Origin of the sequence: Pantoea sp. AS-PWVM4 (assembly GCF_000468095.1) — a bacterium.
Classification (GTDB): domain Bacteria; phylum Pseudomonadota; class Gammaproteobacteria; order Enterobacterales; family Enterobacteriaceae; genus Pantoea; species Pantoea phytobeneficialis.
This window is the reverse complement of the sequence record NZ_ASZC01000002.1, coordinates 288,357-345,432: the sequence shown is the minus strand read 5'-3', so window position 1 is coordinate 345,432 and position 57,076 is coordinate 288,357. Positions and strand designations below refer to the sequence as shown.

The 57,076-nt window shown below is 55.0% G+C and carries 55 protein-coding genes (1 of these 55 running past the window's edge); 21 read left to right on the top strand and 34 right to left on the bottom strand.

Going from position 1 to position 57,076, the window contains the following annotated elements; all coding sequences use genetic code 11:
* Positions 1-153 precede the first annotated feature (153 nt).
* The 8 genes from potI to L579_RS01740 all read right to left on the bottom strand — a co-directional run bounded on the left by potI (position 154) and on the right by L579_RS01740 (position 7,171).
* Positions 154-999, bottom strand: coding sequence for a putrescine ABC transporter permease PotI (potI, locus tag L579_RS01775; RefSeq protein ID WP_021182572.1), 846 nt, complete (start codon positions 997-999; stop codon positions 154-156).
* On the bottom strand, positions 996-1,958 hold the full coding sequence (potH, locus tag L579_RS01770; RefSeq protein ID WP_021182571.1) for a putrescine ABC transporter permease PotH: 963 nt from the start codon (positions 1,956-1,958) through the stop codon (positions 996-998). Before potH ends, potI begins: the two co-directional genes overlap by 4 nt.
* Positions 1,959-1,967: 9 nt before the next feature.
* Complete coding sequence (gene potG / locus L579_RS01765; RefSeq protein ID WP_021182570.1) at positions 1,968-3,101, bottom strand: putrescine ABC transporter ATP-binding subunit PotG; 1,134 nt, start codon at positions 3,099-3,101, stop codon at positions 1,968-1,970.
* 115 nt (positions 3,102-3,216) lie between these two features.
* Positions 3,217-4,326: a spermidine/putrescine ABC transporter substrate-binding protein PotF gene (potF, locus tag L579_RS01760; protein WP_021182569.1), complete on the bottom strand. Its 1,110-nt coding sequence runs from the start codon at positions 4,324-4,326 to the stop codon at positions 3,217-3,219.
* A 371-nt stretch (positions 4,327-4,697) separates the two neighbouring features.
* Positions 4,698-5,177, bottom strand: a complete 480-nt coding sequence (locus L579_RS01755) for a YbjN domain-containing protein (protein ID WP_013508474.1) — start codon at positions 5,175-5,177, stop codon at positions 4,698-4,700.
* Between the two features lie 87 nt (positions 5,178-5,264).
* Positions 5,265-6,167, bottom strand: a complete 903-nt coding sequence (gene rimK / locus L579_RS01750; protein ID WP_021182568.1) for a 30S ribosomal protein S6--L-glutamate ligase — start codon at positions 6,165-6,167, stop codon at positions 5,265-5,267.
* Positions 6,168-6,184: 17 nt separating this feature from the next.
* The gene (nfsA, locus tag L579_RS01745) at positions 6,185-6,907 is read right to left on the bottom strand and encodes an oxygen-insensitive NADPH nitroreductase (protein WP_021182567.1); all 723 of its coding nucleotides are present in this window, start codon (positions 6,905-6,907) and stop codon (positions 6,185-6,187) included.
* 12 nt (positions 6,908-6,919) lie between these two features.
* Positions 6,920-7,171: a DUF1418 family protein gene (locus L579_RS01740; protein WP_021182566.1), complete on the bottom strand. Its 252-nt coding sequence runs from the start codon at positions 7,169-7,171 to the stop codon at positions 6,920-6,922.
* A gap of 174 nt (positions 7,172-7,345) precedes the next feature.
* Between L579_RS01740 and L579_RS01735 the strand changes: the two genes are divergently transcribed.
* The 3 genes from L579_RS01735 (at position 7,346) to L579_RS01725 (ending at position 9,492) form a co-directional block, all read left to right on the top strand.
* On the top strand, positions 7,346-8,122 hold the full coding sequence (locus L579_RS01735; protein ID WP_021182565.1) for an MBL fold metallo-hydrolase: 777 nt from the start codon (positions 7,346-7,348) through the stop codon (positions 8,120-8,122).
* A 15-nt stretch (positions 8,123-8,137) separates the two neighbouring features.
* Positions 8,138-9,100, top strand: coding sequence for a GlxA family transcriptional regulator (locus L579_RS01730; RefSeq protein WP_021182564.1), 963 nt, complete (start codon positions 8,138-8,140; stop codon positions 9,098-9,100).
* A 128-nt stretch (positions 9,101-9,228) separates the two neighbouring features.
* A complete protein-coding gene (locus L579_RS01725; RefSeq protein WP_013508468.1) occupies positions 9,229-9,492 on the top strand; it encodes a GrxA family glutaredoxin in 264 nt (87 codons plus the stop codon).
* Between the two features lie 78 nt (positions 9,493-9,570).
* Here L579_RS01725 and ybjM read toward each other — a convergent pair whose 3' ends face one another.
* Positions 9,571-9,936 (bottom strand): inner membrane protein YbjM, encoded by a 366-nt coding sequence (gene ybjM / locus L579_RS01720; protein ID WP_021182563.1) that lies wholly within the window; start codon positions 9,934-9,936, stop codon positions 9,571-9,573.
* 254 nt (positions 9,937-10,190) lie between these two features.
* Here ybjM and L579_RS01715 point away from each other — a divergent pair, with 254 nt between their 5' ends.
* From L579_RS01715 to ybjG, 3 genes are all read left to right on the top strand, one after another.
* Positions 10,191-11,879 (top strand): aspartate:alanine antiporter, encoded by a 1,689-nt coding sequence (locus L579_RS01715; protein ID WP_036624566.1) that lies wholly within the window; start codon positions 10,191-10,193, stop codon positions 11,877-11,879.
* Positions 11,880-12,079: 200 nt separating this feature from the next.
* On the top strand, positions 12,080-12,823 hold the full coding sequence (locus L579_RS01710) for a phosphatase PAP2 family protein (protein ID WP_021182561.1): 744 nt from the start codon (positions 12,080-12,082) through the stop codon (positions 12,821-12,823).
* Positions 12,823-13,428 (top strand): undecaprenyl-diphosphate phosphatase, encoded by a 606-nt coding sequence (gene ybjG, locus L579_RS01705; RefSeq protein ID WP_021182560.1) that lies wholly within the window; start codon positions 12,823-12,825, stop codon positions 13,426-13,428. The genes L579_RS01710 and ybjG overlap by 1 nt, the downstream gene beginning before the upstream one ends.
* A 46-nt stretch (positions 13,429-13,474) precedes the next feature.
* Here ybjG and L579_RS01700 read toward each other — a convergent pair whose 3' ends face one another.
* Positions 13,475-14,680 carry a serine hydrolase gene (locus tag L579_RS01700; protein WP_021182559.1) on the bottom strand — a complete coding sequence of 402 codons (1,206 nt, stop codon included), beginning with the start codon at positions 14,678-14,680 and terminating at the stop codon, positions 13,475-13,477.
* Positions 14,681-14,958: 278 nt separating this feature from the next.
* On the opposite strand from L579_RS01700, the gene L579_RS01695 reads away from it, so the two are divergent.
* Positions 14,959-15,615 (top strand): HAD family hydrolase, encoded by a 657-nt coding sequence (locus L579_RS01695; RefSeq protein ID WP_036624561.1) that lies wholly within the window; start codon positions 14,959-14,961, stop codon positions 15,613-15,615.
* On the opposite strand, the gene L579_RS01690 is transcribed toward L579_RS01695, so the two are convergent.
* The 3 genes from L579_RS01690 to L579_RS01680 all read right to left on the bottom strand — a co-directional run bounded on the left by L579_RS01690 (position 15,616) and on the right by L579_RS01680 (position 18,276).
* A complete protein-coding gene (locus L579_RS01690) occupies positions 15,616-16,752 on the bottom strand; it encodes a PQQ-dependent sugar dehydrogenase (protein WP_021182556.1) in 1,137 nt (378 codons plus the stop codon).
* 104 nt (positions 16,753-16,856) lie between these two features.
* Positions 16,857-17,513, bottom strand: a complete 657-nt coding sequence (locus tag L579_RS01685) for a DUF3313 domain-containing protein (protein ID WP_021182555.1) — start codon at positions 17,511-17,513, stop codon at positions 16,857-16,859.
* A 127-nt stretch (positions 17,514-17,640) separates the two neighbouring features.
* A complete protein-coding gene (locus tag L579_RS01680) occupies positions 17,641-18,276 on the bottom strand; it encodes a carbonic anhydrase (RefSeq protein WP_021182554.1) in 636 nt (211 codons plus the stop codon).
* A 239-nt stretch (positions 18,277-18,515) separates the two neighbouring features.
* On the opposite strand from L579_RS01680, the gene rimO reads away from it, so the two are divergent.
* Both rimO and L579_RS01670 read left to right on the top strand, forming a co-directional pair.
* Complete coding sequence (rimO, locus tag L579_RS01675; protein ID WP_021182553.1) at positions 18,516-19,841, top strand: 30S ribosomal protein S12 methylthiotransferase RimO; 1,326 nt, start codon at positions 18,516-18,518, stop codon at positions 19,839-19,841.
* 128 nt (positions 19,842-19,969) lie between these two features.
* A complete protein-coding gene (locus L579_RS01670; protein ID WP_036624556.1) occupies positions 19,970-21,631 on the top strand; it encodes a methyl-accepting chemotaxis protein in 1,662 nt (553 codons plus the stop codon).
* A gap of 40 nt (positions 21,632-21,671) precedes the next feature.
* Here L579_RS01670 and gsiD read toward each other — a convergent pair whose 3' ends face one another.
* The 5 genes from gsiD to L579_RS01645 form a co-directional block, all read right to left on the bottom strand.
* Complete coding sequence (gsiD, locus tag L579_RS01665; RefSeq protein WP_021182551.1) at positions 21,672-22,577, bottom strand: glutathione ABC transporter permease GsiD; 906 nt, start codon at positions 22,575-22,577, stop codon at positions 21,672-21,674.
* A gap of 9 nt (positions 22,578-22,586) precedes the next feature.
* Complete coding sequence (gsiC, locus tag L579_RS01660) at positions 22,587-23,507, bottom strand: glutathione ABC transporter permease GsiC (protein WP_021182550.1); 921 nt, start codon at positions 23,505-23,507, stop codon at positions 22,587-22,589.
* 48 nt (positions 23,508-23,555) lie between these two features.
* Complete coding sequence (gene gsiB / locus L579_RS01655) at positions 23,556-25,091, bottom strand: glutathione ABC transporter substrate-binding protein GsiB (RefSeq protein WP_021182549.1); 1,536 nt, start codon at positions 25,089-25,091, stop codon at positions 23,556-23,558.
* Between the two features lie 68 nt (positions 25,092-25,159).
* Positions 25,160-27,016, bottom strand: a complete 1,857-nt coding sequence (gene gsiA, locus L579_RS01650; RefSeq protein ID WP_021182548.1) for a glutathione ABC transporter ATP-binding protein GsiA — start codon at positions 27,014-27,016, stop codon at positions 25,160-25,162.
* A gap of 10 nt (positions 27,017-27,026) precedes the next feature.
* Entirely contained in the window at positions 27,027-27,992 is a 966-nt protein-coding gene (locus tag L579_RS01645) for an isoaspartyl peptidase/L-asparaginase family protein (protein ID WP_021182547.1), read from the bottom strand.
* Positions 27,993-28,230: 238 nt separating this feature from the next.
* On the opposite strand from L579_RS01645, the gene L579_RS01640 reads away from it, so the two are divergent.
* The 3 genes from L579_RS01640 (at position 28,231) to moeB (ending at position 30,711) form a co-directional block, all read left to right on the top strand.
* Positions 28,231-28,653 (top strand): universal stress protein, encoded by a 423-nt coding sequence (locus L579_RS01640; RefSeq protein WP_021182546.1) that lies wholly within the window; start codon positions 28,231-28,233, stop codon positions 28,651-28,653.
* Between the two features lie 66 nt (positions 28,654-28,719).
* Positions 28,720-29,955 carry a molybdopterin molybdotransferase MoeA gene (gene moeA / locus L579_RS01635; RefSeq protein WP_021182545.1) on the top strand — a complete coding sequence of 412 codons (1,236 nt, stop codon included), beginning with the start codon at positions 28,720-28,722 and terminating at the stop codon, positions 29,953-29,955.
* Positions 29,956-30,711 carry a molybdopterin-synthase adenylyltransferase MoeB gene (moeB, locus tag L579_RS01630; RefSeq protein ID WP_021182544.1) on the top strand — a complete coding sequence of 252 codons (756 nt, stop codon included), beginning with the start codon at positions 29,956-29,958 and terminating at the stop codon, positions 30,709-30,711.
* Positions 30,712-30,762: 51 nt separating this feature from the next.
* Here the strand turns inward: moeB and L579_RS01625 are convergent, their stop codons facing one another.
* From L579_RS01625 to mntR, 7 genes are all read right to left on the bottom strand, one after another.
* The gene (locus L579_RS01625; protein ID WP_021182543.1) at positions 30,763-32,355 is read right to left on the bottom strand and encodes an ABC-F family ATPase; all 1,593 of its coding nucleotides are present in this window, start codon (positions 32,353-32,355) and stop codon (positions 30,763-30,765) included.
* Positions 32,356-32,527: 172 nt separating this feature from the next.
* Positions 32,528-32,932 carry an H-NS family histone-like protein gene (locus L579_RS01620; RefSeq protein WP_021182542.1) on the bottom strand — a complete coding sequence of 135 codons (405 nt, stop codon included), beginning with the start codon at positions 32,930-32,932 and terminating at the stop codon, positions 32,528-32,530.
* Between the two features lie 586 nt (positions 32,933-33,518).
* Complete coding sequence (locus L579_RS01615; protein ID WP_021182541.1) at positions 33,519-35,048, bottom strand: efflux transporter outer membrane subunit; 1,530 nt, start codon at positions 35,046-35,048, stop codon at positions 33,519-33,521.
* A 1-nt stretch (position 35,049) separates the two neighbouring features.
* On the bottom strand, positions 35,050-36,618 hold the full coding sequence (locus L579_RS01610) for a DHA2 family efflux MFS transporter permease subunit (protein WP_021182540.1): 1,569 nt from the start codon (positions 36,616-36,618) through the stop codon (positions 35,050-35,052).
* Positions 36,615-37,754, bottom strand: coding sequence for an HlyD family secretion protein (locus L579_RS01605; protein ID WP_021182539.1), 1,140 nt, complete (start codon positions 37,752-37,754; stop codon positions 36,615-36,617). Before L579_RS01605 ends, L579_RS01610 begins: the two co-directional genes overlap by 4 nt.
* Before the next feature lie 185 nt (positions 37,755-37,939).
* Entirely contained in the window at positions 37,940-39,049 is a 1,110-nt protein-coding gene (locus L579_RS01600) for an SLC13 family permease (protein WP_021182538.1), read from the bottom strand.
* 21 nt (positions 39,050-39,070) lie between these two features.
* Positions 39,071-39,529, bottom strand: coding sequence for a manganese-binding transcriptional regulator MntR (gene mntR / locus L579_RS01595; protein WP_013508441.1), 459 nt, complete (start codon positions 39,527-39,529; stop codon positions 39,071-39,073).
* Between the two features lie 265 nt (positions 39,530-39,794).
* Here mntR and L579_RS01590 point away from each other — a divergent pair, with 265 nt between their 5' ends.
* Positions 39,795-39,989, top strand: a complete 195-nt coding sequence (locus tag L579_RS01590; RefSeq protein WP_021182537.1) for a hypothetical protein — start codon at positions 39,795-39,797, stop codon at positions 39,987-39,989.
* Positions 39,990-40,116: 127 nt separating this feature from the next.
* On the opposite strand, the gene ompX is transcribed toward L579_RS01590, so the two are convergent.
* Positions 40,117-40,626 carry an outer membrane protein OmpX gene (ompX, locus tag L579_RS01585; RefSeq protein ID WP_021182536.1) on the bottom strand — a complete coding sequence of 170 codons (510 nt, stop codon included), beginning with the start codon at positions 40,624-40,626 and terminating at the stop codon, positions 40,117-40,119.
* A gap of 379 nt (positions 40,627-41,005) precedes the next feature.
* On the opposite strand from ompX, the gene rhtA reads away from it, so the two are divergent.
* From rhtA to ybiO, 6 genes are all read left to right on the top strand, one after another.
* The gene (gene rhtA, locus L579_RS01580; protein WP_021182535.1) at positions 41,006-41,914 is read left to right on the top strand and encodes a threonine/homoserine exporter RhtA; all 909 of its coding nucleotides are present in this window, start codon (positions 41,006-41,008) and stop codon (positions 41,912-41,914) included.
* 317 nt (positions 41,915-42,231) lie between these two features.
* The gene (gene dps / locus L579_RS01575; protein WP_036624544.1) at positions 42,232-42,735 is read left to right on the top strand and encodes a DNA starvation/stationary phase protection protein Dps; all 504 of its coding nucleotides are present in this window, start codon (positions 42,232-42,234) and stop codon (positions 42,733-42,735) included.
* A gap of 323 nt (positions 42,736-43,058) precedes the next feature.
* Entirely contained in the window at positions 43,059-43,805 is a 747-nt protein-coding gene (gene glnH / locus L579_RS01570; RefSeq protein ID WP_013508436.1) for a glutamine ABC transporter substrate-binding protein GlnH, read from the top strand.
* A gap of 84 nt (positions 43,806-43,889) precedes the next feature.
* Entirely contained in the window at positions 43,890-44,549 is a 660-nt protein-coding gene (glnP, locus tag L579_RS01565; RefSeq protein ID WP_013508435.1) for a glutamine ABC transporter permease GlnP, read from the top strand.
* Positions 44,546-45,268, top strand: a complete 723-nt coding sequence (gene glnQ / locus L579_RS01560; RefSeq protein ID WP_013508434.1) for a glutamine ABC transporter ATP-binding protein GlnQ — start codon at positions 44,546-44,548, stop codon at positions 45,266-45,268. Before glnP ends, glnQ begins: the two co-directional genes overlap by 4 nt.
* Positions 45,269-45,388: 120 nt before the next feature.
* A complete protein-coding gene (gene ybiO / locus L579_RS01555) occupies positions 45,389-47,656 on the top strand; it encodes a mechanosensitive channel protein (protein WP_021182533.1) in 2,268 nt (755 codons plus the stop codon).
* A 2-nt stretch (positions 47,657-47,658) separates the two neighbouring features.
* Here the strand turns inward: ybiO and rlmF are convergent, their stop codons facing one another.
* Positions 47,659-48,585 (bottom strand): 23S rRNA (adenine(1618)-N(6))-methyltransferase RlmF, encoded by a 927-nt coding sequence (gene rlmF / locus L579_RS01550; RefSeq protein ID WP_021182532.1) that lies wholly within the window; start codon positions 48,583-48,585, stop codon positions 47,659-47,661.
* A gap of 145 nt (positions 48,586-48,730) precedes the next feature.
* Here rlmF and L579_RS01545 point away from each other — a divergent pair, with 145 nt between their 5' ends.
* Positions 48,731-49,363 (top strand): flavin reductase family protein, encoded by a 633-nt coding sequence (locus tag L579_RS01545; protein ID WP_021182531.1) that lies wholly within the window; start codon positions 48,731-48,733, stop codon positions 49,361-49,363.
* Here the strand turns inward: L579_RS01545 and hutH are convergent.
* From hutH to hutI, 7 genes are all read right to left on the bottom strand, one after another.
* The gene (gene hutH, locus L579_RS01540) at positions 49,360-50,850 is read right to left on the bottom strand and encodes an HAL/PAL/TAL family ammonia-lyase (protein WP_021182530.1); all 1,491 of its coding nucleotides are present in this window, start codon (positions 50,848-50,850) and stop codon (positions 49,360-49,362) included. The two genes, L579_RS01545 and hutH, sit on opposite strands and share 4 nt — an antisense overlap.
* A complete protein-coding gene (locus tag L579_RS01535) occupies positions 50,847-51,641 on the bottom strand; it encodes an ABC transporter ATP-binding protein (protein ID WP_021182529.1) in 795 nt (264 codons plus the stop codon). Before L579_RS01535 ends, hutH begins: the two co-directional genes overlap by 4 nt.
* A 1-nt stretch (position 51,642) precedes the next feature.
* The gene (locus L579_RS01530) at positions 51,643-52,371 is read right to left on the bottom strand and encodes an ABC transporter permease (RefSeq protein WP_021182528.1); all 729 of its coding nucleotides are present in this window, start codon (positions 52,369-52,371) and stop codon (positions 51,643-51,645) included.
* Positions 52,372-52,382: 11 nt separating this feature from the next.
* Positions 52,383-53,102: an ABC transporter permease gene (locus L579_RS01525; RefSeq protein ID WP_021182527.1), complete on the bottom strand. Its 720-nt coding sequence runs from the start codon at positions 53,100-53,102 to the stop codon at positions 52,383-52,385.
* A gap of 12 nt (positions 53,103-53,114) precedes the next feature.
* On the bottom strand, positions 53,115-53,963 hold the full coding sequence (locus tag L579_RS01520) for a transporter substrate-binding domain-containing protein (protein WP_021182526.1): 849 nt from the start codon (positions 53,961-53,963) through the stop codon (positions 53,115-53,117).
* Between the two features lie 377 nt (positions 53,964-54,340).
* Positions 54,341-55,129 carry an N-formylglutamate deformylase gene (gene hutG / locus L579_RS01515; RefSeq protein WP_021182525.1) on the bottom strand — a complete coding sequence of 263 codons (789 nt, stop codon included), beginning with the start codon at positions 55,127-55,129 and terminating at the stop codon, positions 54,341-54,343.
* Positions 55,126-56,343: an imidazolonepropionase gene (gene hutI / locus L579_RS01510; protein ID WP_021182524.1), complete on the bottom strand. Its 1,218-nt coding sequence runs from the start codon at positions 56,341-56,343 to the stop codon at positions 55,126-55,128. Before hutI ends, hutG begins: the two co-directional genes overlap by 4 nt.
* Before the next feature lie 88 nt (positions 56,344-56,431).
* Between hutI and L579_RS01505 the strand changes: the two genes are divergently transcribed.
* On the top strand, positions 56,432-57,076 hold the 5' end (the start) of the coding sequence (locus L579_RS01505) for a formimidoylglutamate deiminase (protein WP_021182523.1). 711 nt of this gene lie beyond the right edge of the window; only the first 645 of its 1,356 coding nucleotides appear in the window; its start codon is at positions 56,432-56,434; the stop codon falls past the right edge of the window.

The following is a 57,076-nucleotide window of genomic DNA, read 5'->3' as shown; positions in this document are numbered from 1 at the left end:
GATCAGGTTTGCACGAATCAGTAGCGGCGCGATTTATCGCGCTGTCGCAGGTGTAAAACCCCGCGCGATAAATCGCGCCGCTACGAAATGTATCCTACCTGAGCAGCATTACGTCAGCTCCAGCCTCTCCTATAGTGGCAAATGTTACGGATTTCAGCCACGTCTTGCTTTCTGAATATCGCGCAAACGTTGCTTTTCTTCGTGCGCCATAAAGCGCCAGGCGATAAAACCGACCAGACCGACGACGAACAGAATCAGCGATGCCAGGGCGTTGATCTCCGGGTTCACGCCACGGCGCACGGTAGCAAAGATCGCCATCGGCAAGGTGGTCGCACCCGGACCGGTCACAAAGCTGGCAATCACCAGGTCATCGAGCGACAGGGTAAACGCCAGCAGCCAGCCCGTAATGATGGCCGGGGCGATCATGGGTACGGTAATCACGAAGAACACCTTAAGGGGGGTTGCGCCGAGATCCATTGCCGCTTCTTCAATCGAACGGTCCAACTCACGCAAGCGCGAGTTGATTACCACCGCCACATAAGCGGTACAGAAGGTGACGTGTGCCAGCCAGATAGTCAGCATGCCACGATCGCTCGGCCAGCCAAGGGTATTGCCCATCGCCACAAACAGCAGCAACAGCGACAACCCGGTGATCACGTCCGGCATCACCAGCGGCGCGGTAAGCATAAACGCAAAGCCGTTGTGCCCTTTGAAACGGCCAAAACGCACGATAATCACCGCTGCGATAGTGCCCAACACCACCGCCATACTGGCCGACATCGCGGCGATGCTCAGGCTGAGCAGCACCGCATCGATCATCGCATCGTCCTGGAACAACACATGGTACCAGTGGAACGAGAAGCTCTCCCACACCGTTACCAGTTGTGAACTGTTAAACGAATAGGCCACCAGCAGCAGCATCGGTGCATACAGGAACAGGAAGCCGAGCACCAGAATCGCGGTACGCCAGGGGGAGCGGATAGCCGGTAACTGATTCATCCCTTCTCTCCCATTTCACGGTTTTGATGTTTGTGGAACCAGACAATCGGCAGGATCAGAATCAACAGAATGATCACCGCCAGCGCTGACGCCACCGGCCAGTCACGGTTGTTGAAGAACTCCTGCCACAGGATACGTCCAATCATGATGCTGTCCGGGCCGCCCAACAATTCCGGGATGACGTACTCACCCACCGCCGGGATAAACACCAGCATCGAACCGGCGATAATCCCGCCTTTGGTCAGCGGTACAATGACACTGAAAAAGGTCTTCAACGGACGCGCACCCAGATCCAGTGAGGCTTCCACCAGCGAATAATCAATACGCGTCAGCGCGGTATAAATGGGCAGCACCATAAACGGCAGATAGCAGTAAACAATACCGATATACACTGCGGTGTTGGTGTAGAGGATCACCAGCGGATGATCGATAACGCCCAGCCACATCAGGAAACGGTTGAGGATACCGTTGTTATTCAGCAGCCCCATCCAGGCATACACACGTACCAGGAACGACGTCCATGACGGCAGGATCACCAACAACAGCAGGATGGTACGCATGGAAGGCTTACTGTGCGCCACCGCCCACGCCAGTGGATAACCAATCACCAGGCAGATAATGGTGGAGATAGCCGCCACTTTCAGCGATTGCAGATAGGCGTCAGCGTATAAAGGATCATCCGTCAGTTGCAGATAGTTACCGAGATTAAGCACCAGATTGAGCTGATCATCAGCCCAGGTGACCAAATCGGTATAAGGCGGGATCGCGCGCGCGATATCGGCAAAGCTGATTTTCAGCACGATCAGGAACGGCAGCAGGAAAAACAGCACCAGCCACAGGTACGGCAGTGCGATCACCAGCTTACGGCCATGTTGCATTTTGATGCGCGTGGCCCAGCGCTGTAGCGGGGTGCCCGGCTGTTCAGCCTGCGTGGCACCGGGTTGAGAAATCTGGCTCATTCCGCCTCCTTAAACCGTCAAAACCACACAGCTGTCTGCATCCCAGCACAGGCGCACTTCATCGCCCCAGGTGGGCGCGCCTTTGCGGTAACGATGGGCGTTCTGCAACTGGGCGCTAATCATCTGACCGCTCTGCAAACGCACATGGTAGATCGACAAATCGCCAAGATAGGCGATGTGTACCACTTCCCCCACCGCGAAGTTACAACCATCGGCAGGCACTTCGTCGCACAGCATCACTTTTTCCGGGCGCAGCGCCACATGCACCGGAACGTTATCGACGATGGAGACATCCGTCTCCACTTTCAGCGGATGCACCAGACCCGGGCTTTCCAGCACCAGACCATCTTCACGGCGCTCACGCAGCAATCCTTCAAACACATTTACCGAGCCGATAAATTCGGCGCTGAAGCGGTTGGTTGGGTGTTCGTAAATCTCTTCTGGCTCACCGATCTGGGCGAATTTACCGCGGTTCATAATGGCGATACGTCCCGCCATGGTCATCGCTTCTTCCTGGTCGTGGGTCACCATGACGCAGGTCACGCCGACGCGCTCCAGAATATCCACCACTTCCAGTTGCATACGGTCGCGCAGCTTTTTATCCAGCGCCCCCATCGGTTCATCCAGCAGCAGCAGCTTCGGACGCTTAGCCAGACTACGTGCCAGCGCCACACGCTGACGTTGACCGCCAGAAAGTTGATGCGGTTTACGTTTGGCGTACTCCTGCATGTGCACCAGCGCCAACATTTCTTCAACGCGGCTGGCGATTTCGCCTTTCGGCAGTTTGTCCTGCTTGAGGCCAAACGCGATATTTTGCTCCACCGTCATGTGCGGGAACAACGCATAGGACTGGAACATCATGTTGATCGGCCGCTGATACGGCGGCACATGGGAGAGATCCTGCCCATCCAGCACAATCTGACCGCTACTCGGCACCTCGAATCCTGCCAGCATACGCAGCAGGGTCGATTTGCCGCAGCCCGAAGGACCGAGCAGAGCAAAAATCTCACCTTTGTAAATGGTCAGGCTGACATCATCCACGGCGTGCTGGCCGTCAAAGGATTTGGTCAGGTTGCGGATTTCCAGCAGCGGCGTTAATGCCTTTGCGGTTTTGTTATGGGGGCGGGGAATCGCGTCGCTCACTAACTTATCTCCAACGCTTAGCGACTGTTAACATCAGCCGCTAAAAATGGCACAACAGAGGCCATCACCGCGCCTCTGTTGTCGTCCTAATACAAGTGAATCCGTTCAGAACGAATTACTTACCACTTTTAACTTTAGTCCATGCACGGGTACGTACACGATCCAGTTTCGGATCCTGGACTTTCAACACGAACAGCTTGGACATAATCTCGGCTGGCGGGAAGATGCCTGGGTTGTTACGTACATCGGCATTGATCAGCGGCAGTGACGCCTTGTTGCCGTTGGCATAGTTCATCTTGTTAGAGATGTCGGCGATCACTTTCGGATCCATGATGTAGTTCAGCCACTGGTAGGCTTCGTCGAGATTCTTGGCATCTTTCGGAATCGCCATCATGTCGAAGAACGCCAGTGCGCCCTGCTTCGGAACGCTGTAGGCCAGGTTCACGCCATTTTTCGCCTGAGCAGCACGGTCCTTCGCTTGCAGGATGTCACCCGACCAACCGATCGCCACACAAATGTTGCCGTTCGCCAGGTCGTTGATGTACTGCGACGAGTGGAAATAACGAATGCTCGGACGCAGTTTCAGCAGCAGATCGGTCGCTGCACCGGAGTAATCTTTCGGGTCAGAGCTGTTCGGATCTTTACCGAGGTAGTTCAGCACGGTGGCAAAAATCTCTTCCGGCGCATCGAGGAAGGAAACACCACAGCTTTTCAGTTTTTCCAGGTTTTCCGGCTTCAACACCAGATCCCAGCTATCAACCGGCGCGTCTTTACCCAGAATAGCTTTCACTTTATCGACGTTATAGCCGATACCGGTGGTGCCCCACAGGTAAGGAATCGCGTATTTGTTGCCTGGATCGTGCTGAGCCACTTTCGCCATCAGATCCGGGTCGAGATTTTTGTAGTTCGGCAGTTTGCTCTTATCCAGCTCCTGGAACACACCAGATTGCAACTGGCGCGCGAGGAAGCTCGACGACGGCACGACCACGTCGTAACCGGTGCTACCGGCCATCAGTTTGCCTTCCAGTACTTCGTTGGAGTCAAACACGTCGTAGACGACTTTAATGCCCGTCTCTTTTTCGAAATTCGGAACCGTGTCCGCCGAAATATAATCAGACCAGTTATAAACGTGCAGCGTTTTATCTGCGGCCAGTGAACCAGCTGACGCTGTCATCAGTACACCAGCAACCACACCTGACAACCATTTTTTACGTTGGTTGAACATGTTTTCCTTCCTCCTGAGCGGGTCATCACAACGCTGCATACACGCGATCCGGACGTTGCGTTTTCTGTTTATTTACAGGCACACAATGAATCAATATTCAGCGGGAGTTTAATAGTAAAAACCTATACCTGCGCTGAGGTTGCACGTCTCAAGCAGCCCCGCAAGAATAGCCGCCCCGCTTCACCTGTACCAGATCCCAGCGTAAAAAACGCCTTTTTGCGATAAGTTATGCATGTTTCTGCTATGGGGTTCGGCATGCGCGGCATAAAGCACGACAAATATCTGGCGATTTAGGGCAAAATGCAGAATAAAAAGTGGTGGGGATAAAATGAAAACTGCCGCAAAAAGCGGCAGTTAATCAGACAGGAAAATCAGTGCAGCATCGCACGGCCGAGTGAGCTGGGTTGTCGCTCCTCTTCCTCGCCCATCATCAGCAAATTATTGGCGAAGGCTTCCATAATCACCATAGAAACCTGCTCCTCGCTTTGCTTCATAAAGTGCGAGAACTGACCAAAGGTTAATCCAGCGGTGGTACTGAGCGACTGGCAGACAATCAGCTTCGGCAGATTATCATCCTGAATGTCGATAAAGGCTTTCACCGTCAGGGAGCTGGCATTGATTTGCGACAGATCGCCCACCAGCGGAATCAACGCCGTAGGTTTCACTTCAGCCAGCGCTGAGAACAGGATTACACCATCCACAAGGTCGATTTTTGCATCAAACACCCCGTCAAAATTCTGCATATGCGGCAGATGCAAAGCCTGGCAGGCATCGCATTCGAACCAGGTGATATTTTGTTGATCCAGCCAGCGACGCAGCACGTCGATGTCAGGAACGACCAGTGAATCCATCGTCATGTCCCGTGGGGTGAAGAAATAAGCGCCTTAGCTTACGGAAAAAATGAAATCGATGCCACGAAAAACGCTGAAAAGCGCGTCTCAGCCACCAGTTTTAAGACGGAAACCGGGCAGCGCGTGCTGTTCAATCCAGTCTATCATCATGGCAGCGATGTTCATCCCGGTGGTGCATTCAATGCCCTCAAGACCAGGAGACGCATTCACCTCCATCACCAGTGGCCCTCGGTTGGCACGTAAAATGTCAACACCAGCCACTTCCAGCCCCAGGGTGCTGGCCGCTTTGACTGCAATCTCACGCTCCTGATCGGTGATGCGCACCGGGTAAGCCTTGCCGCCGCGATGCAGATTGGAACGAAAGTCGCCCTCTTTGGCGGCACGTTCAATCGCCGCGACCACCTCATCGCCAATTACCAGGCAGCGAATATCCCGCCCCTGCGCTTCTTTGATGAACTCCTGCACCAGAATATGCGCGTTAAGACCACGAAACGCATCGATCACGCTCTCCGCCGCCTGACGGGTTTCCGCCAGCACTACGCCAATGCCCTGCGTCCCTTCCACCAGCTTCACCACCAAAGGCGCGCCGCCCACCATGGTGATCAGATCATCGGTATCATCCGGTGACGAAGCAAAGCCGGTGACCGGCATATCAATCCCTTCGCGCGCCAGCAGTTGCAGCGAGCGCAGTTTGTCACGCGCCCGGGTAATCGCCACCGACTCATTCAATGGATAGCTGCCGCACAACTCAAACTGACGCAGCACCGCCGTGCCGTAAAAGGTAATGGCGGATCCGATGCGCGGGATCACCGCATCAAAATGCCCGAGCGGTTCACCGCGATAATGCACCGCAGGCGACGCCGGGTTGATATTCATATAACAGGAAAGCGGATCGATAATTTGCACCTGATGACCACGCGCTTCCGCTGCTTCACGCAGACGCTTACACGAATAGAGCTGTCCATCACGGGAGAGAATGGCCATTTTCATCGCAGAATTCCTTGTGCTTAACGGGTTGCCCAGCCCTGCTGGTGCAGGTAATCCAGCATAAACGGACGCGTTTCTTTTATGATCAGGCGTTGAATCAGCTCGCTCCAGGTTTCCGCGCGTTGATTGCTGTCACGCTGTTGATAATAGATGCTGGTTCGGCTGTCGTATTCCGCCAGCACCGCCGCATCGAAAGGTTGATAGGTGTTTTCATGCACCAGCATCGCCTGCGGGATACGGGGTTTGATATCCGGCACCGCGGCAGGATGGCCGATGCAGAAACCAAATAATGGCAGCACAAACTTGGGCAGGCCGAGCAGCGTGGTGACATCCGCGATGTTGTTGCGGATACCGCCGATAAACACACCACCCAGACCGAGCGATTCCGCTGCTATCATCGCATTCTGCGCCATCAGCGCGGTATCCACGCAACCCAACAATAACTGCTCGGCTCGCCCCAGTTGCGCTTCGGGGCAAATTTGCAGATGACGATTAAAATCGGCGCAGAACACCCAAAACTCCGCAGCGGCACTCACCCACGGCTGCCCGCCAGTCAGTGTCACCAGTTGCTCACGCTTCTGCCGATCGGTGATACGGATAATGGAGGAACACTGCAAAAAACTGGAGGTTGAAGCCGCTTGTGCCGCTGCAATAATGGCGTCGCGCTGCGCCTGATCAATATCCTGATCGGTAAAAGCACGAATGGAACGGTGGCTGCACAGTAAATCAATGGTCGGCGTCATAATCCTCTCCGGTTACTTCTTTTTGTCATGTTGATTGAACAACTGAGGGGCCATCGCTTTGGCGGTACGCCACATCATCAACCAGGCGGCGGGCAGCATCAGCACGATGCCGACAATGAACAACACCGTCGCCAGCGTCTTTTCACTGATAGCGGCAGGCGCCGCGATCCAGTCATTAATTAACGCCAGTGCGCCAATCACGGCGATCACGCCGATGGCTTCCAGTAACAGCACCGGCTTTGGTAATCGGGCCAGGTTGCTCATGAGATGACTCTCCCACAGTTCAATCCGTTAAGCCGTCTGTTATAGCACAATTGCCTGGTGGTAATCCGGTGGCTTAATGTGACCCTTTTCAATCGAAGGATGGCATTGTGCCGACTCACTGCCAGCACGGGGGATTTTTATACTGACAGCTCAATATTGTCGGAGAAATAAAACATGAAACTGACCCAGATTCGTAACGCAACCTTAAAACTCGAGTATGCCGGTGTGCGCTTCCTGATCGATCCCATGTTCGCTGATAAAGACGCATGGCCCGGCTTCCCGGGTTCGGCCCGCGCCCATCTGCGTAACCCGCTGGTTCCGTTGCCGTTGAGCATCGATGAGCTACTTGATGTCGATATCATTATTGTCACCCATACCCATCAGGATCACTGGGATGAGGCCGCGCAGCAGCGGATTCCCAAAGACCACCTCATCTACACCCAAAATGAACGGGATGCCACCCTACTGCGTTCACAGGGCTTTAGTCAGGTGCAGGCCCTGGCCGCGGAAAACAATATTGCGGGTATGATTATCAGTAAAACCGAAGGGCAGCACGGTAGCGATGAGGCTTATGCGATCCCCGCCGTGGCGGAACGTCTTGGCGATGCCTGCGGCCTGGTTTTCCGTCATGAAAACGAACAAACGCTGTATATTGCGGGAGATACCGTCTGGGTAAAACCCTATGTCGATAGCCTGAACACCTTTACACCGGAAGTCATTGTATTGAATATCGGTTGCGCTACGTTGGACGGCCTCGGCGCGATCATCATGGGCAAAGAGGATGCGTTGCGCACCCATCAGCGACTGCCCGCTGCCATGATTGTGGCCTCCCATATGGAAGCGGTGAATCATTGTCTGCTGAGTCGTAAGGAACTGCGTGAATTTGCTGCCGGGCAGGGACTTGAACATCAGATCCTGGTGCCAGAAGATGGTGAAACCCTGAGCTTTTAACCTGGAGTGCGAACGATGTCTGCATTGCGTGTGGTGGTGGTGGCCAGTCGGGGATTTAGCCCGTTCCACTTTTCAGTACCGTTGATGGTATTTGGTAAAGCCATGCCGCAGGAAGGTTTGTTTCAAGTGGATATTGCCGCAGAGCGGCCTGGGGTGATCGCCTCTGATAACGGCCTCTCCATCCATGTCGGGCACGGCCTGGAGTCCCTTGCCAATGCTGATATCGTGATTGTCCCGTTTTGGCAGCATCCGGATGAACAACCTTCAGCCGCATTATCACACGCGTTGATTCAGGCATGGCAGCGCGGCGCGGAAGTGGTGGGACTCTGCCTCGGAGCCTATGTGCTGGCCTATACCGGGCTGCTGGATCACCGTCGGGCTGCCACGCACTGGGAGTTTGAACAGGACTTTGCCGCGCGTTTCCCGCAAATTCGTCTGGATAACAACGCGCTTTACACCCGCGACGAACGTCTGATCACTTCAGCGGGCACCGCTGCCGGTATCGACTGCTGTCTTCATATCGTGCGCGATCATTATGGCGCCGCCATCGCCAATCGGGTTGCCAGAAGAATGGTGGTCCCTCCCTATCGCGAAGGTGGTCAGGCACAATTTATTGAACGCGTGGTGCCCGATTCCACACGAGATAGTCAGATCAACGATTTGATCGATTTTTTGCGCCACAACCTTGATAAGCCGCATGATATCGCTTCACTGGCACACTTTGTCAGCATGAGCAGACGCACGCTGACTCGCCATTTCTCAAGAGCCACCGGCATGACGCCCGGCGAGTGGCTGAATGTGGAGCGATTGCGACGCAGCCAGGAATTGCTGGAAACCACCGATCACAGCATTGAGACTGTCGCCTCACTGGCGGGTTATCAGTCGCCCATTTCATTTCGCCAGCGCTTTAAAGCGCGTTTTAACGTCAGCCCCAGCGAATGGCGGCGTACTTTTCGTGGGCCAGATGCGCAGTTTTAAAGACCCTGCGCATCACAACAACAGGCAATTCCTTCTTTCTTTCACCCTTTTTAGCGGGCATCATGTCTGCCATTATTCACGCTGTGATGTGACTTTCATCACAAAACAGCAGCGGAAGGAGAGAAGCAATGTTTGCAGTGATTTTTGGTCGTCCCGGCTGTCCTTACTGCGTACGCGCCCAGGAACTGGCCGCCAAACTGACCACCGAACGTGACGATTTTAATTATCAGTACGTCGACATTCAGGTGGAAGGCATCACTAAAGCCGATCTGGAAGCCCGTGCGGGTAAACCGGTCACTACGGTGCCGCAGATTTTCCTCGACCAGCAGCATATCGGTGGCTATACCGATTTCGCCGCATGGACGAAAGAGAATCTGGATTTCGCGGTATAACAGATCGTAGCGGCGCGATTTATCGCGCGGGTTTTGCCAGCAGAAAACCGCGCGATAAATCGCGCCGCTACACCTGCCTCATGATCGCATTGCCAGCATGATGCGCAGCAAACGTACCAATAGCGCGCCACAGCCCGCCCAAAACAGCGCACTTAATCCCCAGATGACCATCCAGCCGCTATGGCTCAGATTCAGCACCAGCAACACCCACAGCGTACCTAGCACCGTCCCCGCCAGTGCCACCCACAGCGTACTTTTTAACGGACTTTCCGGCTGCATCAGCGCCACCACAATGCCCGGCAGCAGAAACAGCAGCAACTCTGGCTGACCACCTATCGACCTTTCACCCGGTGAGACCCAAAAATGATGGGCAAAAATAAACACCAGCGTATATAGCGTTACGCCCAGCACCGATGCAGGCCAGCGATTATTACGCTGCAACATAACCAACCTCAACTTCAGTGTTAACAATATTGAAACTTTTAACTGCCCTGGCACACGAGTGGAAATAAAAAGAAACAGCTGAATGCGGAAGGAATGAAAACTGCCGATAGCTGAGGGTGTTAATTATGATTAGAATGACGCCGCTTCAAAATTCGGTCCCTGCCCTCCCGGCAAAACGGGCACCTGCGGTCGCCACAAGATAGCGAAAAACGACCTTTTCATCAACATGTTACAGGTAAATAAGAAGTTAAAGCGTGAATATTAACGTCGCAGATTTGTTAAGCGGAAATGACGTCCTGTTATTATTTGTGGTTTTAGCCCTCGGTCTCTGTCTGGGTAAATTACGCCTTGGCTCTGTCCAGCTCGGAAATTCCATTGGCGTATTAGTAGTATCGCTTATTTTAGGTGAACAACATTTCGCCATAAATACCGCTGCATTGAGCCTCGGATTTATGCTGTTTATTTTTTGTGTCGGCGTCGAAGCGGGACCCAACTTTTTTTCGATCTTTTTCCGTGACGGTAAAAACTATTTTATTCTCGCCATCGTGATGGTGGGTAGCGCCCTGCTGCTGGCGCTGCTGTTGGGTAAAGTGTTCGGCTGGGATATTGGCCTGACCGCTGGCATGCTGGCAGGAGCCATGACCTCCACACCGGTGCTGGTGGGTGCCGGGGACACGCTCCGGCATAGTATCAGTGATAATCAGCAACTGAACCTGATGCAGGATCATCTCAGCCTCGGCTATGCCATTACCTACCTGGTCGGTCTGGTCAGCCTGATCTTCGGCGCACGCTACCTGCCACGTCTGCAACATCAGGACCTGCCGACCTGCGCCCAGCAAATTGCCCGTGAGCGCGGTCTGGATGCTGACAGTCAGCGTAAAGTTTTCCTTCCGGTGATCCGCGCCTACCGCGTTGGGCCAGAGTTGGTGGCATGGAGTGGCGGCAAAAATCTGCGTGAACTGGGCATTCATCGTCAGACCGGCTGTTATATCGAGCGTCTGCGCCGCAACGGTATCCTTGCCAGCCCGGATGGGGATGCTCAGTTGCAACTTGGCGATGAGATTTCGCTGGTGGGTTATCCCGATGCCCATGCCCGTCTCGATCCCAGCTTCCGTAACGGCAAAGAAGTGTTCGACCGTGACCTGCTGGATATGCGCATCGTGACCGAAGAGATTGTGGTGAAGAACCATAATGCGGTGAATAAACGTCTCAATCATCTGAAGCTGACAGATCATGGCTGTTTCCTCAACCGCGTTATCCGCAGCCAGATTGAAATGCCGATCGATGACAGCATCATGCTGAACAAAGGTGATGTGTTGCAGGTCAGCGGTGAGGCTAAGCGTGTGAAAAGTCTTGCCGATCGTATCGGCTTTATCGCCATCCATAGCCAGATGACCGATCTGCTGGCATTTTGCGCCTTCTTTATTATTGGTTTGATGATCGGCATGATCACTTTCCAGTTCAGCAACTTCAGTTTTGGTATCGGTAACGCGGCCGGGCTCCTGTTTTCCGGAATCATGTTGGGCTTTCTGCGTGCCAACCATCCGACCTTTGGTTACATCCCTCAGGGCGCGTTGACGATGGTAAAAGAGTTCGGCCTGATGGTGTTTATGGCGGGCGTTGGCCTTAGCGCAGGCAGCGGCCTGCAACACGGGCTGGGCAGTGAAGGTGCGCTGATGTTACTGAGTGGCCTGCTGGTCAGTCTGGTGCCGGTGGTGATTTGTTACCTGTTTGGTGCTTATGTACTGCGAATGAACCGCGCACTGCTGTTCGGGGCGATTATGGGGGCACGCACCTGCGCCCCGGCGATGGAGATTATCAGCGACACCGCACGCAGCAATATTCCGGCGCTGGGCTATGCCGGAACCTATGCGATTGCCAACGTGCTGCTGACGCTGGCCGGTACGCTAATCGTCATTATTTGGCCAATTTTGCCCTTATAAAAATTTTTCGACTGAGTCCAGAACTTTTTTTCCGGGGTGCAGTCTGAATTAATGCCACTGCTTTTCTTTGAAATCCCCAAGTTGAGGAGCCCGCCAGTCACTGACTGACGGGTTTTTTTATGCCCGTCGTAAGTGGCTTAAGGTTCTCTTAAGCGCGAATTGCGACCCTGTGCACCTGGTTTCACTATCCGCAAACTTTCATGTCGCTGTCATCAAAACTAAACAATTCAACAACCCGTATCAGGATTCAGAACCCGGCTATTTACCCGCTGTCACGTCGCTTTTACGCTATCAACTTTATTTTGCTGGCATTTTTAGCATCGGTTTTCCTGCTGTGGTCACGCCATGAAAGCCTTGATATCGCCATCAGTCAGTTTTGGTTTGATCCGCTAACCCAGCGTTTCCCGTGGCAACACAACCGCTGGCTGGATCTGATCAACCATCGCTTGCTGAAGGATGCAATCATCATTGGCGGTGTCGTGATGCTGTTGCGTGGCATTCAGATACGTGATGGCAGGCGGGTTCTGGTCGCGTTGCTGCTGGGTTTGGGACCCTTGGTGATCGGCATTCTGAAGGCACACAGCGCGCACTCATGTCCCTGGGATCTGGCGATGTTCGGTGGTAAAGCCGCGAACTTTACCCTGCTGAGCGCAGTGCCTGAGAACAGCGGTCCCGGTCAATGCTTCCCGGGTGGTCATGCGTCGAGCGGGTTTGCGGTAATGGGATTATTTTTCCTGTGGTGGCCAGAGAAGCCACGCCTTGCCCTGCTGGCGTTGCTGGCCGGTATTGCCCTCGGATTATTGATGGGATACGGCCAGGTAATGCGTGGCGCACACTTCTTCTCCCACAATCTGTGGGCGGGATGGTGGGTATGGCTGACCCAGATGCTGATTTTTGCTGGCGTTTCTTTTTGGGTAAACAAGACGAGGAACAGAAGAGCGTAATGGAAGAGATCAACCGCACGCTGTTTTTATGGATTAACGCCACACCGAATTCACCGGAATGGTTATTGAGCCTGGCCACTTTTATCGCACGCGACTTGATCGCCATTGTCCCGCTGCTGATCGTGATGCTGTGGCTATGGGGACCGCGTGAACAGGTGGCCTCACAGCGCACCCTGGTATTAAAAACCGGTATGGCGTTGATTTATGCCCTGAGTATCTCCTGGTGCATCAGTCAGTTGTTGCCGCATCCGCGTCCGTTTGTAATCGGACTGGGCCATCAGTTCCTGTCGCATGCCGCCGATGACTCCTACCCCAGCGATCACGGCACCACCATTTTCACTTTCGCGCTGGCGTTCATTTGCTGGCACCGTTTATGGTCGGGTGTGATTTTGTTGCTCACCGGCATCGCCATCGCCTGGTCACGCGTTTATCTTGGCGTGCACTGGCCGTTGGATATGCTGGGAGGATTTCTGGTGGGAATGCTCGGCTGCCTGGCCTCAAATCTCGCATGGCAACTCTACGGTTCACGCATGTTAGCGCTGACACATCAGATCTACCGCGCACTATTCGCGCTGCCGATTCGTAAGGGATGGGTTCGCGGGTAAAAGGATTTCGTAACGGCGCGATTTATCGCGCCATTACGGATGACGGTTAGTTAAACCACTTACCAAACAGGCTATCGAATTTCATCACGATGAAATCCCAGATACGGCCGATAAAGCCCCCTTCCTGCACATCTTCCATCACCACCAACGGACGTTGATCAACCGTTTTGCCATCCAGCTGAAAATCGATGGTACCCACCACCTGATTTTTCTTCAGCGGCGCTTCCAGCTGCGGTGACGTCAGGGTGTAACTGGCTTTGAGGTTATTCATCTGCCCTTTCGGCACGGTGATGGAGGCATCTTTCTCCACACCCAGGTTGACCTCCTGGCGATCACCAAACCAGACACGCTGTTGAGCAAAAGGTTTATCCGCTTTAATCGGGGTCACGGTGTCATAAAAACGGAAACCCCAGGTGAGAAGTTTTTCGCTCTCACGGAAGCGAACGGCATCGGTTTCAGCACCCAGCACCACGGAAATCAGACGCATGTCACCGTCAGTCGCCGATGAAACCAGATTGTTGCCCGCGCCCGAGGTATGGCCGGTTTTGATACCGTCAACCTTGAGGTTGCTGCTCCACAGCAGACGGTTACGGTTCATCTGCTTAATGTTGTTAAAGGTAAACTCTTTCTCTTTATTCAGCGCATACTCTTCCGGTACATCACGGATCAACCGCTGACCGATAATCGCCATATCGCGCGCAGTGCTGTACTGCCCATCCGCATCGAGGCCGTGCACCGTCATAAAATGGGTGTTTTGCAGGCCGAAGGATTTCGCGTAGTTGTTCATCAGGCCAATAAACGAATCCTGGCTCCCCGCGACGTAGTCGGCCATCGCGATACAGGCATCGTTACCAGACTGGATGACAATCCCCTTGTTCAGCTCAGAAACCGGGATGCGGTCACCGGGTTTAAGGAACATCAGCGACGATCCTTTCAGCTTCGGGTTACCCGTAGCCCAGGCATCCTGGCCGATAGTCACCATGTCGTCTTCATGAATTTTGCCTGACTTCAGCGCCTGACCGACCACATAACTGGTCATCATTTTGGTCAGGCTGGCGGGGTCCAGACGCTGATCGGCGTTCGACTCGGTAAGCACCTTACCGCTGTTGTAATCCATCAAAATCCAGGCTTTGGCTTCAATTTGTGGCGCGGCAGGGGCCTCTTCAGCCAGGGCGGAAACCGGAAGAAGCACGAACAGAAGGGAGGAGGCAGCAAAAGGCCGCCAGGTAGAAGCATTAAGTAATTTTTTCATGTGTATGACCAGATAATTGTCCTTGTTAAATCGTGGCTCATTCCTGCAAGACGCACGTTGCCTAAAAAACTACCGGTTTGCGCTGCGGAAAAAAACCGTCTGTCGGTAAAGTTTTATAGAAATTATTACAGTAACCCTGGCACCATCACCGTTGCGCTGCCACCTTTGTTCTGTCGCCATCTGTGAAAAATTGCGAGAAATTCCGATTTTTCGCAGATCAGTTAAGCCAGTCACAAATTTCCGCTAACCTGATTTCAGTCAGCCTGAGGAGAATCATGATGGACTTAGCCGTGTTCGATCTCGACGAAACCCTGATTTGTGAAGACAGCACCAGCCTGTGGCTGCGCTGGTTGGTTTCACAGGGTTTTGCCCCCGCCGAACTGATTAGCGCCGAACAGTCGCTAATGACCCAATATCACGCCGGAACGCTCTCAATTGAAGAATATATGAACACCACACTTGCCCCGCTGGCCGGAATGGCAACCATGACGGTATCTGGCTGGGTGCGGCGTTTTATCCACCGCGATATCCTGCCGCGCGTATTTCCCGCCGCACGCGAACGCATCAACTGGCATCAACAACGTGGCGATACCGTGATGATTATCACCGCCAGCGGTGAGCACCTGGCGGTACCGATTGCCGAGCGACTTGGCGTGCATGGTGCGCTGGCCATTGGCGTGGAGATTGTCGATGACCGCTACAGCGGCCTGACCTACGGCACCATGACCTACAAAGAGGGCAAAGTGGCGCGATTAAGCAACTGGAAAGCGTTGCAACAGGAGCGACGTTTTGAGCGCACCTGGGCCTACAGCGACTCGATGAACGACCTGCCGTTGCTGGCCCATGCCGATCATGCCTGGGTCATCAACCCGGATCAGCTGCTGCATCAGGAAGCGCAGCAGCGTGGCTGGGAAGTGTGTAACTGGGTACGCTAACTACCCGCGTGGGGCACTGGCGTTCGCGGCCAGCCCCACTTTCAATAATTTACCGTTACGCTCGTCGGTCAGCACATACAGGAAACCGTCCGGCCCCTGACGAACATCGCGAATACGTTCTCCTCGTTCCGTCAGCAGGCGCTGCTCCTCTACCACCTTCTCGCCATTGACCATCAGGCGAATCAGACTTTTTTCCTTCAGCGCGCCGATAAACAACGAGTTTTTCCACTGCGGGAAACGCGCGCTGTTATAAAACGCCATCCCGCTGATGGCCGGGGAAACCTTCCAGTAAAATACCGGCTGCTCCGTGCCCGCAACTTCGCCGCCCCTGGATTCCGGCACTTTCTGCCCGCTGTAATCAATGCCCCAGGTCGCCAACGGCCAGCCATAATTTTTGCCTTTTTCCGGGATATTGACTTCATCGCCTCCGCGAGGTCCGTGCTCACTTTCCCACATCTGCTGCGTCCACGGATTCAACGCCAGCCCCTGTGGATTACGCATGCCATATGACCAGATTTCACCGCGCGCCCCCTGATGATGCAAAAAGGGGTTGTCTGCCGGGATCTTACCGTCAGCCGTAAGGCGCACGATCTTGCCGGAGAGCTTGTCCAGATCCTGTGCGCTGCTGCTGGCAAAATTGTCTCCGAAGGCAATCCATAAAAATCCTGCCTGGTCGAACGCCAGCCGTGTGCCCAAATTGGCCCCGCTGGAGAGTTTTGGCGTTTGCTCCAGCACCACCTGGAAGTCGTTCAACTGACGATTGTCATCACTCAGGCGACCATAGCCGACTACGCCACCCGCACGCCCCGCCGCGTCAGCCGTGGTATAGCTGAGCCATACACGGCGGCTTTGTGCGAAATCCGGTGCCAGCACCACATCCAGCAACCCACCCTGCCGTTGCACCCACACTTTTGGCACGCCGCTAATTGGCGCGGATAAGCCTTTGTCATGCTGCCAACTGCGTAACTGACCCGAACGTTCAGTGATAAGCAAGGTGTGATTGTCGGGCAGAAATGCCACCGACCAGGGGTGATCCAGATGGTCCTGTAAAACCTGAACCTGAACATCCGCTGCCAGTGCTGGCAGGGAACCACTCAACACGCTGCCAAACAGCAACGCGGCACGCATCAATCGCATGGGTGTCTCCTTTTTAACCGTCTGACGTTAAGGGTAGTCAGCCGGTTAAAAAGGATGTGCAGGATTTACAAAACATTAAGCCCGGCGGCCCGGGCATGGACATTTCAGGGCGCGCTGAAAGAAACCGCATCACGGACCATTTCATCAATGCCTGGACGCAGATCATTCAGAGTGATGGGCGAGCTATTGTTAGGGAGCGTCTTACCGAAGGCCTTACGCACCACTTTAATCAACGGTTTGCCGGTTTGCGCATCGCTGGCTTCAACTTCGAGGTACAGCGTACTGTTCTGGGTACGATGTCCGGTCGCGGCCATGGTTCCGGCGATCACCGCCGCAACGGGGACCACTTCATAGAATTGCACCCCCTCATTTTCGCTACCCACGGCGGTGATTGCCGCCCTCACCACCATCGTATTCGGTCCCTTCTGGGTCACGAGATTTTTATGCACCGCGATGCCGTCTTTCAGTTTTTGGTCGGCATACTGTCGTATCGCGTCCAGCGTCTGCTGGCTGATACGCTGCGTCGGATGCGCCGCCGGGTAATAAACTATTGGGGTATAAATGACGTTGGGATACTTAGCCGCATGATAATCGGGTGATATCCAGCGCATCGTCGGTTTGCCACTCGCCGATTCCGCCATTTTTAACTGGCTGTAATCACCGAGAAAGCCTGAATATTGTTTGGTATCAGCAACATGGGAGGTACACCCTGCTGTGAGGAAAGCCAGCGTCACCAGGGGAACAACGAGATGTGATCGCATATGAAAGCCCTTATGAGGAGAAATGGCTTTTCAAGCTTAGTTTGAGCAGTAACGAGCAGTAAGAAAAATTGAAGAAATGTGAATAGCAACCGCCTGGGTTACTGGCGCAACACAGGCGGTCTGGGGCTTATTCGAAGCAGGTTTCCGGGTTATCGGACAGGGAAACAAACTCATCGCCGCCTTTAGTCAGCGCCATGATTTTGCCGCTCTCAATATCATAAACCCACCCGTGCAGACGCAGCGAACCTTTACGCAGCGCTACCGCGACAGAAGGATGTGTTTTGATATTGTGGAGCTGGGCGATAACGTTCTCTTTCACCATCTCAGTAAGCTTGGTTTCCGGCGTGTCGTACTTTTTGTTCTCTACGACGGCGCGCGCAGCATCTGCATAACGCAGCCAGTGTTCCACCGCAGGCATGGTATCCATGCAGGAGCACTCGGCAATGGCTTTCATCGCGCCACAGTTGGAGTGGCCGCAAATGATGATTTCGCTCACGCCCAGCGCCACTACGGCATATTCGATGGTGGCGGATACACCGCCTGGCTCAGGTCCGAATGACGGCACAATGTTGCCCGCATTACGGATAACGAACAGTTGACCCGGCTCCTGCTGTGTCACCAGTTCCGGCACCAGACGGCTGTCTGAGCAGGAGATGAACAGGGCTTTAGGATTTTGGTTGGACGCCAGGCTTTTGAAAAGATCCTTCCTTTCAGGAAACACATTCTGTTGAAAACTCAGAAAACCTTTGATGATCTCTTTCATTTCTCTGCTCTCACATTATCCACTTCTGCCCTGGCAGTGAGCAATTTCACCGTCAGCGCTGCATAATTTTTTCTTGTATCGATAATAGCTTACAGGCACCAACCGGGCATTTAAGCAAAATCACCCGGTGAAGACAACCCTGAGCATGTTGCGGCTTTAAAACAGACTATACAATTTCCCCGCGGACACCTGTACAATCGCCCCCCTATCCACACTAATGATGATGAATTTTTATTCTTATGAGCCATGTCACCAATCCTCCACGCGTGGGCTTTGTCTCACTCGGCTGCCCAAAAAACCTCGTTGACTCGGAACGTATCCTGACGGAACTGCGTACCGAAGGTTATGACGTGGTACCACGCTATGATGACGCGGAGATCGTCATTGTTAACACCTGTGGATTTATCGACAGCGCCGTGCAGGAATCCCTGGAAGCGATTGGTGAAGCGTTGAACGAGAACGGGAAAGTGATCGTCACCGGCTGCCTTGGTGCCAAAGTGGATCAAATCCGCGAAGTGCACCCGAAGGTGTTGGAAATCACCGGTCCCCACAGCTACGAGCAGGTGCTGTCACACGTTCATCACTATGTGCCGAAGCCAGAGCACAACCCGTTCCTCAGCCTGGTGCCGCAGCAGGGCGTGAAGCTGACGCCGCGCCACTATGCCTACCTGAAGATTTCGGAAGGCTGCAACCATCGCTGTACCTTCTGCATCATCCCGTCAATGCGTGGCGATCTTGATAGCCGCCCGATTGGCGAGGTACTGGACGAAGCCAAACGTCTGGTGGAAGCCGGTGTGAAAGAGCTGCTGGTCATTTCTCAGGACACCTCCGCCTACGGCGTCGATGTCAAGCATCGTACCGGATTCTGGAACGGTTCCCCGGTGAAGACCAGCATGGTCAGCCTGTGTGAACAACTGGCAAAACTTGGCGTCTGGGTGCGCCTGCACTACGTCTACCCTTACCCACATGTGGATGATGTCATTCCGCTGATGGCTGAAGGTAAGATCCTGCCGTACCTCGACATTCCGCTGCAACACGCCAGCCCGCGTATTCTGAAGCTGATGAAGCGTCCGGGTGCGGTAGAACGTACGCTGGAGCGTATTAAGCGCTGGCGTGAAATTTGCCCGGAACTGACGCTGCGTTCCACCTTTATCGTCGGCTTCCCGGGAGAAACCGAGGAAGATTTCCAGATGCTGCTCGACTTCCTGAAAGAAGCGCGTCTGGATCGTGTCGGCTGCTTCCAGTACAGCCCGGTTGAAGGCGCAACCGCCAACCAACTGCCGGATCAGGTGCCTGAAGAGGTGAAACAGGAACGTTTCGAACGCTTTATGCAGCTGCAACAGCAGATCTCGGCTGAACGTCTGCAAGAGAAAATTGGCCGCGAAATTCTGGTGATCATCGATGAAGTCGATGAAGAAGGTGCGGTCGGTCGCAGCATGGCCGATGCGCCAGAAATCGATGGTGCGGTCTACCTGAACGGCGATCGTCAGGTGAAAGTCGGCGACGTGGTGCGCGTCAAAGTGGAACACGCCGACGAATACGATCTTTGGGGTTCACGCGTTTAATCCCTCCTCCCCCATGCCAGTCATGGGGGATATCATTCTCCGCCGAAATTATTTTTCCCCGACAGTAAAGCGCCTTTCTTTTACACCGATAACCTCTGTACACGCCCCTTTTGCCCAGAGAGTTCAGGATGCTTAAAAGAATGAAAGTCGTGACCGCCATTATTGTGATTCTGGTGGTCTTTACAGCCATGCAAGTCGTTTCCGGCTCGCTGTTTCTGACCTCGCTCATGGCGGGTCAGCGTAACTTCACCACCAGCGATCAATTATCCCACCAGCAGCGCGAACTGGCCGATGGCTGGCAAACGCTGGTGAAAACCCGTGTCACCATTAACCGCGTCGCCATCCGTATCCTGAAAAAGCAGACCGATGCAGCCTCACTGGCGGCGATTGACAAATTGATCACTGCGGCGGGCGTCTCGCTGAATGAAGCGCAGCAGCACTTTGCCCAGTACAAAAGTCTGCCACGCATCAAAGGCCAGAGTGACGCGGCTGCGGCCCTGGTCGAAGCCAAGTTCAGCGCAATGGCGGATTTGCTGCAACAATCCGCCACCTTTCTGAAAGCCAATGATTACCCTTCGTATGGCAATCTTGATGCCCAGCAAGCGCAGGATGACCTCGAAGAGGCTTACAAGCAGTGGCGTGCGCAGAACGTCGAGTTGCTGGCACAAGGCAGCGCGGAAAACGAAAGCGCCTGGCAACGTGTGCTGGCTATGGTTGCGGTGATGGCCGTGGTGGTGGTGCTGATGCTGGCAGCAGTCTGGGTGTTGGTACGCCGTATTCTGCTCACCCCGATGAAGCAACTGCAAAAACAGATGGAACGTTTTGCTGAAGGGGATCTTTCCGGCAGTCTGCACGTAGAAGGCCGCAGTGAAATGGCGGCACTGGCTGCCAGCCTGAATCATATGCAACAGGCGCTACTCAGTACCGTCAGCAATGTCCGTGACAGCGCTGATGCGATCTTCAGCAGCGTCAGTGAAATCGCTACCGGGAATAACGATCTCTCCTCACGTACCGAACAACAGGCCGCATCACTGGAGGAGACCGCCGCCAGTATGGAGCAGCTCACCGCCACCGTGAAACAAAACGCCGATAACGCGCGCCAGGCCACGCAGTTGGCAAGAACCGCTTCCGATACCGCCGATAAGGGTGGCAACGTGGTGGCTGGCGTGGTGAAAACCATGCACGATATCGCCGACAGTTCGAAAAAGATCGCGGATATTACCAGCGTGATTGATGGCATTGCCTTCCAGACCAATATCCTCGCCCTTAACGCGGCAGTTGAAGCGGCTCGCGCCGGAGAACAGGGACGCGGTTTTGCGGTGGTGGCAGGTGAAGTACGTAACCTGGCCCAACGCAGTGCCCAGGCAGCAAAAGAGATCAAGCTGTTGATTGAGAACTCGGTTCAGCGTGTCAATCTCGGCTCACAACAGGTTGGCAGCGCGGGCGACACCATGCAGGAAATCGTCAGCGCCGTCACCCGCGTGACCGATATTATGGGTGAGATTGCCTCCGCATCGGATGAGCAGAGCCGTGGTATCGACCAGATCGGCCAGGCGGTGAACGAGATGGATCGCGTTACGCAACAGAACGCCACCCTGGTGCAGGAATCGGCGAATGCGTCGGCATCGCTGGAACAACAGGCCAGCCGTTTGTCTGCGGCGGTAGCGCGTTTTAACACCGGCACACGTCAGGCGGTGGCGGCGCTGGTGCGTCCGTCAGCGCCAGTTGTAGCTCCGCGCGCGTTGAAGGCCCCTGCTGCCTCCGGCAATGACAATTGGGAAACGTTTTAAGGTAAAACGGCGCGATAGATCGCGCCGTTGCTCACCTGGTTCAGGTTTTCAATTTCGGATCCAATGCATCACGCAGCCCATCGCCCAGCAAATTAAACGCCAGCACCGTCAGGAAAATGGCGAGGCTGGGGAAAATCGCCACATGGGGGGCAATCACCATATCGGCGCGTGCTTCATTGAGCATCGCGCCCCACTCTGGCGTGGGCGGCTGCGCACCGAGGCCAAGAAACGACAGGCTGGCGGCCGTGATAATCGAGGTGCCAATACGCATGGTGAAGTAGACCACAATCGATGAAACCGTACCCGGCAGGATATGGCGCATAATGATGGTCCAGTCCGAGGCACCGATGCTGCGGGCCGATTCAATATAAGTCTGATGTTTGAGCACCAGGGTGTTACCCCGCACCAAACGCGCAAACGCCGGGATACTGAAAATCGCCACCGCGACAATCACGTTACTCATGCCGCTGCCCATAATCGCCACCACAGCAATCGCCAGCAGAATGCCCGGAAAGGCAAACAACACGTCGCAGACGCGCATGGTGATACGATCCCACCAACCTTCGTAGTAGCCTGCCAGCAAACCCAATAAGGTGCCGATCACCGTCCCTATCGCTACCGAAAAGAAACCGGCAATTAAGGAAATGCGCGTGCCGACCAACACACGGCTAAAAATATCGCGGCCGAGCGAGTCAACCCCAAACCAGTGCATCAACGACGGGCCTTCATTCAGGCGGTCATAATCGAAATAGTTTTCGGCATCAAAGGGCGCGATCCAGGGGGCGATAAAAGCCACCACGATCAGCAACAACACAAACGCCCCCGCCAGCAGCGCCACATGCTGGCGACGAAAGCGTCGCCAGAACTCGCGCCAGGGGGTGCGCACCCGGTTTTCCGTCATCGTCGGCATGATTTTCAGTGCCGCCTCGCGTCGCCAGTTTTTCATTGCGACTCCTTACCTGTAGCGAATAGCCGGGTTGATCGCCGCGTACAACATATCGACAATCAGGTTAATCAGAATGAACTCCAGCGAGAACAGCAGCACCTCGGCCTGAATCACCGGGTAATCACGCATCTCCACCGAATCCACCAGCAGACGGCCCAGACCGGGCCAGTTAAACACCACTTCCACTACGATCGAACCGCCGAGCAAAAAGCCAAATTGCAGCCCCATCATGGTGACCACTGGAATCATGGCATTGCGTAGCCCGTGTTTGACCACCACCAGCGTTTCCCGCACCCCTTTGGCCCGCGCGGTGCGCATATAATCCTCCTGCATCACCTCCACGAACGATGCACGGGTAAAGCGCGCCATCACCGCCGCAACCGCCGCGCCGAGGGTGATGGAGGGCAGAATGTAATGCTGCCAGCTGTCGGCACCCACGGTCGGCAACCAGCCTAAATCCACGGAAAAAATTTGCATCAGCAGCATACCGAGGGCAAACGCCGGAAAAGAGATCCCCGACACCGCCAGCGTCATACCCAGTCGATCCGGCCAGCGGTTACGCCATACCGCAGAGACGATGCCAATCACCATGCCAAACAGCACCGCCCAGATCATGCTGCTTAATGTCAGCCACAGTGTCGGAAAAAAACGCGTGGCAATCTCTTCGGAAACCGGACGTTTCGACACCATCGACTGACCAAAATCCCCCTGCACCGCATTCCAGATGAAATGCCAGAACTGCTGGATCAATGGCTGATCAAGGCCCAGTTCCTGACGCACCAGCGCGACGACCTGCGCATCGGCATCGGACCCGGCAATCAAGCGTGCCGGATCGCCCGGCAACAGATGTACAAACAGGAACACCAACACCGCCACAATCAGCAGCGTGGGAATCAGTCCCAGTAATCGTTTGAGAAAATAATTCAGCATGCGAAGTCCTGCACGGTGAGGGGCAGCCACGCGGGCTGCCCCTCAGGGTTACTTCAGGTCGGCCTCATCAAAGTTAAATGAGGTATCAGGCATGACGTAAAAACCGCTCAGGTTTTTGTTACTGGCAGACAGCAGTTGCTCCACCACCAGCGGGATCCACGGATGGTCGTTCCAGATGCGATCCTGTGCATCTTTATACAGTTTGGCTTTCTGGTCGCGATCGGTGGTTTTCAGCGCATCGGCCAGATCTTTATCAACCTGGGGATTGCTGTAAAACGCGGTATTGAAGATCGCTGGCGGCCATGAGCTGGTGGCAAACAGCGGCGTCAGCGCCCAGTCGGCTTCACCGGTCGAGGCTGACCAGCCGGTATAGAACATGCGCACGCCGCTCTCTTTCTGGTCTTTGCTTTCCACTTCCGCCGCACGCTGGCCGGCATCCATCGCCAACACCTTCACTTTAACTCCGACCTGCGCCAACTGTTGCTGGGTGAACTGCAACACTTTCTGCGCGGTGCTGTGGTTATGTGATGACCACAACGTGGTTTCAAAACCATTCGGGTAACCCGCCTCTTTCAGCAGTTCACGCGCTTTGGCCGGATTGTAAGCAATGGCGGGATACTTCTGCGCAAAATCGATGGCTGGCGGCACAATGCCCGTGGCGGGCGTGGCATATCCGGCAAACGCCACCTTCGCCAACGCCTGGCGGTTGATGGCATACTCCAGCGCCTCACGCACCTTCGGATTGTCGAACGGCTTTTGTGTCACGTTCAGGCTGATATAGCGCTGCATAATCGACGGGGTCGTGACCACATCGAGCTTGCTGTTTTTCTCCAGCAATTTGGCCTGTTCAAACGGCACCGGGAAAGCAAAAGTGGCTTCGCCGGTCTGCAACATCGCCGCGCGGGTGTTGTTATCCACCACCGGACGCCAGGTAATGCTGTCGAGCTTTGGATAGCCCTTTTTCCAGTAGCCATCCCACTTCTTCACTTTGACGAAGTCAGTCTGGTTCCAGGTGACAAATTCAAACGGCCCGGTTCCCACCGGATGGAAACCAATATCCTTGCCATATTTTTTCAGCGCCGCTGGGGAGATCATCACCGCCGCCGGATGGGCCAGGTTATTGATAAAGGCTGAGAACGGCTGCTTCAGGGTGATTTTGACCGTCAGCGGATCCACCACCTCGGTGCTGGCGACGTATTTAAACAGGTTGTAACGCTTGAGGTGATTATCCGGGTTGCTGGCGCGATCGAGGTTGACCTTCACCGCCTCCGCATTGAAGTCGGTGCCATCCTGAAACTTCACATTGGGACGCAGTTTGATGGTGTAAGTCAGGCCATCGCTGCTGGTTTGATAGCTTTCAGCCAACACGTTAGTCAGCTTCATATCTTTATCGAAGCCGAACAATCCCTGATAGAAGGACTTCGCCACCGCCTGCGACAAGGTGTCGTTAGCATCGTAAGGATCGAGGGTGGTAAATGTTGAAGCCACGGCAATCACCGCATCTTTCGCCGCCCAGGCCGGTAGCGCCAGCGCCGAACTTAACAACCCGGCAGTGATAACCCCTTTACGCATAATATGGTGCATCGTTATCGTTCTCCTGTAGTCCCTGTCTTTGCGCACACCAGCCGGTGACGCGGATGAGTTGCTGCTGTTCAGGTGCCGCTGATGGCATGGCGGGCGACAAAATGCCCTGGTGCCACCTCAATCAATGGCGCGACTTCCGGCTCATCGCCCAACGGACGTATCGGGCTGGGGATTTCATCCACCAGCAACGCCCGTTCACGACGCCGGTGCGCCGGATCGGCCACCGGCACTGCCGCCATCAGTTTTTTGGTATAGGGATGGCGCGGTTGCTCAAACACCGCCTGGCGTGGCCCCATCTCCACGATCTGTCCAAGATACATCACCGCCACACGATGGCTGATGCGTTCCACTACCGCCATATCGTGCGAGATAAACAGAAACGCGATGCCAAATTCGCGCTGCAAATCGAGCATCAGATTGATGATTTGTGCCTGAATCGACACATCCAGCGCCGAGACCGACTCATCAGCAATCACCACCTTGGGGTTCAGCGCCAGCGCGCGCGCAATGCAGATACGCTGACGCTGACCACCGGAAAATTCATGCGGATAACGTTGGGCATGTTCCGGCAACAACCCGACGCGTTCCAGCAGCCAGGCGACACGTTGCTCGGCCTGGCGGCGGTTCATCGTCTGATGCACCAGCAGCGGCTCCATGATGGAGAAGCCCACCGTCAAACGCGGGTCGAGCGAGGCGTAAGGGTCCTGAAAGATAAACTGAATATCACGACGCAAGGCCGCCAGCGCCCGTCCCTCGAGCGCATCAATGCGTTGCCCGTCAAAAGTAATGGTGCCGCCCTGACTGGCGACTAAGCGTAGCAGAGAACGACCGGTGGTCGACTTACCGCAGCCGGACTCCCCCACCAGGGCGAGCGTTTCACCGGCATAAAGATCAAAACTGACCTTCTCCACCGCGTGGACGCGCCGTTTTACCCGATTGAGCAAACCGCTGCGGATATCGAAACGCGTAACCAGATCGCGTACCTGTAGCACCGGCGGGCGGTCAACACGCACGGTATCCTGCGGCGTCTGGGCTTCTTCGCGACCATCACGGTGGATAAGCGGAAATTTTGCCGGAAGCGGTTGTCCATTCATCGCCCCCAGTTTAGGCACGGCGGAGAGCAGCGCCCGGGTGTAGGGTTGCTGCGGCTGGTTAAACAGTTGCTGCACTGGCGCACGTTCCACCACATCGCCGCGATACATTACCTGCACCCGGTCGGCCATTTCCGCCACCACGCCCATATCGTGGGTGATAAAAATCACCCCCATCTGCATCTCTTTTTGCAGCACGCGGATCAATTGCAGGATTTGTGCCTGAATGGTGACATCCAGCGCGGTCGTGGGTTCGTCGGCGATCAGCAGCGCGGGTTTACAGGAGAGCGCCATAGCGATCATTACGCGCTGACGCATGCCACCGGAAAGTTGATGCGGATAGCGCGACAAGACATTTTGCGCTTCGGGGATGCGCACCAGATCGAGCATATGGTGCGCTTCAGCCAACGCCTGTTGATGGCTTTTGCCCTGATGCAGACGGATCGATTCGGCGATCTGCTCACCGACGGTGAACACCGGATTCAGCGAGGTCATCGGCTCCTGGAAGATCATCGCCATATCTGCACCGCGTACGCGTCGCATCTGGCTGGCAGGAGCCCGCATCACATCCAGCAACTCGCCATTACGCCGTCGCAGGGTGATTTCACCGCTGACTTCCCCACCCGCCTGCTGGATCAGCCGCATCAACGCCAGCGAAGTGACCGATTTACCCGAACCGGACTCCCCCACCAGCGCCAGGGTTTCACCACGATGCAGATCAAGCGAGAGCTGGCGCACCGCTTCGGTAATACGTCCTTCATGCTGGAAACGTACGTTCAGATCCCGTACCGCCAGAACCTGGTCTGGTGTTAATTGCCGTTGCCGATCCGTCATGCCTGCTCCTTTAGCTATCGCGGTAAATGGCTACCTCAACTTCGCCGCCCACATAAGCGAATCCGCGGTACATTCCTTCACTGTTAAACGGCAGCGCCACATTGCCATCGCGGTCAACGGCAATCAGCCCACCGCTGCCATCCAGTTCCTGGACTTTATCGTGAATCACATTGGCGCTGGCCTGTTGCAGCGTGCGACCGGCATAACGCATTTGTGCCGCCACGTCGTAAGCGGCGAGAGTGCGGATAAACACCTCGCCAGTGCCGGTACAGGAAACCGCGACCGAATCGTTGTTGGCGTAGCACCCGGCACCGACCAACGGTGAATCGCCCACGCGTCCCGCCTGTTTGTTGGTCATACCGCCGGTTGAAGTGGCAGCGGCCAGATTGCCATGTAAATCCAGTGCCACTGCACCGACCGTACCAAATTTACGATCGGGATCGAGTGGGTCATCGCTGTGGCTTTGCGCCGCACCGTCATGATCCAGCACCGCCTGATCGCTGCCGAGCGCGCGTTGCAGCTGCTCCCAGCGTTCAGGGGTGGAGAAAAAGTCTGCCGCAACCATCTCCAGCCCCTGCTGGGTGGCAAAGGCTTCCGCACCGGCACCGATAAACAGCACATGCGGGCTGACCTCCAGCACTGCGCGCGCCGCCAGTACCGGGTTGCGGATATGGTTAACCCCGGCGACCGCGCCCACCTCCAGCGTGCGGCCATCCATAATGCTGGCATCCAGTTCATGCGTACCCTGATGGGTAAACACCGCCCCTTTACCGGCGTTAAACAACGGACACTCCTCCAGCAAGCGCACGGCCTCGGTCACCGCGTCCATCGCGCTGCCGCCATCGGCCAGAATTTGCTGACCAGCGGCGACAATCGCCGCCAGTTGCTGACGATAATATTGCTCTTTTTCGGCGCTCATCGCCGCGCGAGTGATGGCACCCGCGCCGCCGTGAATGGCGATAACTGCTTTAGTCATACCCGTTACCCTGTCAAGGAATCAGAACCAAAAACACTGATTTAGAATGGTTTTCATTATTTTTTGGCAACTTTCGAATATAGAAAGGCCATCCCGCCTTGTAAAGCAGAAACTGTGCTGCCGGGTCATAACCTTTTATTGTGGTTTATGCCTTTAAGTTTGACAAAAGCGTGAGCAGTGCCCGGTTTAGCAGGGGCGAAACACTATACTCACAGCAAAGATCATGCCGGAGCAAGCCATGAACAGTTATAACCATGCCCTGGTGCTGGTTCAGGGAAATCAGGATGGCGCATTGCTGTTGAACCACGCCGTGACGTTGGCTGAAGAACTGGCGATGACAGTCACCCTCGCCCATATCAGCGATGATTACCGGGAAATGAATTATGTGTCGGACAGCCTGATGAACGATGTGGTGTCGGAGGATGTAATTCGGGCGAAGGCGCTGATGAGCAAGCTCTCCGCCAGCGTAAGTCTGCCGGTTAAATGCCATGAGCTGGTTACGTTGCGCCGCTTTAAAGACGTCGAAAAATGCATTGCCGAAAAACATATCGATTTAGTGATTGTCGGACACCATAACCGCTTTATGGGTGTCCTCACCTCCAATTCCATGGAATACATCAACCGGTTAAACATTGATGTGCTGATAAAACATTTGCCGTAATAATGCGGCGGCAGGCATTTGCCTGCCATAATAGGCAGCATCTGACATAACCAGGCTGATATGGACATGGAACCTTTTACTGCGGGCTTAATCTCCCTCGAAGACGCCCAGCAAAAAATGCTGGCGCAACTCACCCCGATTACCGATTCATTACAGGTATCGTTATTCGAAGCCGCCGGGCGTATCACCGCCCAGCCGGTGTTATCACCGCTGGATGTCCCCCCCTTCGATAATGCCGCGATGGACGGTTATGCGGTACGCCTCGCCGATGTTGCACCGGATCGCGTGTTGCCTGTCGCGGGCAAAGCCTTTGCCGGTGGACCTTTCAACGGCGAATGGCCGCTGGGAACGGTTATCCGCATCATGACCGGCGCGCCGGTCCCCGCAGGCTGTGAAGCGGTGGTGATGCAGGAAGAAACCGAACAACGTGACGGTGGGATTGTCATCACCGCACCGGTCAACGCCGGGCAGCATATCCGCCGCAGTGGTGAAGATATTCAGGCGGGCAAACAGGTACTGGACGCCGGTGTGCGCCTCGGTGCCGCTGAGCTGCCGCTATTGGCCTCTTTGGGCATCGCCCAGGTCAGCGTGCTGCGTAAATTGCGGGTGGCGATTTTCTCCACCGGCGATGAATTACAGGCGGTGGGACAACCACTGGCAGCAGGACAGATCTACGATACCAATCGCTTCACCGTGTCGTTAATGCTAAACCGCCTTGGTTGCGAAGTGATCGACCTTGGCGTGATTGGCGACGACCCTGTGGCGTTGCGTCAGGCATTCAGTGAAGCAGATCGTCAGGCCGATGTGGTGATCAGCACGGGCGGTGTATCGGTCGGTGAAGCCGACTTTACCAAAGCCATGCTGGAGGAGCTGGGGGCCATCACCTTCTGGAAACTGGCGATCAAGCCCGGTAAACCTTTTGCCTTTGGTCGACTCGCCAACAGTTGGTTCTGCGGCCTGCCGGGCAACCCGGTATCGGCGGCAGTGACCTTCTATCAACTGGTTCAGCCGTTGCTCGGTACCCTCACCGGCCAGCAAGCGCCGTTGATACCGGCACGATTGCGCGCCAGAGCCACCCAGCGTCTGAAAAAATCACCGGGACGCCTCGATTTCCAACGCGGTATCTTCAGCCGTGGCGCAGACGGGATGCTGGAAGTTCGCAGCACCGGGCCGCAGGGTTCACATGTGTTCAGTTCCTTTGCGCTGGCAAACTGTTTTATCGTGCTGGAGCGTGAACGCGGTAACGTGGAAGCCGGTGAATGGGTCGACGTTGAACCCTTCAACAGCCTGCTGGAGGGATAAATGCACGCGGAGTTAAGCGATGAAGAGATGCTGCGCTACAACCGGCAAATCGTGTTGCGTGGCTTCGATTTTGACGGACAGGAAAAACTAAAAGCCGCGCGTGTTCTGGTCGTTGGGCTTGGCGGGCTGGGTTGTGCCGCCGCACCTTATCTGGCCGCAGCGGGCGTGGGGCAACTGACCTTGCTGGATTTCGATACCGTCGCGCTCAGTAACCTGCAACGACAAATCCTGCATCGTGACAGTACGATTGGTATGGCGAAAGTGGATTCTGCTGCACAGCAGCTGGCAGCGATCAATCCCCATTGCCAGTTAGAAACCCTCAATGCGCAGCTTGAGGATACGGCGCTGGGCACCCTGATTGCCCGTCATGATGCGGTACTGGATTGCACGGATAACGTCCAAACGCGTGAACAGATCAACCGCTGGTGCTGGCAACACAAGATACCGTTGATTTCTGCTGCCGCGATTCGCATGGAAGGCCAGCTCAGCGTATTTACCTGGCAGCCGGATACGCCCTGTTATCGTTGCATCAGCCGTTTGTTTGGCGAGCAGGCGCTGAGCTGCGTTGAAGCCGGTGTGATGGCTCCGTTAGTTGGGGTTATGGGGGCCATGCAGGCGATGGAAACCCTTAAAGTTTTGACGGCCTTTGGCACCCCAGCCAGCTCACGGTTGCTGATGTACGATGCCTTGAGCGCCGAGTTTCGCACGATGAAAGTGGCGCAGGATGCGCATTGTGAGGTGTGCGGGGGGAAATAAAAAACCGTACCAGCTCATTGCGGCGCGATAAATCGCGCCGCTACGCTGTTTTTACACAATCCCCTGGCTACGCAGATAATCTTCGTAGTTGCCGGTGAAGTCCACCACGCGATCGCCTTTGATTTCCAGCACACGGGTTGCCAGCGAGCTGACAAACTCACGGTCATGCGAGACGAAAATCAGCGTGCCTTCGTACATCTCCAGCGCCATGTTCAGCGATTCGATGGATTCCATATCGAGGTGGTTGGTCGGTTCGTCCATAATCAGGATGTTCGGTTTCTGCATCATCAGCTTACCAAACAACATACGGCCCTTCTCACCACCGGACAGAACTTTAGCTGGCTTCTTGATATCGTCCTGGCTGAACAGCAGACGACCAAGAATGCTACGCACTGCCTGCTCGTCGTCCCCTTCCTGTTTCCACTGGCTCATCCAGTCGAACACCGTCAGGTCGTCGGCAAAATCTGTCGCGTGATCCTGCGCGTAATAACCAATGCGCGCATTCTCGGACCATTTAACCGTACCATTTTCCGGTGTCAGCTCGCCTACCAGCGTTTTCAGCAAGGTGGTTTTACCAATACCGTTGGCACCCAACACCGCCATTTTTTCTCCGACTTCCAGCAGCAAGTTCAGATTTTTAAATAACGGGCCGTTATCGAAACCTTTGGTGATGGCTTCCACTTCCAGCGCATTGCGGAACAGTTTCTTATCCTGTTCAAAACGAATAAAGGGGTTCTGACGGCTGGAGGCTTTCACTTCATCCAGTTTGATTTTCTCAATCTGTTTAGCACGCGAGGTTGCCTGACGTGATTTTGAGGCGTTAGCGCTAAAACGGCTGACAAAAGATTGCAGGTCGGCAATTTGCGCTTTCTTTTTCGCATTATCTGCTAATAAACGCTCACGCGCCTGGGTGGCTGCGGTCATATATTCGTCATAGTTACCCGGATAAACGCGCAGCTCGCCGTAATCCAAATCCGCCATATGCGTGCAAACCATATTCAGGAAATGACGGTCATGCGAAATGATGATCATGGTGCTGTTACGTTCGTTCAGTACCTGCTCCAGCCAGCGAATGGTGTCAATATCCAGGTTGTTGGTCGGTTCATCGAGTAACAGAATATCCGGGTTGGCAAATAATGCCTGCGCCAGCAACACACGTAATTTCCAGCCGGGCGCAATTTCGCTCATCGGTCCGTAATGTTGTTCTACCGGGATACCTACACCCAGTAATAATTCCCCTGCGCGGGATTCAGCACTGTAACCATCCATTTCACCGTATTGCACTTCGAGGTCAGCAACTTTATAGCCTTCCTCTTCGCTCATTTCCGGCAAGGCATATATGCGGTCACGTTCCTGCTTGACGGCCCATAATTCATGGTGCCCCATAATCACGGTATCGAGCACGCTATATTGCTCAAACGCAAACTGGTCCTGACGCAACTTACCGATACGTTCATTCGGGTCGAGGGAAACATTTCCCGCGCTTGGCACCAGGTCACCGCCCAGTATTTTCATGAAGGTCGATTTACCGCTGCCGTTTGCACCGATTAAACCGTAACGATTACCGCCGCCAAATTTAACGGAGATATTCTCAAACAGCGGCTTACTGCCGAACTGCATGGTGATATTGCTGGAAACTAACACGGCATTGACCTTTGTTACGCAGTGGAGGAAAAAACAGCGGGCATTATGCCAGAAGCAGGCACTGGGATGCCACCATTGTGCGGGCCAGGTACAACAAGCCGTTGTTTATTACCCCATAAAAAAAGCCGAAGGTGATGTCACCTTCGGCTCCCGCTTACAAGGATTGTGCAGATTATTTGATCAGGAAGCTGTCGAGGCTTTTGCCAGCATCCAGTGCTTTTTTAATCGCAGCAGGAGTACGGCCCTGACCAGTCCATGACTTCTCTTCACCGTTTTCATCAGTGTAAGAATATTTTGCCGGACGCGGCGCACGCTTGGCGCGTTTTTTACCGGTTTCCAGCGCACCCAGTAATTCGTTCGGATCAATACCGTCAGCCAGCAACATTTCGCGGTATTTAGACAGCTTCTCTTCTTTTTCGCGATTCTGCGCTTCTTCCGCTTGTACTTCTTCACGACGCTCGGTGACGACCACGGTTAATTTTTCCAGAATCTCTTCCAGGTCAGTCAGTGGCAGATCGCGTGCCTGTGCACGTAATGTGCGAATGTTGTTCAGAACTTTAAAGAATACGTCACTCATCACAATGTCCTTGCTTAAGGGGGTTTAAATAAACTGTAGTGGCAAGATTACCCAATTCAAATAAAAAAATAAATTAATTTTACATCGCGGATAATTCTTAAGGGATAACGATAATGATCACGCAGTTGATTAAACCAGACGGACCGTTTTATTTACCCCAAATTAACACCGACAACTTGTACCCTCAGCGAAATCCTGCATCGATTTTCAGAGGATATTGTCTCTGCGGCAGAAGTGAGCACAAAGGTAAACAAAGATTAATGGACTGATGAAAACATGTTTTTAGCTATGCAATGCTTATTTATAGCATAACCAGGTTAAGTCACATTTTTACGCAAACAAACATAAAAAAGACCGGTATTTCACCGGCCTGTATCACATTTTCATCGGCATGTTCAGCGACTTTTCTTTATGGCTTTCGTCTTGCCGGTTGTTGTTGCTCATCATGACAAACAGCCGGACAAATAATGTTCTGGCCATTGGCGTGTAAAGTCAGAGAGGTCACGGAATTCACGCTCAGGAAAATAAAGAATACGCGGGAGTCAACATCGTGAGCCGCAACTGTACCCGCTGCGGCCCTGACAGATTATTTGACTTCAGTTGCCGGACCAAATACCGCGTAGTCAGGCAGATTGACCGTCTGATACGGTTCCCAGCCACCGCCGAGCGCTTTATACAACGCCACCAGGTCTAAAGCCGTTTGCATCCGCGCCTGAGTGGATTGCGCCTGCGCCTGCGCCAGCTGACGTTGTGCATCCAGCACGTCGAGGAAGGTGGAGATCCCCTGGCGATAGCTGTCAGTCGCGAGATCAAAAGCCCGTTGTAACGCCCCGGTGGTTTCATCCAGCGCCGTCACCTGCTGTTGGTCAGCGCGATAACTGACCAGCGCGTTTTCCACGTCCTGTAACGCCGTAAGCACCGTCTGACGATACTCAAGCGCCGCATTGGCCTGCTGCGCGCGCGCCAGTTTCACGCTGGACACCAGTTGCCCGCCCTGAAAGATCGGGATCGAGAGCGACGGGCCGATGCTATAAAAGTGGCTGCTCCAGTTGTCCAGATAGCTGGCGTCGGTGTTACGCACGCCAAGTTGCCCGGTCAGTGACAGGCTGGGGAACAGCTCTGCCACCGACACACCAATATTGGCGGTTTGCGCGTGCAGCGTGGCTTCCGCCTGACGAATGTCCGGTCGACGTCGTGCCAGCGTGGAAGGAATACCCACTGATACCAGTTTCGGTAACGCAGGCAGCGGTTTTACGCTCGCCAGTTCACTGTCCAGCGCGCCAGGGGTTTTCCCCAACAGCACCGCCAGCCCATTCATCGCCTGGCGCTCCTGCGCCTGGTATTGCGGCAACTGCGCGTTAAGGGATGACAACTGCGCACGGGCGTTCTCAACATCAGTCAGCGGTGCCATACCGTTGCGCTGTTGGCTCTGGGTCAATTCTGAGGTTTGTTGCGCGACGGTAATCTGCTCCTGCAAAGTTTGCAGCACCGCCTGCGCACCGCGCAGTTGCAGATACGCTCGCGCCACTTCAGCTTGCAGCGAAACCAGTGCATCGTTACGCTGCTCCATCGCCGCCTGCTGCTGCGCATTGGCCATCTCGATCTGACGCCGCACTTTGCCCCACAGATCCAGTTCCCAACTGGCATCGAAGCTTCCCTGATACAAATTCACCGAATGCGTCAAACCATTGAGCTGACCCGCCACATCACTATCGACCTGATTGTATACACCGTTCGATTCCAGCAACCCCTTCAACCCAAGCTGCTGACGGGTCATTTTGGCCGAACCGCTCAGCGTCGGAAACAGCCCGCCACTCGCCTGCGCCAGCTGCTCACGCGCCCCGGCAATGCGCAGCACCGCCTGTTGCAGCGTCAGGTTATCGGCTATCGCACGGGTGATCAGACTGTCGAGCAACGGATCGTTAAAACTTTTCCACCATAGCGGGTTGGTCGCTGCTGACAACGGTTTTGACGCTTCCTGAGAGGGGAGATCACGGTAGCTGGCAGGCGTTTGTGCATGGGGTGGCTGATAATCTGGCCCCACCGCACACCCGGCTAACAATAGCGCGAGCGAGATGACACTGAGTGACGGCGCGCTGCGCACGAACTTGTTCATTTTAATGTGCTCCTGCACTGCCTTCACTCTTAATCGGCGAAAGCAACCAGCAAAAAGGAATCAACAGTACTGCCACAATGCTCAGCCCCATAAAGACATCGATATAGGCAAGGATGCGTGACTGGGCGATCATCTCCTGGTAAAGCTGACCGCTGGCAATTTGCAGCGGATCGCCCACCGCCGTGGTGTAATCACGGATCGCCTGCACCCAGTGCTGCAACGTGAGGTTAAATGGCTCATTGAGCGGCGTCATGTTGTGCACCATATTGGCCGACTGCGTCTGCATTCGCTCGGTGATCGCCGCCGTTGACAGCGAGATACCGATTGATCCCGCCACGTTACGGAACATGGTAAATAACGCAGCTGCATCAGCGTTTAAGCGCTGCGGTACGGTGATAAACGCAATGGTGGTCAGCGGCACAAACAGGAAGCCAAGGCCAATCGACTGGGCACTGCGCATCAATACCAGGGTGGTGAAATCGACATTCGGCGTCAGGCGGGTGGAATAGCAGAACGCCAGCGCCAGGCAACTGAAACCAAAGGCGATGATGTAACGTGTCTGCACAATGGGCATCAGCTTCAGCACCAGCGGGATGGTCAGCACAATCAGCACCGCGCCGGGCGACAGCACCAGGCCAGACCAGGTGGCGGTATAACCCAGATCCTGCTGCGCCAACTGCGGCAACACCACCGAACTGCCGTACAGAATCATCGCCATACCCGCCATCAGCAACCCGGCGACCCAGAAGTTGCGGTCCTTCATCACCGTCAGATCCACCACCGGCTTACGCACGTAGAGCAGCCAGTAAACGGCACCGACAATCCCCACCACCGCCAACCCGGCAAACAGGCGAATAAAGTGGGAGGCGAACCAGTCGGCATCTTCACCACGGTCCAGCATCACCTGCAAACATCCCAGCCCAAGGGTGATCAGCCCGATACCGATGTAATCAATCTTCAGGCGGCCTTTTTCCCATTTGCTTTCCCACGGCGGATCTTCCAGCAACTGGTAAATTGCCAGCACCGTCAGAATCCCGACCGGGATGTTGATAAAGAATACCCAGCGCCAGCTGTAGTTGTCGGTGATCCAACCGCCCAACGTGGGACCAATCACCGGTGCCACAATAATCGCAATCGAGGAGAGGCCAAATGCCTTGCCGCGATCTTCCGGTTTGAAATAGTCGAGCAGCACCGATTGCTGCGTTGGTTGCAGACCACCGCCGAAAAATCCCTGCATCACGCGAAACAGAATGATTTGCCACAGCTCCGTCGCAATCCCGCACAGAAATGAACAGACGGTGAACATCACGATACAGATCAGGAAAAACTGTTTGCGACCAAACAGGCGGGTAAAGAAGGCCGAAATAGGCAGGACGATGCCGTTCGCCACCAGGTATGACGTCAGCACCCAGGTGGATTCGTCATAACTGGAGGAGAGCGATCCGGCGATATGTGGCAGCGCGACGTTCACGATGGTGGTGTCAAGGATCTCCATAAACACCGCCAACGTTACCGTGATCGCCACCAGCCAGGGATTGCTGGCGGGTTTCCAGCTCTGGCTCGCACTCATTCCACAGTCACCTTCGGTTCAACTGACAGTCCCAGCGGCAATGGATGGTTGGCATCAAGACCTTTATCGATGACAATTTTCACCGGCACACGCTGGACGATTTTCACATAGTTACCGGTGGCATTCTCTGCCGGGAAGGTGGAGAAGCGCGAACCAGTCCCCATCTGGATACTGTCCACATGCCCTTCCAGCTTGAGGCTCGGCCAGGCATCAACACTGATTTCCACTTTATCGCCCGGATTCATCCGCTCCAGTTGCGACTCTTTAAAGTTGGCGGTAATCCAGATATCGGGCGAAACCAGCGAGAACAACGCAGTTCCCGCCTGCACCAGTGAACCGATATGGACATTACGTTTGGTGACGAAACCCTCGTATGGCGCACGCACCTGGGTGTAAGACAGATTCAGTTCGGCGGTATTCAGTTGCGCCTGCGCCTGCTCAACCTGCTGTTGACGCGCTTCGACATTGGTTTCCTGGGCACGAAGCTGCAATTGCACCTGCGATGCCACCTCAACCTGCGCCTTCGCGCTAAGCAACTGTGCTTCGGCGGAGCGTAATTGCACCGTCGCGCTATCGATATTGCGCTGTGAGGTGGCGCGCGGATCGACCGCATGTTGCCGGCGATAATCGGCCTGAGCATTGAGCAAATTCGCCTGCGCTTTCGCTTGATCGGCTAATGCCTGGTCGCGCTGTGCCGGATATTGTACGCGGGACAACGCCAGTTGCGCCTGCGCCTGATGCAGCTGCGCTTGCGCCAGCCCGAGTTGGGCTTTCGCCTGATCGCGTTGTGCCACGTTATCACGCGGATCAATCTCAACCAGCAAATCGCCTTTCTTCACCCGCTGGTTATCTCGTACCAACAGATTCACCACATAACCTGCGGCTTTCGGTGCGATGGTGACGGCATTGCCTTCGGTAAAGGCATCATCGGTGGTTTCAATGTTGCGATTGCTAAACCAGAACCAGAAAATCACCAGCAGCATGATCACGGCAACAATTACCAGGATAACCAACGGCTTTTTACCTGGTCGTTTACGTTCCGGCTCATTATTATTTGATGAATTGACGTTCGATTCTTCTGGCTGATGTGGGTTTTGTGCCGCGTGTACAGGCGGCTGATTTTTGTTATCACTCATAAATTGTCATCTTAATCCTGGCCCCGATCCCCGGGCGTAAGCGGTCAAGTTAACCTTAGATAACAAATTGACAAATTCCAGTGTTTCTTTACAAAACAGTGAAAGCACGCATTTTCAGCTCGAAGGCGCGATAACATACTGAAAAGGCGGTGACTAACCGCCTCAGGTGAAGAGAATTCGCTGGTTTAGCGCAGCCATTGCAACAGCAGCCAGCCACTGAGCATCGACCACGCCAGCATCGGCAGTGAAAAGAGGTGGAAGCGCCACCAGACGCGGCGATCCTGTGCCATTCGCAACGCAATCAGGTTGGCCAGCGACCCCGGCAGCAAGCCAAATCCACCGATATTGACTGCCCAGGCCAGAACATCGGAGGGCGGCACCTTTTGCAACAACAGGATAGTTGAGGGCACATTACTGATGATTTGCGACAGACCAATCGCCAGCAGATACAACCCGCCCTCGCCTAACTGGCCAATGGCGGCGAAATGCGGCTGTAGCAGCGACAGATGCATCAGTAAAAAGACGTCGATAAACATCGCTACAAATACCAGCAGCAAACTCCAGTCGATGCTGATCAGTACCTGACGGGCCAGCAGTAAAAAACACCCCGCAACCAACAGCAGCGCCCACCCCGTTAGCTTCAGTTCCAGCGCCACCACAAACAGCAGGTACAACACCACGCTGAGGATAAACAGCGGCTTTTGCCACTGATGTTCCTGCCCGGCGTCATGTTTCTGGATGGCACGCGGCGAAAAACTCCACCAGGTCAACGCCATCAGTGTCAACATCAGCCAGGCCGCAATCGGCAGCATTTGCAGAATAAAGGCGGAGACGCTCAGCGAACCGTGGCTCCATAACAGGATATTTTGTGGGTTCCCCACTGGCGTAAGCAGCGATCCGGCATTGACCGCCAGCGCTTCGAAGATGATCAGGCGCGAAATCGGCAGGCGGGAAAACTTACGCAGCGTCAGGGTCAGCGGCACCAGAATAAACAGCGCAACATCATTGGTGAGGAAAGTAGAAAGCAGCGCAGCGGCACAGACCATAAACAACGCCAGCGCCCGTTCATGCTGAAATCGCTGGATTAGCCGCGCGCCCAGCACATCAAAATAGCCGCTGTTTTCCAGGCCTTTGGTCAACATCAACAACCCGGTGAGCGTCATGATGGTGTGCCAGTCCACGGCACCCGGCAACTGCTGCCAGCGGAAATCCGCAAATGGCAGCAATATCACACCCAACAGCAACAACAAATGCAAAATGCGATCACGCATGAAAGAACGAAGCACGATGGGCATGATGGCGAAAAGCCTTAACAGTTAGCGACTCTCATAAAACTTCTTAAACACGGCGAGGGTTTCATCACTGACGTGATGTTCAATACCTTCCGAATCACGACGCGCCGTTTCAGGGCTGATGCCCAGCGCCAGCAGAAAAGTTTCTACAATGTGATGGCGCGCACGGCTCTCTTCCGCCAGTTTCTCCCCTTCACGCGTCAGGAAGACCCCGCGATAGGGCACCTGCTCAACCAGTCCGGTGCTGCCGAGGCGCTTCAACATTTTCGCTACGGTCGGTTGCGAAACACCGAGCCGCGCAGCCATATCTACCTGGCGCGCCTCACCAAATTCACGAATCAAATCAGAGATTAACTCAACGTAGTCATCAATTAATTCACGACGATGTGCTTCGCGCACCTGGCGAAATCCTTCGACATGCTCCTCTATATCTTTAAGCGGCCCCTGCGGCGGGGTAATGGCGCTCTTGGCACGACGACTCATTCAGCTTCCTCTTTATTATTTGCCATACCAGAACTGCGGTACGGGCTAGCTGCGCTCATTGTAAACCAGGCACAAATAAGCACAAAATTTTCCTAAATAGCCTTGGCTAAAGGGTATAGCCGGTGCTATATTCGCTGATAATGTAAGCAGCAATGCTCACAAAGGAGGCAAACCATGCATGACCCTTATTTGCTGTTGCTCCTTTTCCTGTTGTTTATCGCAGGTCTGTGCTTACTGTTACGTCGTCAATAATCGGGAGGTGAATATGACCACCATGAAAAGCTGCCTTGACTGTGGCAAATGCTTCCAGGCGGAAAAAAGCGCGCCAGCTTTCGAGCTGAAATCGCTGCTGTGCCTGTTGAGCCGCTCACCGTTCGCGCTGCGTCTGATGTTGATCGAAAAGCTCACCGGCAAAAAACTTGCCGAGCGTCCCTGCCCGAATCTGATCTGGCGCGGCTAAGCGCATCCCCTGACTAATTTTGAATGCGGCGCGATTGATCGCGCTGCTTTTGTTTGTCTGCGAAAAAGACATAAAAAAACGGCCCCATCGGGGCCGTTTCGTTTGCAACTCTGGTCTAAGCAAAAACTTAGAAGCTGTAGCCTACGCCAGCAATCCAGGTGCCTACGTCGACGCTGCGGATGCGGCTCTGCTCGTAGCCCACGTCCAGTGCAACGTTCTGAATCGGGTTGAACTGCAAACCTGCACCGTAAGAGAAACCTACGTCGCTGGTGTCAGATTTCTGACGGTCAGCACCGTTAGACTGGTATTTACCGTAGCCCAGACCTACAACACCGTAGATGCTTGCCCAGTCGTTCAGACGGTAAGCCGGACCACCAGTGATGCCGTAGTACTGGCCTTTGTTGTACACGCCAGCGTCAGTGCGATCTTTCTCGGTGTAGGTGAAAGAACCGATCCAACCCAGCGGGTTAGTACCGTCTTCGTAACGGTATTTCAGGTTGAAACCGTTAGCTTTGTTGGCAACACCCTGGTAATCGCTCTGAGCGTAACCACCGGTAACGGTGCTCTGCGCCATGGCAGAACCTGCTGCGACTGCCAGTACACAAGCCAGTGCTGAAAGACATGCAATTTTTTTCATAACCACCTCAAATGTGATAAAACTTCTCTCCTGACAACGCCTAAAAATATAACAAAAAATAGCGCGAAACTCTGCCGTTAATTTGTTGTCTAACAGATTGTTTGGTGTAACAGAAAGTTAATGAAGTTTCCCATGTCATTCATTTTTCTTATAAAAAGCGTCATCAAACTGCAATGAACTTTCTTCCCGCCATTTACACCTTTAAGTAAATTCCTAATCCTGGCTGACATTTCTTTACGGAAATGGACCTGAAATTGGCTGTTTTTTCAACTGCCGTTGCGATTATTTTTGCCGAAAGTGCGCCTCCTTATTTGCGCGCAATTCCTTTACACTGCTGGCTGTTACTTTGATGTTAATAACAACAGGGATTGATTCCAGCATGTCTGCACCTCTGACTGCCAAAAAACTGACGCCGGTGGTTTTCCCGATCGCCGTGCTGCTGATTGCCATGCTGTCGCTACAAGGCGGCGCATCGTTGGCGAAATCGTTGTTCCCCACCGTCGGTGCGCCTGGCATCACCGCCCTGCGTCTTGGGCTGGGTACCCTTATCCTCTGCGCCATCTTTAAACCCTGGCGTCTGCGTTTTACCCGTGAACAACGTATGCCACTGCTGATGTATGGTCTGGCGCTCGGTTGCATGAATTATTCCTTCTATCTCTCCATCCGTACCGTGCCGCTGGGTGTCGCGGTTGGACTGGAGTTTACCGGGCCGCTGACGCTGGCGTTGCTGGGTTCCCGACGTCCACTGGATTTTCTCTGGGTGCTGCTGGCAGTAATCGGTTTATGGTTTCTGCTGCCGATTGGTGAAGGAATGAGCCATATCGACCCGCTGGGTGCATTGCTGGCCGTCACGGCTGGTGCCTGCTGGGCGATCTACATTCTGGCGGGCCAGCGCGCGGGGGCTGAACACGGCCCGGCGACGGTAGCGATGGGTTCCTTAATCGCCTCGGTTATTTTTGTCCCTCTCGGTCTGACCTTTGCGCATAGCGGTATCTGGCACTGGGAAATTTTGCCGCTGGCCCTGCTGATTGCCTTACTCTCCAGCGCCATTCCTTATTCGCTGGAGATGATGGCGCTCACCCGCTTACCCGCGCGCATCTTTGGCACGTTGATGAGCCTGGAACCCGCCATGGCCGCGCTCTCCGGCATGTTATTCCTTGGTGAATTACTGACGTTAAAACAATGGCTTGCCCTGCTGGCGATCATTATCGCCTCAGCCGGTTCCACGCTAACGATGAAACCGAAAAGCCCACAAATTAACGAAGTAGATTTAAATCCCCCACAATAAATATCGATATATTCAGCCAGTCAGAGAACTGGCTGAATATATAAACCATTCTCATTATCAATTTTTATTTCTTGCCGCCCTGTTTTGTTATTATTTTGCAACATTCATGAAAGACAATTAACAGATATATTTTATCTGCATGATAAAACTAGTTTTTGTAATTAACTTACCCTCACAGCATTTAATCTCCCAGCGATGATCAATGGGTGTTTACCTATTCCTGATATTGACTGAATCAATCCTGCAAGCCAGGGAAGTGCTGCTATACTTATCCCCGTGCTTGATTAGGACAACCCATCAACAAGAGGAATTTAATGATGAGTACCGCAAAACTGGTTAAAACAAAATCTTCCGATCTGATTTACACCCGTAACGACGTGGCTGATAGCGAGAAGAAAGCCACCATTGAGGTGCTCAACCGTCTGGTAGTGGAGTTTATTGACCTGTCGCTGATCACCAAACAGGCGCACTGGAACATGCGCGGCGCGAACTTTATTGCGGTGCATGAAATGCTGGACGGCTTCCGTACCGCGATTACCGATCATCAGGACACCATTGCTGAACGTGTGGTACAGCTGGGCGGCGTTGCGCTGGGCACCACTCAGGTGGTCAACGATAAAACGCCACTGAAAAGCTACCCGCTAAATATCCACAGCGTGCAGGATCATCTGAAAGCGCTGGCCGACCGTTATGCCATCGTGGCAAACGATGTCCGTAAAGCCATCAGTGAAGTGAGCGATGAAGATAGCGCGGATATTTTCACCGCCGCATCACGCGATCTCGATAAGTTCTTGTGGTTTATCGAATCTAATATCGAATAATCAGTAAATTCTTAATCAGGCGGGTTTAACCCGCCTTTTTTATGCCTGTGTAACATCCTGGTGCTTTTTTTGACACCGTTAACAATTTCTTCATCCCTGCTTTTCCTGCCCTGCGCTCTGGGGCACACTGTGCCCTGCACCACAAAGGCACCGCGCACCATTTTGGTGCTTCATAATGGTGCATTTCGTTTTCTGTAAGCAAAATCGTGTCAGCAACGTTATGCAACCTGCTGATTTCGCGACAAATGAAAAGTTGGCATAGTTTTTTCATATGATCAGCCGCAAATCAGGCCAGCAGGTCTGGAAGGTAATAAGGAAAAATGATGAAGTCACTGATTAAAGTCTCCGTGGCAGCCCTGGCGCTGGCCTTCTCTCTTTCATCCACCGCAGCAGATAAAAAACTGGTTGTCGCCACTGACACCGCTTTCGTTCCGTTCGAATTTAAGCAGGGTGACCAATATGTCGGTTTTGATATCGACCTGTGGGCCGCTATCGCTAAAGAACTGAAACTGGACTACACCCTGAAGCCAATGGATTTCAGCGGCATCATCCCGGCACTGCAAACCCGCAACGTCGATGTGGCGCTGGCAGGTATCACCATTACCGATGAACGTAAAAAAGCCATCGATTTCTCTGACGGCTACTACAAAAGCGGTCTGCTGGTGATGGTGCGTAGCAACGAAAACAACATCAAAAGCATCGATGATCTGAACGGCAAAGTGGTGGCAGTGAAAAGCGGCACCGGTTCTGTTGATTACGCCAAAGCGCACATCAAATCGAAAGATCTGCGTCAGTTCCCGAACATCGACAACGCATACATGGAGTTAGGCACCAACCGTGCTGACGCCGTGCTGCACGATACCCCGAACATCCTGTACTTCATCCACACCGCGGGCAAAGGTCGCTTCAAAGCGGTTGGTGAGTCAATCTCAGCTCAGCAGTACGGTATCGCGTTCCCGAAAGGCAGCGACGACCTGCGTGAAAAAGTGAACGGCGCGCTGAAAACCCTGCGTGACAACGGCACTTACAACACCATCTATAAAAAATGGTTCGGCAGCGAGCCTAAATAATTCGCATCTTGTTCTATTTTTATCTTTGCAGCAGGGCTGATTCAGCCCTGCTTTTTCCATCGCAACAAATTCTGGAGTTCCACCATGGAGTTTGACTGGAGCGTCATTTGGCCTGCCCTGCCGATTTTGCTGGAAGGCGCCAAAATGACCCTGATTATTTCGGTCCTCGGCCTGGTCGGCGGTTTGATTATCGGCCTGGTGGCCGGTTTCGCCCGCGCTTACGGCGGCTGGATCGCTAACAACATCGCACTGGTTTTCATTGAATTGATTCGCGGCACGCCAATTGTGGTGCAGGTGATGTTTATTTACTTCGCCCTGCCGATGGCCTTCCCGGACCTGCGGATTGATCCGTTCACCGCTGCGGTGGTGACCATTATGATCAACTCGGGTGCCTACATCGCGGAAATCACGCGCGGTGCGGTGCTGTCAATCAACAAAGGCTTCCGTGAAGCCGGTCTGGCATTGGGTCTGTCTCGTCGCGAAACGCTGCGTTACGTGATCATGCCGCTGGCGCTGCGTCGTATGCTGCCGCCGCTGGGTAACCAGTGGATTGTCAGCATCAAGGACACCTCGCTGTTTATCGTGATTGGTGTGGCAGAACTGACCCGCCAGGGCCAGGAAATCATCGCCGGTAACTTCCGCGCGCTGGAGATCTGGAGCGCCGTTGCCATCATCTATCTGGTTATTACGCTGGTGTTGAGCTTTGTGCTGCGCCGTATTGAGAAAAGGGTGAAAATCCTGTGATTGAATTTAAAAACGTCTCTAAAAACTTCGGCCAGACCCAGGTTCTGCACGACATCAACCTGAAAATTAATCAGGGTGAAGTGGTGGTGATTATCGGCCCATCCGGTTCCGGTAAATCAACGCTGCTGCGCTGCATTAACAAGCTGGAAGAGATCACCACCGGCGATCTGATTGTCGATGGCATGAAGGTGAACGACCCGAAAGTCGACGAACGCCTGATCCGTCAGGAAGCAGGCATGGTGTTTCAGCAGTTCCATCTGTTTCCGCAGATGAGCGCCCTGGATAACGTGGCCTTCGGTCCGATCCGCGTGCGCGGTGCGAAGAAAGAAGATGCGCAGAAGCTGGCGCGTGAGCTGCTGGGTAAAGTGGGCCTTGCCGAACGCGCGCACCATTTCCCGTCTGAACTTTCCGGTGGTCAGCAACAACGCGTCGCCATTGCGCGCGCACTGGCGGTAAAGCCGAAAATGATGTTGTTCGATGAGCCAACCTCTGCCCTCGACCCTGAACTGCGCCATGAAGTGCTGAAAGTGATGCAGGACCTGGCCGAAGAAGGCATGACGATGGTCATCGTGACGCACGAAGTGGGTTTCGCACAGAAAGTCGCCTCGCGCCTGATCTTTATCGATAAAGGCACCATCGCCGAAGATGGCGACCCGGACGCGTTGATCACCAACCCGCCGAGCGATCGTCTGCGCGAGTTTTTGCAGCACGTATCTTAATCCGCTGTTGTGCCGTAACGGTGCGGTTTATCGCGCGCCGTTACGGCATCCCCCTTTCGGACTCATCTCCCTCCCCCACTGTCTATACTTTCCCCTTGTGCGAAGCTGAAGGAGAAAGCCATGTCGTTTGCCCGCCCACAATGGCGTCGTGCCATCTGTTGGAGCCTCAGTCTGATCTGCCTGCTGCTGATCCCGACCACACAGGCGGTCACGCTGCCACAGGCGGCAGTTGCCGCACAGCAATCCTCTCCCCCCGCCAGCAGTGACAGCACCCCAACCCTGGAAGAGAAAAAAGCCGCCTATGCTGCACTGGCTAACATACTGGAAAATAACGACTCACGTCAGGAGTTGATTGATCAGTTACGCCAGGCCGCCAGTACCCCTTCCACCAGCGCAGCACCGGTACTCGAACCGCCAAAAGCGACTGATGAAGATCCTACCGTGCTGGAGAGCGTCACCAGCGTGACCCGAGAATATGGTGGCGAGGTGGCGTCACAATTTGCCCAGTTGCATAACAACATCGCCAATGCCCCGCACAAACCTTTCAACCAGCAAACCTTCTTTAATGCCCTGAAGCATTTTGTAGTGCTGGCAGTGGCGGTGTTTGCCTTTTACTGGCTGGTACGCCGCCTGATGTCACCGTTTTGGCATCGCATGGGACAATGGGGCCGTGACAAAAACCGCGAGCACAACAACTGGCTGCATCTGCCCGCGACCATCACGCTGGCGTTTATTATCGATTTGCTGCTGCTGGCGTTAACGCTGTTTATTGGCCAGATCATCAGCGATAACTACCACGGTGATAACCGCACCATTGCTTACCAACAGGGATTGTTTCTCAATGCCTTTGCGTTAATTGAGTTCTTCAAGGCGGTGCTGCGCTTAATCTTTTGCCCCAACTACCCAACGTTACGTTTTTTCCATTTGCCAGACGATCGCGCTCGTTACTGGAATACCCGTCTGAGCTGGTTAAGTGGCATCATCGGCTACGGTTTGCTGGTGGTGGTACCTGTCGTGTCTAATCAGGTGAATATGCAGGTCGCGGCACTGGTTAATGTCCTGGTGATGGGCATTATGACCGTCTGGGCGCTGTGGCTGATTTTTCGCAACAAACGTCGCATCCACGATGCCCTCGCGCGCCTTGCCGATCGCAGCCTGAGTTTTTTTGCGCTGTTTATCCGCGCCTACGCTATGGTATGGCACTGGCTGGCAAGCGCTTACTTTATCGCCCTGTTTCTGCTTTCCATTTTTAATCCCGGTGACAGCCTGAAGTTTATGATGTCAGCCACGGTGCGCAGCCTGGCGATTATTGGTATCGCCGCGCTGATTTCCGGCATGTTAACGCGCTGGATTGGTAAAACGCTCACGCTCTCCCCTGAGTTGCGCCGTAACTACCCGGAGTTACAAAAGCGCGTCAACGACTGGGTAAAAGCGCTGCTCAAACTGGCGCGGGTGATCACCGTGCTGGCGACCCTGTTGTTGTTGCTGAATGCGTGGAACCTGTTTGACCTCTGGCACTGGCTGACCTTTGGCACCGGACAGAAGATGGTCGACGTGCTGATCCGCATCGTGATGATTGTGTTGCTGTCGGCGATTGGCTGGACGCTGCTGGCGAGCCTGATTGAGAGCCGTCTGGCATCGGATTCCCACGGTCGTCCAATGCCAAGCGCCCGTACCCGCACGCTGCTGACGCTATTCCGCAACGCGCTGGCAGTGGTGATCAGCACCATCACCATTATGATTTTGTTGTCTGAAGTTGGGGTGAATATCGCCCCATTGCTGGCGGGCGCAGGCGCGCTGGGGCTGGCGGTATCCTTTGGTTCGCAAACGCTGGTGAAAGACATCATCACCGGCGTGTTTATCCAGTTTGAGAACGGGATGAATACCGGCGACCTGGTGACTATCGGCACCATCACCGGCACGGTGGAAAGGATGTCGATTCGCTCCGTCGGAGTACGCCAGGATACCGGTGCGTTAAATATTATTCCCTGGTCCTCGATCACCACCTTCGCCAACTTTGTGCGCGGCATCGGCTCGTTCGTCGCCAACTATGATGTTGACCGCAGCGAAGACACGGAGAAAGTGAATGCCACCTTGCAAGCGGCGGTGCAAGAATTGCTGGAAAATCCGGAGATTCGCGGCATGGTGATTGGGGAACCCAGCTTTGCCGGACTGGTCGGGCTGACCAACCAATCCTTCACCGTGCGTGTCTCCTTCACCACCCAACCGCTGAAGCAGTGGTCGGTGCGGTTTGCGCTGGATGATAAGGTGAAAAAACACTTCGATGCTGCGGGCATCAAAGCGCCGCATCAGACGGTGGAGGTGATGCAAACCGGCAGCGATGTCGCATCCGCCGCCAGTTTTCAGGCGTTGCCGCCGGGCGCGTGAATTTAGCGCTTCAGTCGCTGAGCGCGCGAGGCTGGCGGCAGGAAGGTCCAGGCGATAAACCGGCTCTGCTTCTGTCCCTGCGCCATCTCGATAATGCGTACCTCGTACACATCAAGATCGCGCAGTTGGTCGCGCAGCGCGGGCAAATTCTCCTTGCGTGACACCAGCGAAGTGAACCACACAATACGGTCAGCAAAAGCAACGCTTTCGGCAATCATCTGACCGACAAACTTGCGCTCGCCGCCGTCGCACCACAACTCGTTATGCTGACCACCAAAGTTGAGCGGCGTGCTTTTCTTCAAGCCAAGGTTACGCACTTTACGCTGGCTGCCCGCCGCAGCGTCTTCTGCCGAAGCATGGAACGGCGGATTACACAGGACCGCCTGATAGCGTTCATTTTTGTGCACCACCCCGGCGAAAATCGCCTCGGGTTGCTTCTGACGGCGCAGGCGAATGCCACGCTGTAACCCCGGATTGCTGGCAACAATCTGGTTGGCGGCGGTGATCGCTTCTGCCGTGATATCGGTGCCGGTAAAGCGCCAGCCGTACTCGGCATGACCAATCAACGGATAGATGCAGTTGGCACCGCAACCAATATCCATCACGTCCACATCGCGCGGGATCACCCCGCCGTTATCAGTCGCCAGCAAATCGGCCAGCGCATGAATATAATCTGCCCGGCCCGGTACCGGCGGTGTCAGATAGCCTTCCGCCAACTGCCAGTTAAGGTTATAAAACAGCTTCAGCAGCGCCTGATTAAGTAACATCACCGCTTGCGGATCGGCAAAATCCACCGACAGCTCGCCGTAGCCGTTCGGGCGCACCTTGTCTGCCAGTGGCGGATGCGCCGCCGTTAACGCAGCAAAATCATAACGGCCCTGATGGCGATTGCGCGGATGGAAGGGCGAAGTGGCGGCTGGTTTGTTCATAGGTTCTCCGATCGATAACGCGGCGTAAGATACTCCGTGTTGGGAAAAAAAGAAAATCTCTGCCCATTTGCGTTACGCTGTTAAATTCCGTAGCGGCGCAATTTATTGCGCGTTTTGCCCTATTTCAGCCACGCCAGGAGATGTTATGACGCGTCAGCGCTATACCTACCAACCCCGTGCCGGTCACGGCTTACCGCACGATCCCCTCAACGCCATCATCGGCCCACGTCCCATTGGTTGGATCAGTTCGCAAAGTGCCAACGGAGTGCGCAACCTTGCCCCTTACAGTTTTTTTAACTGCTTCAACTACCATCCGCCCATCATTGGTTTTGCCAGCAGCGGCTGGAAAGACAGCGTGCGTAATATCAGCGAGAGCAACGAATTTGTCTGGAACCTGGCAACGCGTCCACTGGCCGAAGCGATGAACGAAAGCTCCGCATCAATTCCCCCTGAGCAGGATGAGTTTGCGCTGGCTGGCTTAACGCCAACCCCCGCTTCGCATGTCAACGTCAGCATGGTGGCGGAAAGCCCGGTTAACTTTGAGTGTCGGCTGACGCAGTGCATCCGTTTACAGGATGTGCAGGGTGCGGAGCTGGACAGTTGGCTGGTACTGGGTGAAGTGGTGGCGATTCATATTGATGAACAACTGCTGGAAAACGGCATCTATCAAACGGCGAAAGCGCAACCCATCCTGCGTGCCGGTGGCCCCTCGGCCTACTACGGCATCAGTGAAGCGTTGCGCTTTGATCTGGTGCGACCGGACGCCCGCCGCGCTTAACCCTGGTGGGTTTTGAGGACCTGCACAGCACGCGCCATTTCCGGTGCCAACCAGCGATCCTCCTGCCAGTTGGCAACCACCGCACGCAGGCGACGCAACGCCTGCGCCGTGCCGCTTGCCAGCTGGTCTTCACCGTGGAAATCCAGTGCCTGCGCCGCCAGCAGATATTCGATAGCGAGGATCTGCCAGACATTCCCCACCAGTTTCAGCAGCTTTAGCGCCGCGCCGGTGCCAAGACTCAGGTGATCCTCCTGCAAACCGGAAGTCACAAAGTTATCCAGCACCGCCGGTTGCGCCAGTTGACGGTTCTCCGCGCACAGCGCAGCCGCAACATATTGCGCGATCATCATGCCGGAATTCACCCCCGGTTGCGCCACCAGGAACGCCGGTAACCCGCTCACCAGCGGATTCACCAGACGGTCAAGCCGACGCTCCGCAATGCTACCCAGCTCCGCCAGGGCAATTGCCAGCAAATCACAGGCCATCGCCACGGATTCACCGTGTGGATTGGCCTGCGACACCACGCGCCAGTTCTCCGGCGTGCCAAGCACCAGCGGGTTGTCAGTGCAGGCGTTCAGTTCAATATTGACCTGGCGGGCAGCATGATCAAACTGATCGCGGCTCGCTCCGTGGACCTGCGGCATGGATCGCAGACTGAGCGCATCCTGGGTGCGTACCCCGACACTGGCCGCCAGCAAGGGGCTGTCGCTCAGTAACTGACGTAGCCGCTCGGCGCTCAGTTGCATGCCCGGACTGGCCTTCAGCGCGATGATTTCCTCGTCGAAAGCCGCCAGTTGCCCACGCAGCGCTTCAAAACTCATTGCCCCGGTGACATCCGCGCAGTCCAGCAGGCGTGCCGCATCGTCCAGCGCCAGACACGCCATGCCGGTCATACAGGGCGTGCCGTTAACCAGACTCAACCCCTCTTTCGCCCCCGGACGGAACGGGGTTAAACCGGCCAGCGCCAACGCCTGTTCGGCAGGCATGACTTGTTGCTGATACGTCACCTCCCCCACACCAATCAGCGCCAGACCGATATGCGCCATATGCGTGAGATAACCGACCGACCCCTGTGACGGCACCTGCGGGATAATATGTTGATTCAGTAACGCCAGCAGTTGCTGCACCAGCGCCACCGAGACACCGGATTTACCGTGGCTGTAGTTCGCGATAGCGGCACACATAATCGCCCGCACGTCATCCGCAGGCAGCAGCGGCCCGACACCACAGGCGTGACTCAGCAGCGTATTGCGCGACAGCTGCCCCAGTTGTTCTTCCGGCAAAGTGATGTTGCACAACGCCCCCAACCCGGTGTTGATGCCATAGGCGATATGGCCGCTGGCGACAATCTCGTCCACGATGGCACGCCCGTCGGCAATGCGCTGCCAGGCGCTGGTGCTCAGGGTTAATTCCGCGCCGTGACGCGCCACTGCGACCACATCCTGCCAGCTTAACGGGCTGTCGCCCCAGGTTACCGTGCCACTCATGCCGGTTGCTCCGTACGTTGATGGCTGGAAATAAATTGTTTAAACCGCTGCGAACCCTGATCACCGAACAGCGCTTCCGGCGCGCCTTCACAATCGATGGTGCCCTGATGCATAAACACCACGCGGTTCGATACGTTGCGCGCAAAGCCCATCTCATGCGTGACCACCAGCATGGTGCGCCCCTCTTCCGCCAGGCTACGCATCACCTTCAGCACTTCGCCGACCAGTTCCGGGTCCAGCGCCGAGGTGGGTTCATCAAACAACATCACTTCCGGGTCCATCGCCAGCGCGCGGGCAATCGCCACGCGTTGCTGCTGACCACCCGATAACTGCGCCGGATAAAAATCTTTGCGATTGAGCAGACCAACGCGATCCAGCAGTTGCTCGGCCTGGGCGATGCAGCTTTTTTTGTCGCGCTTCAGCACGTAATGCGGCCCTTCAATCACGTTTTGCAGCACCGTCATGTGTGACCAGAGATTGAAGCTCTGGAACACCATGCCGAGCCGTGAACGCAGACGCTCAATTTGTTTCGGATTGGCCGCCAACTGATGACCACGGGCGTGGCGCTTCATCTCAATGGTTTCGCCACCCACGCTGACCACACCGGCATCCGGCGTCTCCAGCAAGTTGATGCAGCGCAACAAGGTGCTTTTGCCCGATCCGCTGGCACCGAGAATGGAGATCACATCGCCTTTGCGCGCCTGTAAATTAATGCCTTTCAGCACTTCCATCGCGCCGAAGGATTTATGGATGTCGGTGGCCGACAGGGTAATCGGGGGTAAATGGTGCATATCACTCTCCGGCAATCGGTTTAACGGCGGGCAACGGCTTTTTTTCAACGCGATGCGCCGGGGTCAGACGGCGCTCAAGCAGCGCGTAAAGCTGGACGATAATAAAATTAAGAATCAAATAGATAGCCGCCGCACACAGGAACACCTCCATGGTGCGGTAGGTACGCTGAATGATCTGCTGTGCCACACCGGTCACGTCCCAGACGGTGACCAGACTGGCAAGGGCGGTGGATTTCACCAGCAAAATCGCCTCGGTGGAGTAAGCCGGTAGCGCGTAACGCAACATAATCGGCGCGATAATGCGCCGCAGCAGCAGGCCACGCGACATGCCGCACGCCAGCCCCGCCTCTACCTGACCTGGTGGCACCGCCAACAGCGCGCCACGCAGGATCTCGGCAGTATAGGCGGCGGTACACAGCGACAACGCCAGCACGGCACAGGTAAAGGGTTCGCGCAGAAACGGCCAGACAAAGCTGTGACGGATCACACCGAACTGACCAAGACCGTAGTAAATCAAAAACAGTTGAATCAACAGCGGTGAGCCACGAAACACCAGAATATAGCCGCGCGCAAAGCCACTCAGCACCCGCCAGCGGCTCATGCGCAGCGTCAGAATGCCCAACGCCAGCACCCCACCACACAGAAAGGCGCTGATAAACAGGCCGAGCGTGACCGGCAGCGCGGCGCTCAGTTTCAGAAAGGTGTCACTCAGAAAGGCAAAGTCGATCATACTGCTGCTCCTTAATGCTGCGCCGCAGTGCGACTTTGCCAGGCGCGGCCAAGGCGTAATTCCGCCCGGCGAAACGCATGGTTGGAAAGCAGGGTCAGCACCAGATAACAGGCACCGCCCACTAAATAAAAGGTGAAGTAATCACGGGTAGAACCGGCGGCGATCTGGCTGGCGCGCATCAATTCAACAATGCCGGTTACCGACACCAGCGCCGAATCTTTCAGGCTCATCTGCCAGACATTTGACATGCCGGGCAACGCATAGCGCACCACTTGGGGCAGCAAAATGCGCTGGGCGATGCGCCATCGCGGCATACCGATGGCGACGGCAGCTTCAATCTCACCTTTCGCCAGCGCCAGCCGCGCTGCCCGGTAGACTTCACCCTGATAAGAACCCGAGATAAGCCCGATCGCCAGAGCACCAATCAGAAACGGCGGCGCTTCGATAAAACCATCCGCACCGAACATCTGACCGATCAGGGTGATCAATCCGGAACCACCGAAGTAGAACAGGTAGATCACCAACAATTCCGGGATACCACGAAACACCGTGGAATAGGCTTCGCCCAGCCAGCGCAGCCAGCGTTGCGTGGAGAGTTTCGCCGCTGCGATGCCGGATCCCACCAGCGCGCCAATCAGCAACGCCGCCAGCGACAGCAGCAAGGTGGTTAGGGCAGCGCTCAGGATCAGACGGCCCCAGCCGTCAGCACCAAAACTCAACAGGCTCATCATGGTTGACCTCACTTACGGGGTTACGTCAGTTTTAAACCACTTCTCACTCAGGGTTTTCACGGTGCCATCGGCCAGCGCCGCATGGATGGCGGCATCCAGTTTGGCTTTCAGATCGCTGTCAGCCATGCGCACGCCCATCGCTTCGCCTTCACCCCAAATCGGGCCACCCAGTTGCGGGCCGCTGAAGGTCAGGTTGCTGTTCTCTTTACGCGCCAGCATCGACTGCGCAAAGGTGACATCGTCGAACACCGCGTCGATACGACCGGCCTGAAGATCAAGGATGGCATCCGCCGAGGTGGTGTATTCGCGTACGTCAGCGACATCTTTGAAGTATTTATCGATAAACGGGGTGTAGACGGTGCCGGAGGCAATGCCGATGGTTTTACCTTTCAACGCAGCTTTCAGGGGTGCAATCGCCGGCTCGATCTCTTTGGCATCGTCATGCAGCTTGATGATTTTGCTGTCTGGCGGCAGCAGAGAATCTTTTACGGTGATAAAGGTGGCTGGCGTAGAGGCATACGGCGTGGTGAAGCTGACCACTTTTTTGCGATCCGGGGTGATAACAATCGCATCCATGATCACATCATATTTTCCGGCGTTCAGTCCGGCGATCATCCCGTCCCAGTTCTGCACCACCAGCTTGCACTGAACCCCCATGCGTTTGCATAGATCGGTCATCAGCTCAGGTTCAAAGCCACCCAGTTTGCCGCCCGGCAGGGTCAGGTTCCAGGGTTCATAGCTGCCTTCGGTAGCAATGGTGATCGATTTCCACTCTTTGGCCTGCGCGGCAACACCGCTCAGCAGCAGGCTGGAAAACAGGGTCGTGAGGCAAAAACGGCGAAATGTGGTGCGGTGCGTCATGCGGCTTCTCCTGGTCGATAATCGGTAGGTGCTGTCTTTGCGTTTTTTCGCAAATGACATTTCATGTATATACAAGTTAGCCTGCGCCAGATCATTGTCGGCTTGAGTTTTTTGTGAGCCAGATGCAATAAATCGTGTGAATGGCGATGCGGTCTGTACTTGTACATACAACCTAGCAAACGTTGTGCCAGCTCGTGATGCCAGGTGGAATCAGGGGATATGAAGCAACGTAACGGTGAGTTGCACTATGGAGTGGCAAGACTCGCACCACGCTGGCGCAAGGTTTCAGTAACAGACACGCATCGTAGCGGCGCGATTTATCGCGCCGCTACGGTAACGTGCAAACATTTATAGCGGCACGCTTTATCGTGGGGGGTTTACGCTTTACCCTGCTGCAAAAACGCCTGCAACAACGGCTTCAACACCTTCTGCAACTGGGCGGCGCGTGCCTGCTGCCACGCGAAAGGCGGGGTTTCATCCATATAATTGATCTGCGCCAGCTCCAGCTGTACCGCCTGCACGCCCTGCTCTGGCTGCCCATAAGCACGGGTGATATAGCCGCCCTTAAAGCGTCCGTTGATCACCCAACGGTAATCCGTTTGCGCGCTGCACACGTCCTGAATCGCTGTCGTCACCGCTGATGAACAACTGGCGCCGTCATTGGTCCCGATATTCAAATCCGGCAGACGCCCCTCAAACAGACGGGGGATCACCGAAGCAATTGAGTGCGCATCAAACAGCAACGCGTAGCCGTGCTGCGCCTTGATACGCGCCAGTTCCTGCTGAATCTGCTGATGGTACGGATGCCAGATATGATCCAGATACCCCTGGCGTTGCTCCGCCGTCGGCGTTTTGCCTGGCGCAAAGGTTGGCGTGCCATCAAACAACGTTTCCGGGTACAACCCGGTGGTGGCGGTGCTGTACAACGGTTGATTGTCCGGCGGACGGTTGAGATCGATAACAAAACGCGAGTAGTGGCCAATCAGCACGCTGGCTCCCATATCACGCACAAAATCATACAGCAGCGGGATATGCCAGTCGGTATCCGGCAAACCACGAGCGGCGTCGCTTAATCCGGCATCGACTTCTGGCGTCAGTTGCGTCCCGGCGTGCGGAATGCTGACCAGCAGCGGCAGCTTCCCTTCAGTAAAATGAAACGGTGTCATTGCGCTTCTCCACGATAGATAACCTGGCACGGCAATTCGCCGCCCAACCAGTAAACCAACTCCGCCGGACGCGCCAACGGCCAGTGGACGAAGTTCGCCACTTTGCCTGACTCCAGCGAACCATGCGTCTGCTGTAAACCCAGTGCCTGTGCGCCCCACAGGGTCACACCTGCCAACGCCTCTTCCGGCGTCATGCCGAACAGCGTGCAACCCATATTCAGCATCAGACGTAGCGATAATGCCGGTGACGTACCCGGATTGGCATCGCTGGCCAGCGCCATCGGCACCCCATACTGCCGGAACAGCGCTACCGGCGGCTTCTGCGTTTCGCGCAGCAGGTAAAACGCGCCCGGCAGCAGCACCGCGACGGTGCCATGTTGCGCCATCGCCTGCACATCGCTTTCGGTGGCATATTCGAGGTGGTCTGCCGACAATGCGCCGTAACCTGCGGCCAGCGCCGCACCACCCAGTGAGGAGAGCTGCTCGGCATGCAATTTCACCGGCATCCCCAGCGCCCTGGCTTTATCGAACACCGCGCTGACTTGCTGTGGCGAGAAGGCCAGATGTTCACAGAACGCGTCCACCGCATCCGCCAACCCTTCCGCCTGCACCTGCGGCAACAGTCGCTCGCAAATAATCTCCACCCAGCCCTGCGGGTTGTCTTTAAACTCGGGCGGGAAGCTATGCGCCGCCAGACAGGTCGCCAGCACATCGGCAGGCACGCTTTGCGCCAGCTCGCGAATGGCACGCAGCATCGTCAGTTCACTGGCTTCATCCAGCCCGTAACCGGACTTGATCTCAACTGTGGTCACCCCCTCCGCCAGCAGGCGATCCAGCCGCCAACGCGCCGAGGCCACCAGTTCCTGCTGAGTCGCCGCACGCGTCGCACGTACCGTGGAGAGGATACCGCCGCCCTGCGCGGCGATCTCAGCATAGCTGACACCGTTCAGGCGCTGCTCAAATTCCGCGCTGCGGTCGCCGCCAAATACCAGATGGGTGTGACAATCCACCAAACCCGGCGTGATGATGCCCCCCGCAAACTGGTGCTGCTCACGCGCGTTAAATGCCGGTAGCTCACTGCGCGGGCCTACCCACACCAGTTTTCCCTGATCCACCGCCAGCGCGCCGTCGGCAATCAGGTTGTAGCGGCCCTCGCGCATGGTCACAATATCTGCGCCCAGCCACAGGCTGTCGATCTGCTTCGCTTCTGCCATCCCCCGTGTCCCCTTCGCCTTTGGCGATTTACACTGCTCATCAAAGTATGTATATGTATATACAACCAACCGCCGTGTAGGATCAACCATGACGACTTTTTTTGCCCCCAGGGCATTGCTGGCCGATGGCTGGCATGAGCAAGTGCTGATTTCTGTTAATTCTTCCGGAGTGATTACCGATCTCACCCCCAATAGCGAACCGGGTAACGCCTCGCGCCTCGCGGGATCAGTGATCCCGGCCATTGCCAACCTGCATTCGCATGCGTTTCAACGCGCGATGGCCGGTCTGGCGGAAGTGGCTGGCGATCCGCAGGACAGTTTCTGGACCTGGCGCGATCTGATGTACCGCATGGTGCAGCGCCTCTCGCCAGAACAGGTCGGCGATATCGCCGCGTTGCTGTATATCGAGATGCTGAAAGGCGGCTACAGCCAGGTGGCGGAGTTCCACTACCTGCACCATGACGCTCAGGGCAAAGCCTATCCCGATGATGACATGCTGCAACAACTGATGGCCGCGGCGGCGACCGCCGGGATTGGCCAGACGCTGCTGCCGGTGCTCTACAGCTACAGCGGTTTTGGTTCGCAACCGGCCAGCGACGGGCAGCGCCGCTTTATTCAGCAGACCGACGCGTATCTGCACCAGCAGCAACGGCTGGCAACCTGGGTCGCTGACAAACCGCTGTTTAATCACGGCCTGTGCTTCCATTCGCTGCGCGCGGTGAATGAAGCGCAG

What these genes read in the sequence shown, in the direction of transcription:
- L579_RS01600 (WP_021182538.1), bottom strand. Translation starts at nt 39,049, where the DNA reads ATGCCCATCGTGCTTCGTTCTTTCATGCGTGATCGCATTTTGCATTTG.
- L579_RS01545 (WP_021182531.1), top strand. Translation starts at nt 48,731, where the DNA reads ATGACGCGTCAGCGCTATACCTACCAACCCCGTGCCGGTCACGGCTTA.
- mntR (WP_013508441.1), bottom strand. Translation starts at nt 39,529, where the DNA reads ATGAGTCGTCGTGCCAAGAGCGCCATTACCCCGCCGCAGGGGCCGCTT.
- potI (WP_021182572.1), bottom strand. Translation starts at nt 999, where the DNA reads ATGAATCAGTTACCGGCTATCCGCTCCCCCTGGCGTACCGCGATTCTG.
- L579_RS01605 (WP_021182539.1), bottom strand. Translation starts at nt 37,754, where the DNA reads ATGAGTGATAACAAAAATCAGCCGCCTGTACACGCGGCACAAAACCCA.
- L579_RS01530 (WP_021182528.1), bottom strand. Translation starts at nt 52,371, where the DNA reads ATGATCGACTTTGCCTTTCTGAGTGACACCTTTCTGAAACTGAGCGCC.
- gsiC (WP_021182550.1), bottom strand. Translation starts at nt 23,507, where the DNA reads ATGCTGAATTATTTTCTCAAACGATTACTGGGACTGATTCCCACGCTG.
- hutH (WP_021182530.1), bottom strand. Translation starts at nt 50,850, where the DNA reads ATGAGTGGCACGGTAACCTGGGGCGACAGCCCGTTAAGCTGGCAGGAT.
- ompX (WP_021182536.1), bottom strand. Translation starts at nt 40,626, where the DNA reads ATGAAAAAAATTGCATGTCTTTCAGCACTGGCTTGTGTACTGGCAGTC.
- L579_RS01725 (WP_013508468.1), top strand. Translation starts at nt 9,229, where the DNA reads ATGTTTGCAGTGATTTTTGGTCGTCCCGGCTGTCCTTACTGCGTACGC.
- ybjG (WP_021182560.1), top strand. Translation starts at nt 12,823, where the DNA reads ATGGAAGAGATCAACCGCACGCTGTTTTTATGGATTAACGCCACACCG.
- potF (WP_021182569.1), bottom strand. Translation starts at nt 4,326, where the DNA reads ATGTTCAACCAACGTAAAAAATGGTTGTCAGGTGTGGTTGCTGGTGTA.
- L579_RS01755 (WP_013508474.1), bottom strand. Translation starts at nt 5,177, where the DNA reads ATGGATTCACTGGTCGTTCCTGACATCGACGTGCTGCGTCGCTGGCTG.
- ybjM (WP_021182563.1), bottom strand. Translation starts at nt 9,936, where the DNA reads ATGTTGCAGCGTAATAATCGCTGGCCTGCATCGGTGCTGGGCGTAACG.
- L579_RS01685 (WP_021182555.1), bottom strand. Translation starts at nt 17,513, where the DNA reads ATGCGATCACATCTCGTTGTTCCCCTGGTGACGCTGGCTTTCCTCACA.
- L579_RS01610 (WP_021182540.1), bottom strand. Translation starts at nt 36,618, where the DNA reads ATGAGTGCGAGCCAGAGCTGGAAACCCGCCAGCAATCCCTGGCTGGTG.
- glnH (WP_013508436.1), top strand. Translation starts at nt 43,059, where the DNA reads ATGAAGTCACTGATTAAAGTCTCCGTGGCAGCCCTGGCGCTGGCCTTC.
- L579_RS01535 (WP_021182529.1), bottom strand. Translation starts at nt 51,641, where the DNA reads ATGCACCATTTACCCCCGATTACCCTGTCGGCCACCGACATCCATAAA.
- L579_RS01520 (WP_021182526.1), bottom strand. Translation starts at nt 53,963, where the DNA reads ATGACGCACCGCACCACATTTCGCCGTTTTTGCCTCACGACCCTGTTT.
- L579_RS01620 (WP_021182542.1), bottom strand. Translation starts at nt 32,932, where the DNA reads ATGAGTGACGTATTCTTTAAAGTTCTGAACAACATTCGCACATTACGT.
- L579_RS01670 (WP_036624556.1), top strand. Translation starts at nt 19,970, where the DNA reads ATGCTTAAAAGAATGAAAGTCGTGACCGCCATTATTGTGATTCTGGTG.
- gsiB (WP_021182549.1), bottom strand. Translation starts at nt 25,091, where the DNA reads ATGCACCATATTATGCGTAAAGGGGTTATCACTGCCGGGTTGTTAAGT.
- L579_RS01590 (WP_021182537.1), top strand. Translation starts at nt 39,795, where the DNA reads ATGACCACCATGAAAAGCTGCCTTGACTGTGGCAAATGCTTCCAGGCG.
- rhtA (WP_021182535.1), top strand. Translation starts at nt 41,006, where the DNA reads ATGTCTGCACCTCTGACTGCCAAAAAACTGACGCCGGTGGTTTTCCCG.
- L579_RS01710 (WP_021182561.1), top strand. Translation starts at nt 12,080, where the DNA reads ATGTCGCTGTCATCAAAACTAAACAATTCAACAACCCGTATCAGGATT.
- nfsA (WP_021182567.1), bottom strand. Translation starts at nt 6,907, where the DNA reads ATGACGCCGACCATTGATTTACTGTGCAGCCACCGTTCCATTCGTGCT.
- glnP (WP_013508435.1), top strand. Translation starts at nt 43,890, where the DNA reads ATGGAGTTTGACTGGAGCGTCATTTGGCCTGCCCTGCCGATTTTGCTG.
- L579_RS01680 (WP_021182554.1), bottom strand. Translation starts at nt 18,276, where the DNA reads ATGAAAGAGATCATCAAAGGTTTTCTGAGTTTTCAACAGAATGTGTTT.
- L579_RS01645 (WP_021182547.1), bottom strand. Translation starts at nt 27,992, where the DNA reads ATGACTAAAGCAGTTATCGCCATTCACGGCGGCGCGGGTGCCATCACT.
- L579_RS01730 (WP_021182564.1), top strand. Translation starts at nt 8,138, where the DNA reads ATGTCTGCATTGCGTGTGGTGGTGGTGGCCAGTCGGGGATTTAGCCCG.
- rlmF (WP_021182532.1), bottom strand. Translation starts at nt 48,585, where the DNA reads ATGAACAAACCAGCCGCCACTTCGCCCTTCCATCCGCGCAATCGCCAT.
- ybiO (WP_021182533.1), top strand. Translation starts at nt 45,389, where the DNA reads ATGTCGTTTGCCCGCCCACAATGGCGTCGTGCCATCTGTTGGAGCCTC.
- L579_RS01735 (WP_021182565.1), top strand. Translation starts at nt 7,346, where the DNA reads ATGAAACTGACCCAGATTCGTAACGCAACCTTAAAACTCGAGTATGCC.
- moeB (WP_021182544.1), top strand. Translation starts at nt 29,956, where the DNA reads ATGCACGCGGAGTTAAGCGATGAAGAGATGCTGCGCTACAACCGGCAA.
- L579_RS01615 (WP_021182541.1), bottom strand. Translation starts at nt 35,048, where the DNA reads ATGAACAAGTTCGTGCGCAGCGCGCCGTCACTCAGTGTCATCTCGCTC.
- L579_RS01525 (WP_021182527.1), bottom strand. Translation starts at nt 53,102, where the DNA reads ATGATGAGCCTGTTGAGTTTTGGTGCTGACGGCTGGGGCCGTCTGATC.
- rimO (WP_021182553.1), top strand. Translation starts at nt 18,516, where the DNA reads ATGAGCCATGTCACCAATCCTCCACGCGTGGGCTTTGTCTCACTCGGC.
- gsiD (WP_021182551.1), bottom strand. Translation starts at nt 22,577, where the DNA reads ATGAAAAACTGGCGACGCGAGGCGGCACTGAAAATCATGCCGACGATG.
- L579_RS01740 (WP_021182566.1), bottom strand. Translation starts at nt 7,171, where the DNA reads ATGAGCAACCTGGCCCGATTACCAAAGCCGGTGCTGTTACTGGAAGCC.
- rimK (WP_021182568.1), bottom strand. Translation starts at nt 6,167, where the DNA reads ATGAAAATGGCCATTCTCTCCCGTGATGGACAGCTCTATTCGTGTAAG.
- hutI (WP_021182524.1), bottom strand. Translation starts at nt 56,343, where the DNA reads ATGGCAGAAGCGAAGCAGATCGACAGCCTGTGGCTGGGCGCAGATATT.
- L579_RS01640 (WP_021182546.1), top strand. Translation starts at nt 28,231, where the DNA reads ATGAACAGTTATAACCATGCCCTGGTGCTGGTTCAGGGAAATCAGGAT.
- L579_RS01690 (WP_021182556.1), bottom strand. Translation starts at nt 16,752, where the DNA reads ATGCGATTGATGCGTGCCGCGTTGCTGTTTGGCAGCGTGTTGAGTGGT.
- L579_RS01695 (WP_036624561.1), top strand. Translation starts at nt 14,959, where the DNA reads ATGGACTTAGCCGTGTTCGATCTCGACGAAACCCTGATTTGTGAAGAC.
- L579_RS01700 (WP_021182559.1), bottom strand. Translation starts at nt 14,680, where the DNA reads ATGAAAAAATTACTTAATGCTTCTACCTGGCGGCCTTTTGCTGCCTCC.
- dps (WP_036624544.1), top strand. Translation starts at nt 42,232, where the DNA reads ATGAGTACCGCAAAACTGGTTAAAACAAAATCTTCCGATCTGATTTAC.
- hutG (WP_021182525.1), bottom strand. Translation starts at nt 55,129, where the DNA reads ATGACACCGTTTCATTTTACTGAAGGGAAGCTGCCGCTGCTGGTCAGC.
- potH (WP_021182571.1), bottom strand. Translation starts at nt 1,958, where the DNA reads ATGAGCCAGATTTCTCAACCCGGTGCCACGCAGGCTGAACAGCCGGGC.
- moeA (WP_021182545.1), top strand. Translation starts at nt 28,720, where the DNA reads ATGGAACCTTTTACTGCGGGCTTAATCTCCCTCGAAGACGCCCAGCAA.
- gsiA (WP_021182548.1), bottom strand. Translation starts at nt 27,016, where the DNA reads ATGACGGATCGGCAACGGCAATTAACACCAGACCAGGTTCTGGCGGTA.